The following is a 57,406-nucleotide window of genomic DNA, read 5'->3' on the forward strand; positions in this document are numbered from 1 at the left end:
GTCACCGCGGCGATCGCCGGCGCGAACACCGAGCCGCTCGCGGCGGCGAGCGCCTGGGTCGCGGCGACCAGCGCGAAGTGGTCGAGCAGCGGCAGCAGCAGGCACGCGGCGGTCACGGCAATGGCCGCTGATATCATCAGGGCGCGCTTGGCGCGGCTGCGGTCGATTAGGGCCCCGGCCGGCGTCTGGGCGACTATGCCGGCGATCGCCGCGATCGACATTACCGATCCGATCGAGGCCTCGTCCCACTTCCGTTCAGTCAGCAGGTAGATAGCAAGATAGGGGCCGAGCCCGTCCCGCACGTCGGCGAGGAAGAAGTTCAACGCGTCAAGCGCGCGCTCGACGGTCGTCGTCCCGGACGGCTGCAAGTGATACCTCGCGGCGAGATTGCGCATCTCAACCCGCTCGCACGCGCCGAGTTCCCGCGCAGGTAAACTGGTGCTGCCATCAGGGATTTTGGCCGCGCATGCGTCATTTGGATGGGTTGACCCGGCGGGGACGTGCGGCCAATTTCCGGCCCGGCTCAGGGGAGAATAATGCTCATGAATTCCAGGTTGATGGCTGCCGCGATCGCGGCAGCCAGTGTTTTGGCCGCGCCCGTCGCGCAGGCCCAGCAGTTCATTAACGTGCTCACCGGCGGCACCTCGGGCGTCTACTATCCGCTCGGCGTCGCGATCGGGAAGATCTACGGCGACAAGATCCCTGACGTGAAGACCCAGGTGCAGGCGACCAAGGCCTCGGTCGAGAATCTGGTGCTGCTGCAGCAGGGCCGCGGCGAGATCGCCTTCACGCTCGGCGATTCGCTGAAGGCCGCCTGGGAAGGCGACGCCGAGGCCGGTTTCAAGAACAAGCTCGACAAGCTGCGCACCATCGGCGCGATCTATCCGAACTACATCCAGATCGTCGCCACCGCCGAAAGCGGCATCAAGACGCTGGCCGATCTCAAGGGCAAGAGCCTGTCGGTCGGCGCGCCGAAGTCCGGCACCGAGCTCAACTCGCGCGCGATCCTCGCCGCCGCCGGCATGAGCTACAAGGATCTCGGCAAGGTCGAGTATCTGCCGTTCGCCGAATCGGTCGACCTGATGAAGAACCGCCAGCTGAGCGCCACGCTGCAATCCGCCGGCCTCGGCGTCGCCTCGCTGAAGGACCTCTCGACCTCGAGCGAGATCACCGTGGTCGCCGTGCCGAAGGAGACGGTCGACAAGATCGGTCCGCCCTTCGTCTCCGTGATCATCCCGGCCAACACCTATACCGGCCAGGACAAGGATGTACCGACCGCTGCGGTCGTGAACTACCTCGTCACCTCGAGCGCGGTGTCGGACGATCTCGCCTACCAGATGACCAAGCTGGTCTACGAATCGCTGCCGGAGCTCGCCAATGCCCATGCCGCGGGCAAGGAGATCAAGCTCGCGGCCGCCGCGACCGGCAGCCCGGTGCCGCTGCATCCCGGCGCGATCCGCTATTACAAGGAAAAGGGCCTGATCAAGTAGGAGCCGCGAAGACATATTCGCCGTCATGCCCGGGCAACAGCGCGAAGCGCGTCTTCGCGCAGATGTCCCGGGCATCCACGTTTTTCGGCAACGGTCGCGCAAAAGACGTGGACGGCCGGGACAAGCCCGGCCATGACGAATTTGGCGGCAGCCCAAATGCTATAAGCGCCGCGGGCACGGCGGGGGACTTCATTCAATGCAGCAGCAGGTTGCGGGCGAACAGCCCATCAAGGTTGAATTCGACAATTTCGAGCATGGCTTTCCGGAAGGTTTCGGCCCCGGCGCCTGGGGGCATCTGGCCTATGCCATCGGTCTCGCCTTCGCAGTGTTCCAGCTCTATGTCGCAGCCTTCAACTATTTGCCAAGCCAGGTGGTGCGCGGCGTCCATGTCGGCTTCCTGATCCTTCTGACCTTCGGCCTGATCGGCAATTTCACCGCGAAAACCGATTTCGGCCGCGCGGTGAGCTGGATCGTCGGCGCGAGCGGCTTCCTCTGCGGGCTCTACCAGTGGATCTTCTATGCCGATTTGATCGCACGCGACGGCGATCCGACCAACACGGACCTCGCGGTCGGCACGCTGCTCGCGGTCCTGATCTTCGAGGGCACGCGACGGCTGATGGGGGCGGCGCTGCCGCTGATGTGCGGCGCCTGTCTGCTGTACTGGTTCTTCGGACAATATCTGCCGTCGCCGTTCAATCATCGCGGCTACGACTTCGACCAGATCGTCACCCATCTCTCGTTCGGCACCGAAGGCTTCTACGGCGTGCCGATCTACGTCTCGGCGACCTACATCTTCCTGTTCATCCTGTTCGGCTCGTTCCTCGAGCGCGCCGGCATGATCCAGCTTTTCACCGATGTCTCGCTCGGCCTGTTCGGGCGCACCCGCGGCGGCCCGGCCAAGGTCGCGGTGTTCGCCTCCGGCATGATGGGCACGATCTCGGGCTCCGGCGTCGCCAACGTCGTCACCGTCGGCCAGTTCACGATTCCCCTGATGATCAAGTTCGGCTACCGCCGCGCGTTCGCAGCCGGCGTCGAGGCCACCGCCTCGATGGGCGGCCAGATCATGCCGCCGGTGATGGGCGCGGTCGCCTTCATCATGGCCGAGACGCTCGGCGTGCCCTATTCGGAGATCGTCAAGGCCGCGGTGATTCCGGCGATCCTGTATTTCGCCTCGGCGTTCTGGATGGTGCATCTGGAAGCCGGCAAGCATGGCCTCGTCGGCATGAAGCGCTCGGAGATTCCGAGCGCCTGGAAGGCGCTGGTGGCGCGCTGGTATCTGGTGTTGCCGCTCGCGGCGCTGGTCTACATGCTGTTCGAAGGCTTTACGCCGCTCTATGCCGGCAGCATGGGGCTCGCGCTGACGGTTGCGCTGATCCTCGGCGCCAGCATCACGCTCGGCTTTTCCAACACGGTGGTGCGCACCATCTTCTGGATCGGGCTTGCGCTGGTGGTTGCCGCGGTGTCGCGCCACGGGCTCGAGATCGTTCCGGTCGCCGGCGTCGTAGCAGGATTGATCGTGATCGCGGCGATCACGCGCGGTGGCCGCGCCACGCTCAGGGCCTGCCGTGACTCGCTCGCCGACAGCGCCAAATCGGCGCTGACCGTCGGCATGGCCTGTGCCATCGTCGGCACCATCATCGGCATGATGACGCAGACCGGCGTCGGCACCATCTTCGGCAGCTGGATCATCGGGCTCGGCGCCAAGAGCCTGTTCCTGGCGCTGATCATGACCATGCTGCTGTCGATCCTGCTCGGCACCGGCATCCCGACCATTCCGACCTACATCATCACGGCGGCGCTCGCGGCACCGGCGCTCGCCAAGCTCGGCGTGCCGCTGATCGCAAGCCATATGTTTGCGTTCTATTACGGCATCATGGCCGATCTCTCGCCGCCGGTGGCGCTCGCCGCACTCGCGGCGGCGCCGATCGCCAAGGAGAATCCGGACAAGATCGGCTGGGAGGCGATGCGGATCGCGCTTGCCGGCTACGTCATTCCGTTCATCTTCGTCTATTCGCCGGCGCTGATGCTGCAGGCCGGCGATCCGATGCAGGCTCAGCTCGGCTTCTACGGCGCGGTGGCGCTGGCGACCTTCAAGGCGCTGGTGGCGATCGCCCTGTTCGGCATCGTCGCGATCGGCTTCCTGTTTACGCGGCTGACCTTCATCGAGATCGTGGTTGCCTTCGGCGCCGCGCTCTGCCTGCTCGGCGATTTCCGCTTCTCGGATACGGCCGGCTTCACGCTCGCCGCAGGCGTCGTGCTCTGGCAATGGCGGCAGCGCCCGCGCGATGCGGTGACGGCGGCTTGAGCCTCTGCCTTGCATCCGCCGGAGTCGTGAAGACGCTGTCGATTGCCGCCTTCACGCTCGCCTGGACGCATTCGATCGAGAAGAGCGCCTGGCAGGAAGACTGGCTGGTCACGCCGGCCGGGCTGACGTTGCAACAGGCGCGCATCAAAGGCACCGGCGCCGGCATGGAGCCGCCGCCGGAGGCGCGGCTCGTCGATGGCTGGTTTCAATGGTCGCTGCCGCCGGCGCCGAGGCCGGAAGTGGTGCTCGGCAATTCCGCTGCTGCCGGCGAATGGCACCTGTGCCATGCGGGACGCTGCCAGACGCTATCGGAGATTTTCGGACATCCGATCGGTGCTAATGTCACCACGATGCGTGTTTGCGGGCCATAACGAATAACAACGGAGAACAGGCGATGGATCGGCTCAAGGGCAAGGTTGCGATGGTGGTCGGGGCGGGCTCGATCGGGCCGGGCTGGGGCAATGGTAAGGCGACCGCCGTCACCTTCGCGCGCGAGGGCGCCAGCGTGTTCTGCGTCGATCGCAATGGTGCCGCGGCGGAAGAGACCGTCGGCATCATCACCGGCGAGGGCGGCAAGGCGGCGGCGTTCACCGCCGATGTCTCGCGCGCCGGCGAGGTCGAGGCGATGGTCGCGGCCTGCCTGAAGGCCTATGGCCGCATCGACGTGCTCGACAACAATGTCGGTATCGCCGAGGTCGGCAGCGTGGTGGAAGTGGCGGAAGCCGAGTGGGACCGCGTCTTCGCGGTCAATCTCAAGAGCGCCTATCTGTCGATGAAGCACGTCATTCCCGTCATGATCAAGCAGGGCGGCGGCTCGATCATCAACATCTCCTCGATCGCCTCGATCCGCCATGTCGGCATTTCCTATGTCAGCTACAATGCGAGCAAGGCGGCGATGAACCAGATGACGCGCTCGACCGCAGTCGAGTTCGCCTCCAAGCATGTCCGCGTCAACGCGATCCTGCCCGGGTTGATGAAGACGCCGATGGTGGCGCATTCGGCGGGGCTGGCGCAGAGCTACGCCAAGGGCGACGTCGAGGCGATGTGGCGTGCGCGCGACGCGCAGGTCCCGATGGGGCACATGGGCGACGCCTGGGACGTCGCCAACGCCGCGCTGTTCCTCGCCTCGGACGAATCGAAATATATCACCGGCATCGAGCTCGTGGTCGACGGCGGCATCACCTCCAAATCCGGTGCATGAGAGGGACGTGAACCTATCCATCCCGTCATTGCGAGGAGCGTGAGCGACGAAGCAATCCATGTCACGGCAAGCGGCGCTATGGATTGCTTCGCATCGCTCGCAATGACGGAGATAGAGTTCGCGCGTACCGCGCCCTTATCCTGATCCAGGTTGACTAAGCCTCGACGCTGAGCTCGGCGCGGTCGAGCTCTTCCTCGACCAGATGGAACGCGTCGTCGCCGATGGTCTCGGTGTGGCGCAGCTTGAGCAGAGCTTGACGCGCTGCCGCGATGGCGCGGCGGCGTAGCGGATCTGCCGGCAGCTCGCGTGAGGTCAGGCCGCCGTCCGGGTCGTTCTCGGCGCGGTCAAGTACGGCGCGATATTCGAGCCGGAGGATCTCGGCCTCCTCGGACGGGTCCGCGTCGATCTCGTCGAGGGCTGCGCGAAATACGACGCTGCGGGCATGAGCCGCCTCGCGTCCGACCGGATCGTCGTCGTCGAAATTCAACGCCATGATCAGCGGCCGCAAGGTCAGGCCCTGGATCACCAGCGAGCCGAGCACCACGGCAAACGCGGTCAGCAGGATCAGGTCGCGGTATGGAAACCATTCAGGCAGCGCAAACGCCGCCGCCAGTGTGACGATGCCGCGCATGCCGCACCACGACACGATGAAGCCGCGCTTCGGGGTCGGCACGGCGTCCACCACGTGCGCCGGCAGCCAATGGCGCGACTTCAGCGTGCGCAGCAGTGCGCCGTAGGGCATCACCCAGAGGATGCGGGCGAGGATCACGACGACAAGGATCGCGGCGGCGAAGCTGCAATATTTCCATCGTACGTCGGTATCGAGCTCGGACCAGATCGGGCGCAGTTGCAGGCCGATCAGCATGAAGGCCAGCACGTTGAGCACGAAGACGACGGTTTCCCACACCGCATAGGACGACACGCGCAGCCGCGCCGAGGTGCGGGCCGGCGCGGTGCGGGCGATAGTGATCGCATAGGCGATGATGGTGAGGATGCCGGACAGCCCGAGATGCTCGGCTGTGATCCACACCATGAAGGTGCCGCCGAATTGCGTGATGATCGCGCTCGGCGCCTCGGTGATGCGGCGGGTGATCATCATCCAGACCTGCGCGAACAGATAGCCGGCGGCGAGGCTGCCCACCAGCGCCACCGCGATGGAGGGTACGAACTCGCGGATCTTCATGTGCTCGGCGGCGACCAGGCCGACCGCGACCCGATAGATCAGGAGCGAGGTGGCGTCGTTGAGCAGGCTCTCGCCCTCGAGGATCTTCTGGATTCGGTAGGGCAGGCTGACCTGGCGCAGGATCGCGGTGGCAGCGGCTGCGTCCGGCGGCGCCACGATGGCGCCGAGCGCAATCGCAACCGGCCAGGGCATGTCCGGGCGCAGCCACCGCGCGACCACGGCGACTGCCACCGTGGTGACGCCGACCGCGACCACAACCAGCGTCGAGACCGGCAGCCAGTTGTTGCGGAGATCGCGCAGCGAGGTGTCGAAGGCGGCATCGAGCAGCACGGGTGCCACGAACAGCGCCAGCGCCAGTTTCGGTTCCAGTGCCCAGGTCGGGGCCCATGGCAAAAGGGTCAGCAGCACGCCACCGAGCGCAAGGAAGGTCGGATAGGGCACCTTGATCCGCCGCGCCAGCGCCGACAGCGCCACCGCTGCGAGCAACAGGCCGATGATCCATTCGAACGTGAGCAAGGCGAACCCCCAAAAGTGCGGCTCCAAGTGCAGCCGATCGTCGCAATTGACGTATAATCCAGCGTGTGGTTTTGCGCCAAATCGCACTGCCGGAAATCGGAGCCGGCGCTTCAGGCGCAAGTGAGGGATGTCTTGTCGGTGAGTGGAATGCGACGCAACTCTGCCAATCTGACCTTCAATCCGGCCTTCAATCTGATCCCGGCATTGCTGTGCGTTTGCCTGTCGGTCACGCTGCCATCAGGCTTTGCGCGTGCGGCGAGCAGCGAGCCCGGCAAGGACGTGCAGGCCGATGCAGGGCCCTGCATGGCCGCGGCGGCGGCAGCCGACGACGACAAGACCATCGAGACCTGCGGTGCGCTGGTCGACAATGAGAAGGCGGCAAGGCCGGATCGCATCAAGGCCCTGACGGCGCGGGCGGGCGCATATGATCGCAAGCAGATGATCGACCGCGCGATCGCCGACTTCGACACCGTGCTCAAGCTCGATCCGTCGCTTGCCGATGTACACAATGCGCGCGGCGAGATGTGGCGCCGCAAGGGCGACCGGCCCAAGGCGATCATGGATTTCGGCGCCGCCGTCAAGCTCAACCCCGATCACGCCGCCGCCAAGGCCAACTACAAATCGCTGTCGCTGGAACTGGAGCGGATCGGCGCCTTGATGGCGGTCGCCGGCAAGCCGAGCTTCGATTGCCGCAAGGCGCGCCGGCCGGTGGAGAAGGCGATCTGCGCCGATCCCGCACTTGCCGATCTCGATCGCGAGATCGGCGCATCGACCTTCCGCGCGGTGCGCGAGGCAAAGGATCCACGTCAGGCGCGCGAGTTGCAGCGCGCGCAGGATGACTTCATCGCCCGCCGCAACGCTGAGTTTGGCAGGCCGGGCTACGACCTGCAAACGGCGATGCGCGAGCGGTTGCGGCAAATCAACGGGGTCGACGGCTACTAGTGCTAACGTTGGTCATTTACGGCTTGAATTATCGGTCAGGCCCATGACAATGACGCCAAAGAGAGCCAACCATCCATATTCGTCATGCCCGGCCACGACGATGGAGAGAGGCGAGGGAGAAGCGCGATGAACGTCCAGCAGCAGAGCCGGTATCATGAGGTGCATGCCCGCTCGCTTCGGGACCCCGAGGGTTTTTGGGCCGAAGCGGCGCGCGAGATCGACTGGATCGAGCCGGCCAAGAAGATTTACGATCCGGCGACGGGCACCTATGGACGCTGGTTCACTGGCGCCGTGGTCAACACCTGCTACAACGCGCTCGATCGCCATGTCGCCCGCGGCCGCGCCGACCAGGTCGCGCTGATCCACGATTCCCCGCTCAGCAACACGATCACCAAATTCACCTATTCCGAGCTGCTGAAGGAAGTGCAGGCGCTTGCCGCGATCATGCAGGATTTCGGTGTCACCAAGGGCGATCGCGTCATCCTTTATATGCCGATGGTGCCGGAGGCCGTGGTCGCGATGCTCGCCTGCGCGCGGATCGGCGCGGTGCACAGCGTGGTGTTCGGCGGCTTCGCGGCCAAGGAGCTCGCGACCCGCATCGACGACGCCAAGCCGAAGCTGATCTTCTCGGCGAGCTGTGGCATCGAGCCCGGGCGCATCGTGCAGTACAAGCCGCTGCTCGATGAAGCGATCCGCCTCGCCGGCACCAAGCCCGAGACCTGCATCATCCTGCAGCGGCCGCAGCATGGTTGCGAGCTCATCGCCGGCCGCGATCATGACTGGGCGACGCTGCGCCGTGCCGCGCTCGACGCCGGCAAGGCCGCGCCCTGCGTGCCGGTCGCCGCCACCGATCCGCTCTACATCCTCTATACGTCGGGCACGACCGGAATTCCGAAGGGCGTCGTGCGCGACAATGGCGGGCATCTCGTCGCGCTGAAATGGTCGATGGAGAATCTCTACGGCGTGAAGCCCGGCGAGATCTGGTGGTGCGGCTCCGACATCGGCTGGGTGGTCGGCCACTCCTACATCGTCTATGGTCCGCTGATCCACGGCGCGACCACGATCATGTATGAGGGCAAACCGGTCGGCACGCCGGATGCCGGCGCGTTCTGGCGCGTGATCTCGGAGCACAAGGCGGTGGCCTTCTTCACCGCACCGACCGCGTTTCGTGCGATCAAGAAGGAAGACCCGGAAGGCAAGCTGCTCAGGAGCTACGACCTCTCGCGCTTCCGCACCCTGTTTCTCGCCGGCGAACGCGCCGATCCGCCGACCGTGGAATGGGCCGAGCAGCAGCTCAAGGTGCCGGTGATCGATCACTGGTGGCAGACCGAGACCGGCTGGTGCATCGCCGGCAATCCGGTGGGCTTGGGCATGCTGCCCGTCAAGCATGGTTCGCCGACGGTGCCGATGCCGGGCTATCAGGTCGACATCGTCGACGAGGCGGCGAAGCCTGTCCCCGCAGGCACGATGGGCTCGATCGTGATCAAGCTGCCGATGCCGCCGGGCTGCCTGCCGACGCTGTGGCAGCAGGACGATCGCTTCCGGGATGCGTACCTTTCGGAATTCCCCGGCTACTACAAGACCTCGGATGCCGGCTACAAGGACGAGGACGGCTACGTCTGGGTGATGGGCCGCACCGACGACATCATCAATGTCGCCGGCCACCGGCTCTCCACCGGAGGCATGGAAGAGATCCTCGCCTCGCATCCCGATGTCGCCGAATGCGCCGTGCTGGGGGTCAAGGATGCGATCAAGGGCGAGGTGCCCTGCGGCTTCCTGGTGCTGAAGGCCGGCGTCACCAAGGCGCCGGATCAGGTCGAGAAGGAGGTCGTGGCGCTGGTGCGCGAGAAGCTAGGGCCGGTTGCGGCGTTCAAGCTCGCGATCACGGTGGCGCGGCTGCCGAAGACCCGCTCGGGCAAGATCCTGCGCGGTACCATCAAGAAGATCGCCGACGGCGAGCCCTGGACCATGCCGGCGACGATCGAGGACCCGAAAGTGCTCGACGAAATCGGCGAGGCGCTGCAGGGGAAAGCGTAGCTTGTTGTTGTCTGCTGTTGAGACAGCGCGTGGTGTGGCACCCCTCTCCCCGCCCTCCCCCGCAAGGGGGGAGGGAGCCTGATAGGCGTGCTCACCTGACGTGAGGGAGCCACTAGCGGAAGGGCTCCCTCCCCCCTTGCGGGGGAGGGTCGGGGAGAGGGGTGGCCCCGGGCGCGATGATCGATCGGGGCGCGAACCGCGCAATCGCGGACAGCACGTCTTCGAAACGCATTTCGAAGCAAAACGGCCTTGATTTTGATGGATTACCGGGGCATCCCGGCCTTCCAACAGGCTATGAGATACGGACCCACGGATGCGATCCATTTCCGCACGCGCGCCCCTTGCATTGCTGCTTGCACTGCCGCTCCTGGCCGGCTGCCTCGAACGCGGGCGGTCACCGATCGCCGAGAGCATGGGCGATGACAATCAGTATTGTCAGGCCAGGGCTGCGGTCGGCTCGCCGGAATATGTCGCCTGCCGCAAGGATCGCGACGTGCAGCGCCAGAATGCCGAAGTCCGCTCCGACCGCCGGCAGCGCGATCTCGGCGAATACATGATGAACCATCCGGACGTGCACTAGTGTGCTGAATGCGAAGTTCGTGCGATTTCGCGGCAGCCGCTTTCACCAACTTCGCATTCATAAAGCACACTGGAATCATAAGTTTGCTAGTGTCCTTATCGAATCCGAAGTTCGTTCCGAAAGTGCGGCAAATGATGCGAACTTCGGATTCGGGACACTAGGCGCCGTGGTTGTTGCCCGGCCGATAGGGTATGCGTGACCGCCGCCGAGCCCAATTCCTGCAAGGTATCGGCTCGCCGCATACGAAAATGAGTCCCTGTTTTGGATGAGACCTGATCCTGTGCTTTTGGAAGGCGAGCTCGCGTTGAAGCGTGACAGGATCGGAGAGCTCGACGGGCTGCGCGCGATCGCGCTGTTGATCGTCGTCATCTGGCACTATTTCGGCACGCCGGACGGGCCGGAAGGCTGGCCGTGGAAGCTGCTGCATGTCGGCCGCTTCGGCGTCGATCTCTTCTTCATTCTGTCCGGCTATCTCATCACGGATATTCTGCTGCGACACCGCGCGGCCGAGCGGTATTACTCGGCCTTCTACGGCAGGCGTGCGTTTCGCATCTGGCCGCTTTACTATTTGATGTGCGGTGTCGCTCTGATCGGCTGGTATTTTTCGCTAAGCCCGCACTTATTCGATACCAGGGGCGTTCCCGGCTGGCTGTATCTCTTCGGCTTGCAGAATTTCGGAATGGCCAAGGCCCAGACCGATGGCGCTTACTGGCTGGCCGTCACCTGGTCGCTCGCGATCGAAGAGCAATTCTATCTGCTGTTTCCGCTGCTGGTCCGGAACATTCCGCCCGAGCGGCTGTTCGCGATCCTGCTCGTGCCAATCCTGATCTGCCCGATCGGGCGCCTGATCGATAGCCCGCTGCCGGACCTTTACGGCTGGTATGTGCTCCCGCAATTCAGGTTCGATTCGCTGGCGATCGGGGCGCTGATCGCCTGGTGGCGTCTCTATCGCAAGCCGGATGCCGAGGTCTCCAAACGCGTCGCAGACATCCTGAAATGGTCTAGTCTTTCGCTTCCCCTGCTGTGGCTGTTCGGGTGGAAGCGCTGGTCGGTGGCGTTGTCGCACACCCAGGTCGAGATCTTCTTCGGCTCGCTGCTGTTCGTCGTTCTGGACAATCGCGGCTCGCCAAAACTCGCGCTGCTGCGCAGCTCGGTCGCGAACTTCTTCGCCAAAACGTCCTACGCGGCGTATCTCACCCACCATGTCATCGCGTACCTGCTGTTCGCCGTGCTCCATCAACCGAGAACGGTCGAGAGCCTCGCCGGCATCTCGCTGACCTTCGGCGCGCTCGCGTTGACGTTCGGCCTGTGCGCCCTGAGCTATCGATATTTCGAACGTCCGCTGCTCGACTTCGCCCACCGGCGCTTCACGTTCGGGTAAGCGAAGCCGGCGCAACACTCGCGGAATCAAGACTACCCGTGCTCCCAAACAAAAACGCGGCGGGTTGTCCCGCCGCGTTCTGTATTCCGGTCTTCGGGTTGCTTAGGCCACGCTTACTCTTCCTCGTCGTCGTGCTTCTTGCCGCCGATCGTCTTCAGCTTGGCGAACACGGCATCGACGTTGAGATCGTCGTGCTTCTCGATCGGCTGATCGTCCTCGTCCTTGCGCGTGGTCTCGGAGGCCGGCAGCAGCGTGGCGCCGCCGTAGACCGTCGTGGTCGGCTTCTCCTTGGCGGCGCGCTGTACCTCGAAATCGAGCTCGATCTGCGAGCACAGGCCGAGCGTCACCGGATCCATCGGGGTCAGGGTCGAGGCGTTCCAGTGGGTGCGGTCGCGCACGCTCGCGATCGTGGTCTTGGTGGTGCCGACCAGCCGCATGATCTGGGCGTCCTTCAGCTCCGGATGGTTGCGTACCAGCCAGAGGATCGCGCTCGGCCGCTCATGGCGGCGCGACACCGGGGTGTAGCGCGGGCCCTTCTTCTTGGCGGCGGTGGGCAGCACCACCTTGCTCTCCTGGAGCCTGAGGCGGTAGTTCTGGTCGCGCTCGCCGCGCTCGATCTCCTCGCGGGTCAGCTGGCCGTTCGAAATCGGGTCCATGCCCTTGATGCCCTGGGCGGCGTCGCCGTCGGCGATGGCGCGGACCTCGAGGGGGTGCATCTTGGTAAAATCGGCCACCTGATCGAAGGTCAGGGCGGTATTATCGACCAACCACACGGCAGTCGCCTTCGGCATCAGCGGTGCGTTGCTCATGGCAAATCTCCTTTGTGCTTCGCCCACCTCTGTCGAGGCGAAGCTGGTAGTCATCGGCGATGACGGGAATTATGGCGCCTATATAAGCCCTCAGGGGGGAATGGCGCAATGGGCCAGCAAAATCGCCTTGACAGCGCCCGAAAGCAGTCCCAAGTCCTTACCTTAACTGGCCGTTCCCCGCCCGCCGGCGAGGGGTGATTCGGTCCCGAGATTGCCCCGAGACAGCCTGATGTCAGCGAAAAAACCCGATCTTAGAATCGTGCTTTGTTCCCCCCGCGGCTTTTGCGCCGGGGTGGTCCGCGCCATCGACACGGTCGAACGCGCGCTCACCATTTATGGTGCCCCGGTCTATGTCCGGCACGAAATCGTCCATAACAAGTACGTGGTGGACAGCCTGAAGACCAAAGGCGCCATTTTCGTCGAGGAATTGGCCGAAATCCCCGACGATACCAACGCGCCGGTGGTGTTTTCGGCCCACGGTGTTCCGAAATCGGTTCCCGCCGAGGCGAAATCCCGCAATTTCTTCTCGCTGGACGCGACCTGCCCGCTGGTGACCAAGGTCCACCGCGAGGCGGCGATCCATTTCAAGCGCGGCCGCGAGATCCTCCTGATCGGGCACTCCCATCACCCCGAGGTGGTCGGCACCCTGGGCCAGCTGCCGGAAGGCGCCGTGACCCTGATCGAGACGGCCGAGGATGCCAAAACCTTCGTCCCGAAGGATCCCGACAATCTCGCCTTTGTGACCCAAACCACGCTGTCAATCGACGACACCGCGGAGATCGTGGCGCTGCTCAAGCAGCGCTTCCCGAACGTCAACGGCCCGCACAAGGAAGACATCTGCTACGCCACCACCAACCGCCAGCTTGCGGTGAAGAAGGTGGCGCCGGTGGTCGATGCCCTGATCGTGGTCGGCGCGCCGAACTCGTCGAACTCGCAGCGCCTGCGCGAGGTCGCCGAGCGTGAGGGGTGCCCCATCGCGATTCTTGCCCAACGGGCCAGCGACATCGACTGGGATCGCTTCGAAGGCATCACGAGCCTCGGCATCACGGCGGGCGCTTCTGCCCCGGAAGTGATCGTCGAGGAGATCATGGGCGCCTTCGCCGAGCGTTACGAACTGCACGTGGAGACGGTCTCGGCCGCGGAAGAGAACGAGTTCTTCCCGCTGCCGCGTTCGCTGCGGCCTGACGCTGCCGCGGCGGAATAGACCATATGGCGGTTTACACCGACGTTGCCGCCGAAGACCTCGCGGAATTCCTCAAAAGCTACGACATCGGCGAATTGCTCTCCTACAAGGGCATCGCCGAGGGCGTCGAGAATTCGAACTTCCTGCTGCACACCAGCCAGGGCGCCTACATTCTCACGCTCTACGAAAAGCGCGTGGCGGAAGACGATCTGCCGTACTTCCTGTCGCTGATGGCGCATCTCGCCGAGCGTGGCGTGTCGTGCCCGCAGCCGGCGCGGAACCGCAAGGGCGAGGTCACCAGCCGGCTCGCCGGCCGACCCGCGGCGATCATCAACTTCCTCGAGGGCGTCTGGCCGCGGCGGCCGAACGTGGCGCACTGCTCGGGTGTCGGCGAGGCGCTGGCAAAAATGCATCTCGCGGGTGCCGACTTTCCGCTGGTCCGCAAGAACCCGCTGTCGGTCTCCGGCTGGCGGCCGCTGTTTGCTCTCGCCGCCGCGCGAGCCGACAGCGTGCAGGCCGGATTGCACGACTTCATCGCGCGCGAGCTCGATCATCTCGAGGCCTCGTGGCCATCGGATCTGCCGGTCGGCGTGATCCATGCCGACCTGTTTCCCGACAACGTCTTCTTTCTCGGCGACAGACTGTCGGGCCTGATCGACTTCCCGTTCGCCTGCAACGACATCCTGGCCTATGACGTCGCGATCTGCCTCAACGCCTGGTGCTTCGAGCCGGATCATTCCTTCAACGTCACCAAGGCGCGCGCGCTGCTCAAGGCCTATGGGCGCGAGCGGCCGTTGTCGGCGGCGGAAGAGGCCGCGCTGCCGCTGCTTGCGCGCGGCGCATCGATGCGCTTCCTGCTGACGCGCCTGGTTGATTTCCTCAACGTGCCGGAAGGCGCGCTGGTGCAGCCGAAGGACCCGCTGGAATACGTCCGCAAGCTGCGCTTCCAGCAGAATGTCGCTAGCCTCAGCGACTACGGCATCACGCCGGCAGGATGCGCGGCGTGAGCGACAAGCCGCATGTGATCGTCTTCACCGATGGTGCCTGCTCCGGAAATCCGGGACCGGGCGGCTGGGGCGCGATCCTCCGATTCGGTGACGTCGAGAAGGAATTGAAGGGCGGCGAGGCGCACACCACGAACAACCGCATGGAGCTGATGGCGGCGATCTCGGCGCTCGAAGCCCTGAAGAAGCCCTGCGTGGTCGACCTCACCACCGACAGCCAGTACGTCCGCCAGGGCATCACCGGCTGGATCCATGGCTGGAAGCGCAACGGCTGGCGCACCGCCGACAAGAAGCCGGTCAAGAATGTCGAGCTGTGGCAGCGCCTCGACGCCGCGCTGAAGCCGCATGAGGTGCGCTGGCACTGGATCAAGGGCCATGCCGGCCACGCCGAGAACGAACGCGCAGATGAGCTGGCGCGCGAAGGTGTGGCGATGGCGAGGTTGAAGAGCTAGGCGCGCAAGCGCCGCCTGTTGCCATTTCCAAAACTGTCATCGCCCGCGAAGGCGGGCGATCCAGTATTCCAGAGACAGTGGTGATTGAAACGAGAGGCCGCGGCGTACTGGATCGCCCGGTCCATGTGCGCAATTGCGCACAGGCTGGGCGATGACTGTGTGCGTGGGCCGTCAGCTCAGAGCTGACCGAGCAGCGTGTCGCCGCCGGAGACTTCGACCTTGCCCGGAGCCGGCTCCTTGTTGAGCTTCTTCACCACGCCGTCCTCGACCAGCATCGAGTAGCGGTGGGAGCGGATGCCGAGGCCGTTGCCGGAGGCGTCGAGCTCCATGCCGATCGCTTTGGTGAAGTCGGCATTGCCGTCGGCGAGGAAGACGGCCTCGTCGCGCTGGTCGGTGTCGCGCTTCCAGGCGTTCATCACGAAGGCGTCATTGACCGACACGATCGCGATGGTGTCGACGCCCTTGTTCTTCAGGGCATAGGCGTTGAGGAAGATGCTCGGCAGATGCATCTTGTGGCAGGTGCCGGTGTAGGCGCCGGGCACCGCGAACAGGGCGACCTTCTTGCCCTTGAAGATGTCGTCGGTGGTCTTGACCTGCGGACCCTCGGCGGTCATCACGCGAAACTTGGTTTCCGGCAGCTTGTCGCCAACATTGATCGTCATCGTCGTTCTCCCTCGGTGAAGCGGAACTGTCTTAGACCCGGCTACGGCAAGGCACAATACGGGCTCGCCGAAGAACGGCAATGCCCGGCCATCGTCACCGTTCCGTCATCAGCCGGAAAACCCGCCGGCGTCGAGAAAGGCCTGCTCCTCGGCCGTGCTCTGCCGGCCCAGCACGCGATTCCGGTGCGGGAAGCGGCCGAACCGGCGGATGATGTCGGCGTGGTCCTCGGCGTATCTGAGGTTGTCGGGATGGCAGTCATATTGCCGGAACAGCATGACGCAGCGCTGCTGGTCGGCGAGTTCCTCCGAATGCTCGAAAGGCAGATAGAGGAATTCGCGCAGCAGCGGATCGGTCCGCGCATCGACGCCACGGTCGATCGCGCGCCTTGCCACGTCACGCGCCAGCGCATCGCTTGAAAAGGTCCTGGCGTCGCCGCGAAATAGGTTTCGCGGAAACTGGTCGAGCACGATGGTGAGCGCCAGCGCGCCCTCGTCGCTCGCCTCCCATGACGACAATTCGCCGGCGGCTGCTTTCTGCCAGGTGGCGAGGAAGCGGCTGCGGATCTCGGCATCGAAGGCGTCGTCGCGCGCGTACCAGCGGTCGCGGCCGGCCTTCAGCCAGAACGCGAGGATGTCGGCGGGCGTCGCGATGCGAGCGCCGGTCATGTCCGTCCAACGCCCGCCGGTCGGTGTCAGGCCGCAGCCTTCTTCTCATCGCGCAGCTGGCGACGCAGGATCTTGCCGACATTGGTCTTCGGCAAATCGGTCCTGAACTCGATCTGCTTCGGCACCTTGTAGGCGGTGAGCTGGGTGGCGCTGAACTTGATGATGTCCTCGGCGGTGACGTTCGGGTCCTTCTTGACCACGAAGGCCTTCACTGCCTCGCCGGACTTCGCATCGGGCACGCCGATCACGGCGCATTCCAGCACGCCGGGATGGCTCGCGATCACTTCCTCGATCTCGTTCGGATAGACGTTGAAGCCGGAGACCAGGATCATGTCCTTCTTGCGGTCGACGATCTTGGTATAGCCCTTCTCGTCCATCACGCCGATGTCGCCGGTGCGGAAGTAGCCGTCCGCCGTCATCACGCGCGCGGTCTCGTCCGGCCTGTTCCAGTAGCCTGACATCACCTGCGGACCCTTGGCGCAGATCTCGCCGGCTTCGCCGAGCGGCAACTCGTTGCCGTCGTCGTCGCGAATCGAGAGCCAGGTCGACGGGACGGGAAGGCCGATCGTCCCGGAGAACTCCTCGATCGTGGCAGGATTGCACGTCAGGGTCGGCGACGTCTCCGACAGGCCATAGCCTTCCGACAACGAGATGCCCGTGACCTTCAACCATTTCTCGGCGACGGACCTTTGCGTTGCCATGCCGCCGCCGTTGGCAATCTTCAGCTTGGAGAAGTCGAGCTTGTCGAAGCCGGGCGTGTTCAGCAGGCCATTGTAGAGGGTGTTGACCGCCGGAAAGAAGCTGACCTGGTACTTCGACAGTTCCTTGACGAAGCCCGCCATGTCGCGCGGATTCGGAATCAGCAGATTGGTGCCGCCGGCACGCATGCCGAGCAGATAGCACGCGGTGAGCGCGAAGACGTGATAGAGCGGCAGCGCACAGACGATGACCATCTGTTCGACGATCGGCGGCTTTGCCAGCGCCGGCTGAAGCCAGGCGTCGTTCTGCAGCACGTTGGCCAGGATGTTGCGGTGGAGCAGGGTCGCTCCCTTGGAGACGCCCGTGGTGCCGCCGGTATATTGCAGGAAGGCAACGTCATCGAGCGTCAACTTCGGCTTGTTGAGTCTGGCGGAGCGGCCGGCCGACAGCGCCTCGTTGAACGTAACAGCGCCTGATATCGACCAGGCCGGCACCATCTTCTTCACCCGGCGCACCACCAAATTGACGATCACGCCCTTGAGGCCGAGCAGATCGCCCATGCTGCCGACGATCACCTGCTTCACGGCGGTGTTCGGCAGCACCTTCTGCACGGTGGTGGCAAAGTTCTCCAGCACGATGATCGCCTCCGCGCCGGAATCCTTGAGCTGGTGCTCGAGCTCGCGCGGCGTGTAGAGCGGATTGACGTTGACCACGGCATAGCCGGCGCGCAGCACCGCGGCGGTCGCGACCGGATATTGCAGAACGTTCGGCATCATCAGCGCGACCCGCGCGCCCTTTTGCAGGCCCTTGCTCTGCAGATAGGCGCCGAGCGCCGCAGACATCTCGTCGAGCTCGCGATAGGTGATCGCCTTGTCCATGCAGATGAACGCCTTGCGATCGGCGAATTTCTTGAAGCTCTCTTCCAGCAATTCGACCAGCGACGAATACTGCGTGACGTCGATGTCGGCGGGCACGCCGGCCGGATAATGCTTGAGCCAGATGCGCTCCATAATGGTCTTTCCCTCTCTCAAATTTGGCTGATGTCCCGGATTGCTTCCGGGTTTCTCGACCCTGGGTCGTATTATTCTTGGTCGCGGTATTTCGGGCAGTATTGAGCGATGCCGCGGCCAATGGCAAGCCGCTGCGCGCGATCGACGCATTGGGAGATCGGAGGGGGCGGCGCGCCGCTAGCCGGCCGGCTTGGCGTCGGCTTTCGGCTTGTCGGCAGCTTTCGGCTTCGCAGCAGGCTTTGCCGCCGCCGGCTTGCCGGCAGGCTTTGCGGCGGCCGGCTTGTCCGAGGCCGGCTTCGCAGCTGCGGCATCCGGCTTGGCGTTGGCGTGGCGCACGGGCTTGGCCGCCGGCTTGCTGTCTGACTTGCTGTCGGACTTGGCGGCGCTCTTGGTGCCGTCCTTCACGTCGTCTGCCGTATCGGGCTTCTTGCCTGCGACCCGGGCGTGCTTGCCCTTGGCGCGCTTGACCGGCTGCGTCTTCTCGGTGTCGGCCTCGACCGCGGCGATCAGCGCAGCGCCGGTCTTGGTCGGCCCCGTATAAACCACGACCGGTTCGGAGGCCGCCGCCGGCTGCGCCAGCATGTCGGCCGGTTTTGTCGGCGGCATCGCGGCCTGCAGGCCCGAGGCGAAGAAGCTCACGCCGCTGTCGCCATTGGTGCTCGCGCCGGCGCTGGCGATGGTGTCTTCGCCGTCCTCGTCGCTGGCGGGCCGCTTGTGCTTGGCGCCGCACATCTCCTCGCGCAGGTTCGGCGGCGTGGAATCGATCGGCACCAGATTGTCGACGGTGCCGAGCGACGGCCGCAGCCACGCCAGCCCATTATTGGCAAAGCCGCGATCCAGGAGCTGCGCGGCGCGGATCGCGCGCATCCGGCCCGAGGAGGCGCCGAGCACCACCGCGATCAGCCGCTTGCCGTCGCGCGTCGCCGACGCCACGAGATTGTAGCCGGAGGCGCAGATGAAGCCGGTCTTGAAGCCGTCGGCGCCGGGATAGCGGCCGATCAGCTTGTTGAAGTTCTGGGTGATGCGGCGGCCGAAGCGGATCGAGGGGATGTGGACGAAATACTCGTATTCCGGCAGGTCGCGGATGATGGCGCGGGCGAGGATCGCCATGTCGCGCGCCGAGGTGATCTGGCCGTCGGCGGGCAGGCCGTTCGGATTGACATAGCTCGTCTGCGTCATGCCGAGCTTTTGCGCGGTCTGGTTCATCATCCCTGCAAAGCCGTCGATCGAACCGCCGACGCCCTCGGCCAGCACCACGGCCATGTCGTTGGCCGACTTCACCAGCATCATCTTCAGCGCATTGTCGACGGTGACCTGGGTGCCGGGCCGGAAGCCCATCTTCGAGGGCGACTGCGATGATGCGGTCGGCGACACCGTGAGCAGGGTGTCGAGCGACACGCGGCCGTCCTTGACTGCCTTCAGCGTCACATAGGCCGTCATCAGCTTGCTGAGCGAAGCCGGATACCACGGCATCGTCGCATTGTCGGCCTGCAGCACCTTTCCGGAATCGGCCTCGACCACCAGCAGCGCTTCGGCCCGCGCCATCTGAGGCGCTGCGATGACGAGCATCGCGACGGCCAGAATCGATTTCAGTGACGGGCGCAACAGCGAGCGAGGAAAATGCACGAATCCGGTTCCGGTCCTTTGAGACCCGCCTTCAAGAGAAGGAGGTCTTGCGATGTGACGTACGGGTTTCAAGCGTGTCCGGCGCCGCATTGCGGCGATGCAAACCCTATACCGGCTTGCCAGCAGAGAACAGAGGCCGGCCGATTATATCGTGGACGAAATCGGCTGAATTTCGGCAGCCGCCTCAATTGGAAAGGGGAGAATTATGGTGTCTCGATGCCGGCGCGCGCCTGCTCCTGGACCATGAACTGGGCACGCGCGAGATCGGCAAAACGCTCGCCTTTTGCTACCAGTTCATCGAAAGTTCCGCTTTCGATCACCCGTCCCTGGTCGAACAGCAGGATGCGGGTGGCGTGACGGATGGTCGAGAGGCGGTGCGCGATCACGAAGGTGGTGCGGCCCTTCATCACTTCGTCGAGAGCAGCATTCACCTTGGCCTCGGTGACCGCGTCGAGCGCGCTGGTCGCCTCGTCGAGGATCAGGATCGGCGGATCCTTGAGCAGCGCACGCGCGATCGACAGCCGCTGCCGTTCGCCGCCGGAGAGCATGCGGCCGCGCTCGCCGGCATGGGTCTCGAATTTCTTGTCGCTGCGCTCGATGAAATCCAGCGCCTGCGCGCGCGCCGCGGCGGTGCGCAACTCCTCGTCGGTCGCATCGGGCTTGCCGACGCGCAGATTGTCGGCGAGCGAGCGGTTGAACAGCAGCGCCTCCTGGAACACCACGCCGATGTTCCGCCGCAGCGCCGTCAGCTTCATCGCGCGGATGTCCATACCGTCGATCTTGATGATGCCGGATTGCGGGTCGAACGCGCGATGCAGCAGCGCGATCGCGGTGGACTTGCCCGCGCCGGTCGAGCCGACCAGCGCGATGGTCTGGCCGGGCAACGCGGTGAAGGAGAGATCCTCGATCGCCGGCCGCTTGCCGTCATAGGAGAATGAGACGTCGTTGAACTCGACGAGGCCCGACAGCCGGCCGGGATCGATCGCGCCGGGCCGGTCGCGCACCGCCGGCACCGCATCGAGCACGTCGAAGAATTCCTGCAGCCGCGGCGCTTCCATGAAGACGTTGTTGATGAAGCTCACCACCTGTTCGAGCTTCTGGATCAGCATGGTGGCGAACGAGACGAACATCACGATCTCGCCGACCGTGGTGAGGCCCTCATTGTGGAGCGCGATGCCGACGGTGAAGATCGCGAGCACCGTGATCGTGGTCGAGGCGCGTGTGATCACGGTGACCAGCGCCCACCATGACAGCACCGGCATCTGCACCGCGAGCAGCTTGTCGGCGACATAGCGCAGGCCCTGCACCTCGGAATCGATCCGCACGAAGCTCTGCACCAGCGCGACGTTGCCGAGCGCGTCCGAGGCGCGCGCCGAGAGGTCGCTGTAATAGGCCTCGACCTCGCTCTGCATGCCGTAGGTCTTGCGCACCACCAGCGTGGTCAGCACCGTGAACACCACGCAAAGCACGAACAGCAGGATCGCCAGCCGCCAGTTGATGTAGAGCGCGAGCGGCAGCAGCACGATCAGCGACATGATCGCGGCGAAATGCTCGCGGAAGAAGCCGAGCCAGAGCCGCCACAGCGCATCGGTGCCGTTCAGCATCACCTTCATCAGCCGTCCGGAATGGGTGCCGGAGTGGAAAGTCAGCGGCAGCTGCAGGATGTGCTCGAAATAACCTGTCAGCACCGCCTGGCGCTGGCGGTGTGCCAGCCGATCGGCCTGGAGCGCGACGATCGCGCTGCATCCGATCGTGAACAGGCCGAACGCCGCCCAGGCCGCCAGCAGCGGCCATGCCGAGGAGGTCGCGAACAGCCCGGTGACCGGGCGGCCCGACAGCACGTCGACGATCTTGCCGAACAGCACCGGCTCGGCGAATTGCGCGGCGGCGAGCAGCATGTTGGCGACGGCGAGGATCCAGCCGAGCCGCGCCTCCTTGCCGAGCAGTTCGAGGACGCGGGTATAGAGGCGAAGCATGGACATGCCGGCGGGACTCGTAAGCGGTGGACGCCCGATCAGGCGCGATACGATCTAATCAGGGTTCGCCAGCGAGGGCCAGCGGGGCGGCGATGCATCACGCTTCGTCATGGCCGGGCTTGTCCCGGCCATCCACGTCTTTCTTGCGAGCGGCGATGAAAACGTGGATGCCCGGGACGAGCCCGGGCATGACGACGAAGTGGGCTAGCCTCAATTTCCCAGCCGGCCATCGATCGGCGGCAGGAACTGGTCGTCGAAGATGTCGGCGGCGTGCGGCCGCTTCTGGAATTTGAAGTCCTCCGCGAGCTGGTCGACCGAGCGCTCGAAGCGGGCCGGGTCGATACCGCCGATGCCGTTGCGCTTCACCTCGGCGGTCAGGATGTTGTCGCGGATGATGGCGGTGAGCCGCTCGAGCTCCAGATCGCGCGAACCGCCGTCCATCCGGCTCGCCACCTCGCTCGCTGCACGAGGAGGGTCCTTGACGGCGAGGTTGGTGCCGCCGATCACCGCGCGCACGAACCCTTTGACCGCGTCCGGCTTTGCTGCCGCAAGGCGCGGGTTGACGATCACCGCAAAGCCATAGGCTTCGCAGCCATAGTCGGCGAAACGCAGCACCGCGAGATCATCGGCAGGCACGCCGCGATCGCGCAGATTGATCGCCGAGAGATAGGAGAAGCCGGTGACGGCATCGACCTGGCCGGCGGAGAGCATCGGCTCGCGCACCGCGGCGCTGATCGTGTTCTGCTTCACGCTCGACAGCTTGATGCCGTTCTGCTTCGCGACCGCGGGCCACAGCCGGATCGAGAGGTCGCCCTCGGCGACGCCGAGGTTCTTGCCCTGGATATCGGTCAGCGCGTTGATGCCGCGGCTCTTGCGGGCAATGATCGCATAGGGTGCCTGGTTGAACAGCACGAACGCGGCCTTGACGGGGGCGGCACCAGGCTCGTCGCGGAAGCGGATCAGCGAGTTGATGTCGACGAGCGCGAAATCGCTCGAGCCGTCGGCGACGCGCGCGATGGCGTCCGCCGAGCTGGTGGCGACGTTGGTGCCGACGCTGAGGCCCTCGGCGCTGAACAGGCCGCCCGACGACGCCATCACGAAGGGTGCCGCGGCCGCATCGAGCGGACGATCGAGCGTGAACTGGATGGTGAGCGGCTGCGGCGCATCGCCGGCGCGCAGCGGCGCAACGACCGGCCACACGCCGCCCGAGAGGCCGATCATGCCGGCCAATATCCAGCGGAGAACGGTGGTCCGACTTACCTGCATCATGACATCCGGGAGGCGAGACAAAGTGCCGCGCCGGCTGCGCCTGTTTCACATCATCGAATGCGCCAAGGAAAGCTGCAGTTCAAGCGTGAATTTCAAGCGTTAGTTGCTGCATTTTGCCTCGACCAAGGTGAACGGCCGATGACTGCCGAAGGTTTGACCTGCTTCACCTAAGGGTTGTTCAGCTTGCGTTCGGTTTGGGGAACCTAATCTAGAGGAGGTGGTTAGCGAACCAGGGCCCAACGGGCCGGCTTCCACAAAGGATGACTGCAATGTTTGCGCGAAAAGGTGTTTTTTCGTCTATTGGCCGCGCAGCCACATTGGCAACGGTTGCCGCGGTGGCGTTGACGGCCGTCGAGCCGACGATGGCGTTCGCAGGCTCTGCTGCGACAGGCAGGGCGTCCGCCGTGACAACATCGCACGGCACGAGCAGCGCGACCGACATCAGCGCGCGCCGTCGTTACTATGGCGGCGGTGGCGCGGCGGCTGCGTTTGCCGGGATCGTCGGCACGGGTCTTGCGATCGCCGCAGCCCAGAGCCGCCGCGACTACTACGACTCCTATGGCTACTACGACGGTGGTCCGGGCTACTACGGTGGTCCCGCCTATTACGGTGGTGGCCCGGTCTATTATGGCGGTGGGCCGTACTATGGTTATCACGGCTATTACGGGCGTCGCTCGCAGCTGCCCTACACGCCGTACTGACACGCGCCGTACTGACATGCGTCGGCAGTTCTCAGAACTGTCACAAAACATCGAATTCACCGGCTGCAAGGCCGGTGGATTTTTCAATTGTGCCGTTAACACGCTGGCGAGGCGTTTCGATTAGGCTCGAGGGATGAGTGATTCGATCGAGCGGCTTTACGAGGCGGTGATCGCGGCCAGGGATCTTGATCCGGCAACGTCGCGCACGGCACGGCTGTTCCAGCGCGGGCCGGCCAAGATGGCCAAGAAGCTCGCCGAGGAAGCGGTCGAGGTCGTGATCGATGCCATCAGCGGCAAGCCGGACGCCGTGGTCCGCGAGAGCGCCGACCTGCTCTACAATCTGACGGTGCTCTGGGCCTCGGCCGGCGTGAAGCCGGACGATGTCTGGCGCGAGATGGAGCGGCGCGAGCGGCTGCTCGGGATTGCCGAGAAGCTGCCGAAGTCGCCGGTCAAGGTCTCCAAGAGCCTTTCCAAGACCGCGGCGGTCCCGGTGGTTCGGCGTCGAATTGTCGCGCTGGAGAACCGGCTGCGCAAACGGCAGCCGTAAAATCAACCGAATTCGGCTCATTCCCGGCATGGACAAATCCGCTCCATGATGGTTCATCGCGCCCATGTTGAAACGGATTTACGACTGGTGCGTCGACGCGGCCGACAAGCCCTACGCACTGTGGATTCTCGCGGCCGTTGCGTTCGCCGAGAGCTCCTTCTTCCCGATCCCCCCCGACATCATGCTGCTGCCGATGTCGCTGGCGCGGCCGAAGCGGGCATGGTGGTTCGCGACCGTGTGCACCGTCGCCTCGGTCGCCGGGGGCCTGCTCGGTTATGCGATCGGCGCGCTGCTCTACGACTCGCTCGGGCAGTGGCTGATCCATCTCTATGGTCTCGAAGACAAGGTTGACGCATTCCGCGCTTCCTACGCCGAGTATGGCGCGCTGATTATCCTGGCGAAGGGGATCACGCCGATCCCCTTCAAGCTCGTGACCATCACGTCGGGTTTTGCCGGCTACAACATCTGGCTGTTCATCCTGTGTTCGATCATTACGCGCGGCGGCCGCTTCTTCGTCGTTGCGGTGCTGCTCAACCGCTATGGCGATGTCATCCGCGCCGAGCTCGAGAAGCGGCTCGGCCTGTGGGTCGCGATTTTCGCGATCGTGCTGGTGCTGGGCTTTGTTGTCGCATTCAAGCTGATCTAATCCTTCGCGGCTTTGCCTGCGCCCGGCTTCGGGTTACGCTTGCTGCGATGGCTCACGGAATCGAGGATTTGCTCAATCCTGCCGGGCTTAGCCTCGCCAGGCTCACGCTCGCCGGACTCACGCTCGCGAAGGCGCGCGTCGCGCTGGCAGGCCTTGCGCTGTCGATGGCGATGGCGCCCCACGATCGCGGCTGGGGCCAGACCGCGCCGCCCGCGCTCGGCGTGCAGTCGCCGGCGCAGCAGCCTGTCGAGCCTCAGCAGCAGATCGAGTTGCCGCCTGCGCCGGTCGAGCGCGAGAATCCCGGGCTGATCAACGAAATCGGAAAGCTGTTCGAAAAGTCGAAGTCGGTGCTGCCGCCGCTGAAGAGCCCCGGCGAGACCCTCGACGACCTGTCGAACATGGCGCGCCCTTCGACGGTGGTGACCGGGCGCGCGGCTTGCGTGGTGGCCTCGAACGGTGCGCCGGATTGCAAGACCGGCGCCGACCGGCTGTGCCAGAGTAAGGGCTTCAAGGAAGGCAAGGGCATCGACACCGACGCGTCAGAGAAATGCTCGCCGCTGGTCTTTTTGCCCGGCCATAAGCGCGGCCCGAACGACTGCAAGACGGAAAATTTCGTGACACGGGCGGTCTGCCAATAGCAGCGGCGAAACTTGCGTCTGGGATGCCAGATGCTCGCGGAAAACACGATATCCGGATGAGGTTTTGTCATCCTTTTTGCAGCGCCATAACGCAATACTTGACAGTGGAAAGATTGCCTTGTTGGTATGACGGTCAGCATTCGAGATCAACCAATCGACCAACCCTTAAGGATCCGCCGCCAATGTCCATGCCTGCTCTGTTCAAGGGCCGCCTGTCTCTTCCCGTGATCGGGGCGCCGCTGTTCATCATCTCCGTGCCCGACCTCGTCATCGCCCAGTGCAAGGCCGGCGTGGTTGGCTCGTTTCCGGCGCTGAATGCACGCCCGCCGGAGCTGCTCGACGAATGGCTGTACCGGATCAAGGAAGAACTCGCCGCCTACGACAAGGCGCATCCGGAGCGGCCGTCGGCACCGTTCGCGGTCAACCAGATCGTGCACAAGTCGAACAACCGGCTCGATCACGACATGGCGCTTTGCGAGAAGCACAAGGTGCCGATGATCATCTCTTCGCTCGGTGCGCGCGAGGAGCTCAACCAGGCCGTCCACGGCTGGGGCGGCATCGTGTTCCACGACGTGATCAATCAGAAGTTCGCACACAAGGCGATCGAGAAGGGCGCCGACGGCCTGATCCTGGTCGCGGCAGGCGCCGGCGGTCATGCCGGTACGCTGTCGCCGTTCCCGTTCGTGTCGGAGACGCGGCAGTGGTTCGACGGGCCGATCGCGCTGTCGGGCACCATCGCCAACGGCCGTGCCATTCGCGCCGCGCGCATCATCGGCGCCGACTTCGCCTATATCGGCTCCGCCTTCATCGCGACCAAGGAAGCGAACGCGGTCGAGGGCTACAAGAGCATGATCACCAATTCCTCGGCCGAGGACATCGTCTACTCCAATCTGTTCACCGGCGTGCACGGCAACTACCTGAAGCCGTCGATCGTCGCGGCCGGCATGGATCCGGAAAACCTGCCGACATCAGATCCATCGAAGATGAGCTTCGGCACCGACTCGTCAGGCGAGCGCGCCAAGCCGAAGGCCTGGAAGGAAATCTGGGGCTCCGGCCAGGGCGTCGGCAGCATCTCCAAGGTGGTGCCCGCGGCCGAGTTGATCGGCCGGTTCAAGAAGGAATACGACGAAGCGGTCGATCCGGCGCTCTGATGGAGCCGATCTTTCGCGTTGACGGCGACCGCGTTGTCACCAGTCCCGATGCCGCGGGTCCATGGGATCCGCGGATGCAGCACGGTTCCGCGCCGGCCGCGCTGGTGGTGTGGGCGGCCGAATCCATCCCCACGCCGGTGCCGACGCGGATCGCGCGGGTCACGATCGACCTGATGCGTCCGGTGCCGGTGGCACCGCTGACGGTCTCGAGCGAGATCCTGCGCGACGGCCGCAAGATCCAGCTCTGCGGCGTCAGGCTGCTCGCCGACGGCGTTCTCGTCGTCTCGGCCAGCGTGCTGAAGATCAAGCAGCAGGCGGCCGAGTTGCCGCCTGATATCGCCGCACTTCCGGTCGATCTGCCGGGCCCTGACGAAAGCCCGGCCGAGCCGGGTAATCTTGCGAATAGTCCGTTCGTGAAATGCATCTCGATGCGGGCCGCGCGCGGCCGCTTCGGCGTGATGGGCCCCGGCGCGATCTGGTTCCGCGTCAACCAGCCGCTGATCGCGGGCGCCGCCGTCTCGCAGGCGATGCGCGCGGTGGTCGCATCGGACTTCTCCAACGGCACTTCGCCGGCGCTCGATTTCAACCGATGGACCTTCATCAACGCCGATCTCACCGTGAGCCTTTCGCGCGAGCCGATCGGCGACTGGATCCTGCTCGACGGTGAATCCTGGATCGGGCCCGACGGCGCCGGGCTTGCGATGTCGCGGCTCGCCGACACCAGCGGCTATTTCGGCCGCGCGGTCCAGAGCCTGGTCATCGAGCGGCGCTAGCCTGCGCTGCTCCAACCTCCCCTTGAAAAGGGGAGGTTGCTTCGCTCGTCAGAAGCGGGGGGAACCAGCTCTCTCCCCGCATACAGCCACCGGCTGGGGCTGCCCCCATCTCGACCTTCCCCCGTTCAGGGGGAGGGAGAACACCGGCCACGTCTACGGTGCATGGGGTTGTTTCACCGATTTTGCGATCCGGGAGCCACGCCAACCGGCTGCGGCTACGGCGAAAAATAACCCCGCCTGGCGGGAACGGTTGGCGGCACCAGCGAGTTTCGCTCCGATTAGGGGGCCCCATGACGCCTATCGATCCCGCCGCCGGCATCGTGGCATTGGCCGCCCGGCGGCTTCGTGCTGTGCCGGGCTGTCCGTGCGTCCGGCCGCCGCAGGGACAGACGCGATGAAGCCCGGCCCGTCCTCGGAACGCGCGGTCATCCTCGCCGCGAGCGAGCGGGACGCCGTCAAGACTGCCCACCTGATCAAGGAAGCCGGTTACTACGCCAATATCTGCGGCGACCTCGCCGAGCTCGGGCGCCAGATCGCAAGCGGGGCGGGCCTGGCCATCATTGCCGACGAGGCGATCAGGACCGCCGACCTTGCCGGCCTGACGCGCTGGCTGAACGAGCAGCCGTCATGGTCGGATTTTCCCATCGTGCTGATCAGCGAGAAGGGCGGCCCCGAGCGCAATCCCGAAGCGGCGCGGCTTGGCCGGGCGCTGGGCAATGTCACCTTCATCGAGCGACCGTTTCATCCGACCACGCTGGTGAGCCTGGTCGCCGCGACGGTGCGCGGCCGCCGCCGCCAATACCAGACCCGCCAGATCCTCGAGGACCTGACCGAGAGCGAAGGCCTGTTGCAGACCGCGCTCGATGCCGGGCATCTCGGCGCGCTCGAGCTTCATCTGCCGGATTTCGTGCTCGAGGCGTCGCCGACCTGCAAGACGTTCTTCGGGCGCAATCCCCGCGATCCCTTCACCTATCAGGAACTGCTGGATGCGGTGCATCCCGACGACCGGGCCCGCCGGAGCGAGATCGTCGAGCAAACGTTGCGCACCGGCGCGGATTACCGGATCGAATATCGCAACATCTGGCCCGACGGCACCGAGCACTGGGTTGACGTGCGTGCCCGCGCGGTGCGCCGGCCCGACGGCAGCATCCGCTCGCTGGTCGGGGTCTGCTCCGACATCACCGCGCGCAAGACCGCGGAGATCGAGCGCGAGGCGCTGCTGGCGCAGCTCGCAGCCGAGCGCACCGCGCTTGCCGAACTCACCGCGACGCTGGAGCAGCGGGTCGAGCAGCGCACTGCCGACCTGATGAAGGAGGTTGCCGCGCGCGAGCGGGCGCAGGAGCAGCTCCGCCATGCCCAGAAGATGGAGGCGATCGGTCAGCTCACCGGCGGCGTCGCGCACGACTTCAACAATCTGCTGATGGCGGTGATGGGCAATCTCGATCTGTTGCGCAAGCGGATGCCGGAAGACCCGCGCCTGCACCGGCTGATCGACGGTGCGTTGCAGGGCGCCGAGCGCGGCGCCTCGCTGACGCAGCGGCTGTTGGCATTCGCGCGGCAGCAGGATCTGCGCGCGGTGCCGGTCGATCTCGGTGTGCTGGTGCGCGACATGAGCGATCTGCTCGAACGCTCGCTCGGACCGCGCATCGTGCTGAGGCTCGACATACCCGAGGGGTTGCCGCCGGCCTGCGTCGATACCAATCAGCTCGAGCTTGCCATACTCAACCTTGCGATCAATGCGCGCGATGCAATGCCCGATGGCGGCGTGATCGAGATCCGCCTCGCGGCCTCGCAGACCAGGAACGATCTGGCCAAAAGCGATCAGGCGCTCGAGCCGGGCAACTATCTGAAGCTGTCGGTGGTCGACAGCGGCACCGGCATGTCGCCGGACGTGCTGAAACGGGCGATCGAGCCGTTCTTCTCGTCGAAGCCGGTGGGCAAGGGCACCGGGCTCGGCCTGTCGATGGTACATGGGCTCGCGGTCCAACTCGGCGGCGAGTTGCAACTGTCGAGCGCGGTCGGCAACGGCACCACGGCCACGCTGGTGCTGCCGGTCGCGACTGCCGTGCCGGCGGTCGAGAGCCCGGCGCCTGCGCCGCAGATGGTCAAGCGCTTGGCGATCATTCTGCTGGTCGATGACGATCCGCTGATCGCGATGTCGACCATGGAGATGCTGGAGGACCTTGGTCATCGCGTGATCGGCGCCAGTTCCGGACCGCACGCGCTCGATATCCTCAGGAGCGACCAGGAGATCGACCTGATGATGACCGATCACGTGATGCCCGGCATGACCGGGATCGAGCTCGCGGCGGCCGCGCGCAAGGTGCGGCCGCAACTTCTCGTGCTGCTCGCCACCGGCTATGCCGAATTGCCCGACGGCATCCAGGTCGATCTGCCGCGGCTCGCAAAACCCTACCACCAGGATCAACTGCGCGAGCGGCTCGATCAGCTGCTGGGGCAGGACGCAAAGCAGCAAGCGGCGGCAGCGGGTGCCGGCAACAGCGCCGACACTCTCTCCGCGCCGTCCACTCTCTCACCGTCACCCTGAGGTGCGAGCGGAGCGAGCCTCGAAGGGCGACGGCCCCGGGTATCGCCGCGAACGCTGTCCTCAAATATTTGGGCCGTGCATCCTTCGAGGCTCGCAAGAGCTCGCACCTCAGGATGACGGTGAGGGAGCACGTGCTATATGACGGTGCTTTTGCTCTCACCCCACCATGCGGTCGCGGCCGGTCCAGAAGCGCGCCTTCAGCACCTTCTTGTCGACCTTGCCGACGCCGGTCATCGGCAACTCCTTGACGAACTGGATCTGCTTGGGCGCGTGCGCCGAGCCCTTCTTCGCCTTCACGAGGCCGATCAGCTCGTCGGCGTCGGGCGTCGTGCCTTCGCGTGCCACCACGACGGCGGTGACGGCCTCGCCCCATTTGTCGTCGGGCACGCCGACAACCGCGACCATCGCCACGTCGGCATGCTGGGACAGCACATCCTCGACCTCGCGCGGGAAGATGTTGAAGCCGCCGGAGACGATCATGTCCTTCTTGCGGTCGAGGATGAACATGTAGCCGCGCTCGTCCTTGCGGGCGATGTCGCCGGTGTGCAGCCAGCCGCTCTTCAGCGTCTCCGCCGTGATGTCGGGCCGCTTCCAGTATTCGGCCATTACATGCGTGGCACGCACGCAGATCTCGCCGGCCTCGCCGGTCGCGACTTCCTGGTCGTCCTGATCGAGGATCTTCACCTGGCAGGCGGTGATCGGGAAGCCGCAGGACAGGAACAGCTGCGGCGTCTTCGGATCATGGTCGGCCTTGCGCAGCACCGAGACCGGATAGCATTCGGTCTGGCCGTAAAGCTGCGAGAACACCGGGCCGATCCGTTCGATGCCCTCGACCAGCCGGCTCGGCGACATCGCCGAGGCGCCGTAGAGCAGCAGCTCGAGCGAGGAGAGGTCGGTTCTGGGCAACGCGGGATGATCCAGCATCACGTAGATCATGGTCGGCACGAACAGCGTGAAGTTGATCTTCTCGCGCTCGATGGTCTTGAACACGGCCTCCGGATCGAACCCCTTCAGCATGTGCACGGTGCCGCCGCGCATCAGCGTCGGCAGCACCTTGGTGCCGGCGACATGGCTGATGGGCGCCACCGTGAGGTAGCGCGGCGTCTCGGGAATCTCGAAGTCGGCGAGGATGGCGGCGGCGAAGCCACCATATTCGCGGTGATAGCGCAGCGCGCCCTTGGATTTGCCTGTGGTGCCGCCGGTGTAGTTCAAGGTCGAGATGTCGTCCTCGCGGGCGAAGTTCCTCGCGGTCGCGCTGCCGGCATCTTCTGCCACCTGCAACAGGTCGGCGCCGTAATCCGCCGGGCCGAGCGTGAACACGGTCTTCAGCCCCGGCGCTTTCGCCGCGAGCTCGCCGCCGCGGTCGCGAAACGTGATGCCGTCGACGATCAGCATCTCGGCTTCGGAGTCCTCGATCTGGAACAGCTGGTCGTCGAGCGAGCCGAGCGGGTGCAGCCAGGTGATCGCGAGCCGCGACAATTGCGCTGCGACGCCGGCGCACCAGCTGTCGGCGCGGTTGGCGGTGAGCAGTGCGACGCGGGTGCCCGGCGCAAAGCCGAGCCGCATGAACACGCTCTGCATCCGTCCGATCAGGTCGGTCGCGCCCTGATAGCTGAGCGAGCCGCCCGGCCAAGCGAACGCCGTGCGCGACGGATAGCGCGCCAGCGCCCGCAGGGTCTGTTCGCACACTGCCGGAAATGCATAGAGCGGATTGCTCATGTCGTGGTCTCCTCCCGCTTTGTCTTTGGCCTCTTGCGTGCCAATGTTGGCGGCAACGCTAACACAATGATGCAGGGATGAAACAACTTGTCCGCTGATCCTCTCGCGCGTTTTCGCGATCGCCTTCGGCTGCCGCTGATTGCAGCGCCGATGTTTCTGGTATCGGGCGTCGAGCTGGTGGTAGCCGCCTGCCGCAACGGCGTGATCGGCTCGTTTCCGACGGTGAATTGCCGTGAGACGGAACAGCTCGACGCCTGGCTAGGCGATATCGCGCGCCGTTTGCAGGCGCATGAAGATGCGAGCGGAAGGGCGGTAGCGCCGATCTGTCCGAACCTGATCGTGCATCGCTCCAACACGCGACTGGCGCAGGATCTCGCCGTGCTGTTGCGGCATAGACCGGAGCTTGTGATCACCTCGGTCGGCTCGCCTGCGCCGGTGCTTGGCCCCCTGCACGATGGCGGCGCGCTTGTCTTCGCCGATGTCGCCTCGATCCGCCATGCCGAGCGCGCGGCAGCAGCCGGCGCCGACGGGCTCGTGCTGCTCACCGCGGGCGCCGGCGGGCAGACCGGCTGGCTCAATCCGTTCGTGTTCGTTCGCGCGGTGCGCGGATTCTTCGACGGCCCGATCGTGCTCGCCGGCGGTATCAGCGATGGCCATGCGCTGCGCGCCGCGGAGGCGCTCGGCTGTGATCTCGCCTATATGGGCACCAAGTTCATCGCGACGCGCGAGAGCATGGCCGACGCGCGGTACAAGCAAATGCTGGTCGAGGCGACAGCCGACGACATCCTGCTGACGACGGCGTTCACCGGCCTGCAGACCAACATGCTGCGGCCCTCGATCGAGGCCGCCGGTCTCGATCCCGATGACTTGCCGGCGCGCGGCGCGATCGACATCGGCAAGGACATCGACATCGGCGCCCGCGAAAGCCGGCCGAAGCGCTGGCGCGACATCTGGAGCGGCGGTCATTCCGCTTCGGGGGTGACCGGGGTACTCGGCGCCGACGAACTCGTGGCGCAGACGATCGCGGAGTACGAAGCGGCGAGTGCACGGGTGCGGCTGGTCTGACCGCCTAAAAACCCGCATGTCCGCTTAACGCGGCATTAACCATGCCAGTCCCAACTATGCGTCACGGGATGGTCCGCCGCCACGGCTGGCCGCCCGGCAAGTTGTGGGAATGCGACATGGCTTTTGAGGCGCTGCTTGCCAGGGATTCGGCCAAGACCCCGGCCTCACTCAACGAACTCCGGACCCGGGTGTTTTACGCCCTGCAGCGGCATCCGCTGTGCCGTCAGGTCGAATTCGACATCGTCAGCACCCCGCGCACCCGCCGCACCAACTGGACCGTCAGCATGCATTCGGTCCAGCCCGGCGCGCTGTGGACCGCGCATGAGATCGTGGCCGACATCCAGGAAGCCTATGAGCTTGACGCCGTGGCCTGATTTTCGGTCCGTTTCGGGACGATTTCACCTATTTGGCGCTGTCACGGCACGCTAACGCCGCATTTCGCGCGCAGTTTGCGGTGACACCGGCCGGCAATGGAGTTGTTTTTGACCAGAGCCATCACCCTCGCCGCGCTGACATGCTTCCTCCTCGCAGGCGCTGCGATCACAGCCATTTTGGGCCGTGACAGCCTGCCGGCGGCGCAGGCCGATGTCGGCCCGGTTGCCAATCGCGCCAGCAAGCAGGATAAGCTTGCGGTGACGACGCTCGCCACTGCCGCCTTTGAAGTGCCCCAGCCGGCCGCACCTCCGGCCAGTCCGTCGCCGCTGCTGCTGCGTGCGCAAGCCGCGATCCCGGGCGCGACCGATACGGTGCGCCAGGCTTACGCCTCCGCCGAACCCGCCGATATCGGCCTGCCGCAGATCACCGATCCTGTCGAAGCGGCCCAGCCGAAGATCGCCGAGCCCGCACCTGTGCCGGCCGCTCCCGCGGCTGCGCCGAAGCCCAAGGCCGCCGCCAAGCCGGCGCCGCAAAAGAACTACGCACTGCTCAGCGATGCGCAGATCGCCGGCATCAAGGATCGGCTCAAGCTGTCGTCGTCGCAGGAATATTACTGGCCCGCCGTCGAGACCGCGCTGCGCGCCGTCGCCCGCAAGATCCACGCCAAGCGTCAGGGCGATCCCGCCGCGGGCACGATGCCGATCGATCCCGACTCCGAGGAAGTTCAGCAGCTGAAGTCGGCGGCGATGCCGCTGCTGTTCCAGCTCCGTGAAGATCAGAAGAACGAGGTCCGTTCGCTGGCGCGCCTGATCGGCCTCGAACGCGTCGCTGCGATGATCTGAGCGCAGGGTTCGGTCGAAACCGAACCTGATCGCCGACATTCACCTCAGCCAAGCCGCATCGACAGCTCGACGTCTCCGCCGAACGGTGTCGAGATGTAGCCGCTCTCTGGTGCGCGCACGCGCGCCAGATAGTCGGGGCTATAGTCGGCATTGTCAGCGACCACGAAGGCGCCAGGCTTCAGGCGGCTCTCCACGAGATCGAGGATGTCGGGATAGAGCGCCTTGGCGCCGTCGAGCAGCACGAGCTCGATCGTATCGGGCAGATCGACACGCAACGTCTTGAGCGCATCGCCCTCGCGGATCTCGACCAGGTCGTCAAGCCCGCCGGCGACGAGATTGTCCCGCGCACGCGTCACCTTGGACGATTCGAACTCGCTGGTGATCAGGCGCCCGCCGCCATTGTCGCGCAGTGCGGCGGCAAGGTGCAGCGTCGAGATGCCGAACGATGTGCCGAACTCGACGATGTTCCGCGCGCGTGCACCGCGCGCCAGCATGTAGAGCAGCGCGCCGGTCTCGCGCGAGACTGCGAGCGGCACATCGTTGAAGCGGCCATAGAGCGCGCGGTAGTCGGTCCTGCTTCGCATCAGGCGTGCCTGTTCCTCGTCGGAAAGGTCGGCCACCGCGAGCCGGGTTTCCTGCACCGCGGCGGAAGCTTGCGCGAACAGGCGATCGAGCAGGCCTGCGAGCTTGGGTGAGGTAAGCGTGGTCATGTGGGTCTCCGGTGCAAAAGCGGCGCGTTCTTGCGCCTCGCCAGAAATACGAATAATTATTCGCATTCGCTAATCGCATTCCCTCAAGGCGTCGATGGCCGGCCGGCAAAGCCCTTCAATTTCCTCACGAAAACAGCCGCAACAGGCCCGCTCGAGCGAGCTCGTCGCGGCCATTCTGGATGCTGCTGTTCAGGTTTTGACGAAGCAGGGTGCGCAGGGTTTCACGACGGCGCGGGTGGCAGAGCGGGCCGGCGTCAGCGTCGGCTCGCTGTACCAGTATTTTCCGAACAAGGCGGCGATCCTGTTCCGGCTGCAGAGCAACGAGTGGCGGCAGACCACCGCTCTGCTGCGCGATATTCTCGAAGATGCAGCGCGGCCGCCATTGGACCGGCTGCGCGCGCTGGTGCACGCCTTCATCCGCTCCGAATGCGACGAGGCCGCGGTGCGCGTCGCGCTGAGCGACGCCGCGCCGCTCTATCGCGATGCGCCGGAGGCGCACGAGGCGCGGGCCTCCAGCGAGGGCACCATCGAAGTCTTCATGCGCGAAGCTTTGCCGAACGCTCCCGATGCCGTGCGCAGGATGGCGGGCGACCTGATCACGACGACGCTGAGCGCGGTGGGCAAGGATTTTTCAGAGAGCCCGCGAACGCGCGCGGAGATCACCGCTTATGCCGACGCCATGGCCGACATGTTCTGCGCGTATCTGAAGAGTTTCGGAAGGCAGTGAAATGCGCAGTCAATCGAGCAGCGTTCACAGATAGCGCTTGGCGGCCAGCAGAAAACCGAGCACGCCGCTCGTCACGGCGAAAACCATCACGCCATTGCAGAAGCTGACATAAGCGGCTGACCAACAGGAAGCGGTCGTCGAAGCCGTGGCGATCTTTTTCAGTTTCCGAGGCAAGCGAATGCATTCCTGAAAAAGCGCCGCCACCTGGTCAACACAGGTGACGGCGCCCGTCTGAGGGCTTCAGGGCGAAACCCCGCCTCAGCGTAGGCCGCGACTATGAACGGTTCGTATACCGCTCGGCGTCGCATGCTCGGATGTCAGCGCTGAAGCAAAGTTCCCTAGAACTGAGCATAAGCATTTCGGAATGCGATGGCGCCGGCCAGCGATCGCGGCCGCGTGCGCACGGCGTGTCCATCGTTGCCGCTCGTGACGATCCACTTGCCATTCTCTTGACCCACGATCTTGCCGACGTGGTGACGCCACACGACGATCGTGCCAACCGAGGGGCCGCCTGCATTGCTGCCGTATCGCGCCCAGGATCGCGCCAGATTGTACTGCGGGCCGGGATCGCTGCCGACCTGCGTGCGCATGAACCAACCGCACCACGCCGCCGGGCGACCCGAATGTGCGTGTGCATAGTGGCGATGATGATGGTGGCGGCCGCGGGCTTCAGCAGCGGATGAAGCAAAGGCCAGGAGCACGGCGACAGCCGCGAGAATTTTACGCATTACAAAGTCCTCTTGTTGTTGGCAGACCATCCGTGTTGTGGGAAGGGACGCAGCGATGATCTGCGATTTGGCTGCGAAGCGACCGCATCGGTCAGGCGACGCAAAACAGAGGCGGGGACGTGGCCCGCTGGGGCCTTTAAGAAATGGGCTATGGCCAAAATATGGCGCGAAGTCTGGCTGGCATGGCGCCCTGCGCAGACGCCATGACTGACATGTTCTGGCTCTGTCTCAATGACCCCGCGCAGCGCCCGTGTTCGCCTCCGCAGGCTGCGTCGCGCGCGGAGATGCGTGACTGAATTGCTTCCATTCCCGTGCGATTTCGCGGAGCAGCCGGGCTGGCACTGCGCGCTGACGCGTCTGTGTCTTGACGGGCCGCGAGATCGGGGACGACACTCGCGGCAAGCAACAACAAGCTCGTAGGCATCTGGTCACGTTCCCGGAGAGGACACCATGTCGAAGCGAAGCAGTTCGCGCCGCGATGGCGCGCCCGATTCCAGCCGCCGGAATTTCCTGAAAGGTGCAACGATCGCAGGCGCGGCAGCGCTGGGTACACCGGCCACGGCCAACACCGCGATGTCGGCATTTCCGGAACAGCCTCCCAAGGGAGCGCTTAAGGCCGCACTCCCCGGTCCAAGGCTTGCGGCCGCGGACGCGATGCCGCCGCCGGCCGATCCGGTCAATCAGACCTCGAGCGGCGGCGACTTCATGGTCGACGTGCTCAAGACGCTCGACATCGATTACCTCGCGATGAACTGCGCCTCGAGCTTTCGCGGGCTGCACGAGGCCGTCATCAATCACGGCGGCAACAAGAAGCCCGAGATCATCACCTGTCCGCATGAAGAGATCGCGGTGCATATGGGCCAGGGCTATGCCAAGATCGAAGGCAAGCCGCTCGCCATGATCTGCCACGGCGTGGTCGGTCTGCAGCATGCATCGATGGCGATGTACAACGCCTGGTGCGATCGCGTCCCCGTCATCGTAATGGGCGGCAATATCATGGAGGCCGACAAGCGCGCGCCGGGCGCCGAGTGGCCGCATTCGGCGATCGATCCCGCGGCGCTGACGCGCGACTTCGTCAAGTGGGACGACCAGCCGGCCTCGTTGCAGCATTTCGCGGAATCGGCGCTACGCGCCTACAAGATATCAACCACGCCGCCGATGGCGCCGGTGATGCTGTCGCTCGATCAGGAGCTGCAGGAAAATCCGATCGAGAACCGCGACCGCCTGCGGATCCCGAAATTCACCCCGGCGACCCCGCCGCAAGGCGACGACGCGGCGCTGGCCCAGCTTGCGAAGATGCTGGTCGCGGCGGACAATCCGGTGATCCTGTGCGACCGCATGGCGCGCACGCCGGCCGGCATGCCGCGCCTGGTCGAGCTTGCGGAAACATTGCAATGCGCCGTGATCGACAATTTCGGGCGGATGAATTTCCCCTCGCGCCATCCGTTGAACCAGTCGTTCCGCCGCTCGATCCTGTCGCAGGCCGACCTGATCGTGGCGATGGAGGTCAACGACATCTGGGGCTCGCTCAGCGATTTCCACGATCGCATCGTGCGCACCTCCGAGCCGCGCTACAAGAAGACGGCGAAGATCGTCACGCTCGGCACCCGCGGCCTTTACATGAAGGCCAACTACCAGGATCTTGGCCGCTATCAGGACGTCGACCTCGACATCTCAGGCGACGCCGAGGCGAGCCTGCCGACCCTGATCGAGCAGGTCAGACGCGGGATCGACGAGGGCCGCAAGGCCGCGTTCGATGCGCGCGGCAAGAAGCTCGCGGCAGCCAAGCTCGCCACCGTCGAGCAGGCGAAGCTTGACGCCACCATCGGCTGGGACGCGAGTCCGATCACCACGGCGCGGCTGTGTGCCGAGCTCTACAATCAGATCAAGGATGAGGACTGGTCGCTGGTCGGCACCTCGATCGGCCTGGCATGGCCGCATCGGTTGTGGAATTTCACCAAGCCTTATCAATGGAACGGCCTCGCCGGCGGCGGTGGTGTCGGCTACACGCTGCCGGCTTCGCTCGGCGCTGCGCTCGCCAACAAGCGGCACGGACGGTTGACGGTTGCGATCGGCGGCGACGGCGACTTCATGTTCGTGCCGTCGACGCTGTGGACCGCCGCGCATCATCAGATCCCGATGCTCTACATCGTGCACAACAACCGCGCCTATCATCAGGAATACATGTATCTGCAGGCGATGGCGGCGCGCCTTGGCCGCGGCATCACCAACGCCGATATCGGCACCACGATCAAGGATCCATTCGTCGACTATGCGACCGTCGCCAAGGGGTTCGGCCTCTATGGCGAAGGGCCAGTCAGCGATCCGAATGCGCTGGCGCCGGCGCTGAAGCGCGCGATCGCCATGGTCAAGAGCGGCCAGCCGGCACTGCTCGATGTCGTGATGGATCAGCGGTGAGACGGAGTTGGCGATGATGATCGGATCTGTGAAGCGCCTGGCCACCGCGGCCGCGATCGCGGCGGCTATCGCAATCGGCGGCGCCGTTGCATCGCGCGCCGAGGACGCGCCGGCCGGCGATCCCGTCAACGGCAAGCGGCTCTATCTTGCCGACGGCTGCTTCGAATGCCACGGCCGCGCCGGGCAGGGCGGCCGCTTCAACTACCTGACGCCGGCACTGGCGCAGATCGCGCTGCCGGTGGAGTCCTTCATTGCCTTCCTGCGCGAGGCGCCGAACGACATGCCGTCATTCTCAGCGGGCGTGCTGTCGGACAAGGACGCCGCCGACATCCACGCCTATCTCAGCTCGCTGCCGGGCCCGAAGGCTGCGAAGGATATTCCGGCGATCCTGAACGAGTGAGCGGTGCGGGGATTGTAACAGTCCGTCTTCGCCCTCGCGCCGCTCGGGCCTCGGGTATGTTGTTCATGACGAGCGCGCTAATGCCCCGAACCAGGCACGTCCTCCACCCGTCTCGACCTGTGGGTGATCTGCGCGAGCCGGTTATCAACTCCGGCTTCGGTGCGACGCATCGTGAGCGCAATGAGCCGGTGGCTCATACCGGATTCGTGCAACGCAACGAGCAAGAGTTCTTCGGTCTCGGTCCAGCTCTTGAATCTATTGGCAAGCATTTCGTAACGGCCCGTATCCCAGCGCGATCATTGTTGCTTCTCTGCGCGCATCCTGGTTGGTGGCGGCAGGGTATCGGACGCGTCAGTCCGCGACTCTATCGAAGTCGCACACCATGAGCGCGGTTTCCGCCAGGCTAACAATATCCACGCGCAGATCCGTGGTGGTACCCTGACCGATGATGCCCTGCAGCGTCAGTTCTCCTCGCAAGGCTTCGATCATCCGCTTGATGCGTCGCTGGTATTTGATGCTGGAACATTCGTCGTCGTGACTGAACATGTGGCAGGCTTGCAATTTTGCTTCTTGTCGATGAGTCGTCGGGGTCAAAACGACATGTCCAACATGGGGATCGATTCGCGAAAAGGTGCTGTCGGACCGAATGGACGGTGATTTTAGGACATGAGCCGATAGTGGCGTGGCGCTGTCCGCCGTTCGGGACACTTCGCTGCGACGTCAGTCCTTGAGCAGCCGCCGCAACAGCTTGCCCGCCGGTGAGCGCGGCAATTCGGTGACAAAGCGGACGTCCCGCGGCACCTTGTAGGGGGCCATGTTCTGACGCGCCCACGCCACGAGCTGCGCCGAGTCCAGTTCGGCGTGGGGGGCTAGAACGATGAACGCCTTAACCACCTCGCCCTTCGTCGCATCGGGCATGCCGATCACTGCCGACGCCGCCACTGACGGGTGCTTGTTCAGGATCGACTCGACCTCTTCCGGGAAGACGCTGTAGCCGGAGACCTTGATCATCTCCTTGAAGCGCCCCATGAAGGTCAGATAGCCCTCGGCATCGAGGCGGCCCATGTCGCCGGTGTGGAGCCAGCCGTCGCGCAGCGTTTCTGCCGTTGCATCAGCACGATTGCGGTAGCCCTTGAACACGCCGGGGCCACGGATCACGATTTCGCCGGGCGTGCCGGTCGGTGTGTCTGTGCGGGTGTCAGGATCGATGATCCGGATCTCGTTGCCGGGCACCGGCTTGCCGTGGGTGCCCCAGCGCACCGCCGTTCGCGGCATGAAGGTGTCGACCGTGTGCGTCTCGGTCAGCCCGTACGCCGCTTCGAAGCTTTCGCAGTTCGTCGCAACGGCCCGCCACTTCTCGGCAAGCTCTTCGGTCCAATCGATGCCGAAACTGGTCACGGGATTGACGCGGAGGCTGCTGAGCCTGAAATCGGCAATGTTCGGAAGCTGCGTGATCGCGACGTTCATCGGCGCCACGCTGTACCACCAGCTCACCCGGTAGCGATCGATCGCCTGCGCTGTCACGAGCGGATCGAACCGGTACAACAGGGCGGACGTAGCGCCGGCGTAGACCGGCGCATTCACGCCCATCACCATGCCCGCGATGTGATAGAGCGGCGCGATCGAGAGCAGGACGTCATCAGTGCCGATGCCGTTGCAGTTCACGGTCGCGGCCGTCTTGAAGATGACGTTGCGATAGGACAGCATCGCCCCCTTGGGCCGGCCCGTGCTGCCGGATGTGTAGATCATCAGCGCCGTATCGTTCATGTCGATCGCGACGGCGTCTGGCCCTGCACCGCTTGCCGCGACGGTGAGGAAGTCTTCGGTGTCGCCCGTCGCGCTGGCCGGCTCGAGGGCGGATCCCAACAATTCGTCCGGAATGCCGATCTGTGGCCGCTCGGGCAGCAGGTCCTGGTAGCGCACTACGAACACATGCTCGAGCTTCGTCTTGTCGCGGACTTGCTGCACGATCGGCAACAACGGCTCGGCCGCGACGATCACGCGCGCACCGAGATCGTCGAGCTGATAGGCGAGCTCGTGCTCCTTGTTCAGCGCTCCGCAGGGCGAAGCGACGGCGCCGATCTTCTGGATGCCGTATTGCGCCATCATGTATTGCGGACAATTGTTCATGAACAACGCTACCGGCTCGCCCTTGGCGACGCCGAGCTGTTGCAGGCGCGCTGCAAATGCATCGCTCGCGCGGTCGAGCTCGAGGAACGTGATGGCGCGGCCATACCAGATGCAGGCCGGTTTCTCCGGCCGCTCACGAGCGTGCCTCCGGAGTATTTCATGCAGCGGTCGTTCGTCGGTGCCCATGGGCGTGCTGGTCTTGGTCATTGTCGAAAGGCTCTTGTTCTCATGCCGACTCGGAAAGGTGCAAACTGGCCGCTTCGGGGGTTATATTCGGACATTGGTGCGCGCTCGGCTTGCCTGATCCGGCTCTCGCGTGCAGGACAGGCGGGAGAAACGCGGTGCCCCCGCAAGGGCGGTTGCAGCGAAGTGCGAATATCTGATTGAGCGAGCCGTCTGCATGAGGAACACCAGGATGCGATCCTATCCACGTCGCGTCAACTTCGAGAGCGGAGATATCGAGTTTCGGTTGATGGGGCCCGCTGACGAGGCGGCCACACTCAAATTCGCCAGGGCGCTTGCCGTGCACGACATGCTTTTCCTGCCGCGGAATATCAGCGAGCCGAAGGTGCTCTCGGCCTGGATCAAGGACATCGAGCGCGGCTCCATCGTCAGCCTGCTGGCGGTCAAAGACGGTGCCGTGGTCGGGTGCGGCACGATCGCGCGGGATCCACTGTCGTGGTCGGCCCATGTCGGTGAGATCAGGACCGTGATTTCCTCCCATGTGCGCGGCACCGGCGTCGGACGGGCGCTGTCGAATGAGGCCTTTGACATCGCGTTGTCGATGGGCCTGGAACGCCTGACCGTACAGATGACGTCGGATCAATCCCGGGCTATCGCGATCTTCGAAGGGCTCGGCTTTCGCACCGAGGCATTGCTTCGCAACCATGTGAAGGATCTCCAGGGCAAGACGCACGACATCGTGGTCCTTGGCCTCGACGTGTCGGAGGTGCAGCGCTCCGAACAGGGCGACTCGTCCGACGCGATTGAGTAGCGCGCGGCGCCCCGCGGGAGGGCGCTTAGCATCGTACAACGTCCGCTGCGCGCCGGACGATGAGAGAATAGCCCAAATCATCACTCATGCGGCCGCTTCTCGCGGCGTGGACCCGTGACTCCAAGTGTTGCAAAAAATGCAACAGAAATTGGACGCGCCGACCATTGATGCAAGATGCCTTTGCCCCGATGCTGGGCGGGCAAGTTGGTTCACCGTTCACCGCATTGCCTCGCAATCATTTTCCGGAGGTGTACTGCACTATGACGTCGACCTCTTCTCCTTCCTTAGGCCAGGCCGCTGAGGCGGCCCCTTCCGCAATCGGCGGCAAGCTCTCGTTGTTCGTTGCTGTTTCGATCATCGTGGCTGTTGCCGAGACGGTCGGAGTCGTCCAGTTCCAGATCGGACCGGGCAAGGTGCTGCTCCAACCGATGGTATGGGCGCTCCTGATCGCGGCCGCGTGGGGCCTTTCAGCGCGTTATCTGCCCGCAGTCGCGCAGATCGGTCCAGGCCTGCAGACCTATGCGGGACAACTGCTCAACGCAGGACTGTTGCTCTTCGTGATCAAGATGGCTTTCACGGTCGGTGGCGCGCTTCCGGAGGTCCAGAAGGCCGGCTGGGCGCTGATCTTCCAGGAACTCGGCCACACCTTCGGTACGTTGGTGCTGGGTCTTCCGATCGCGCTCCTGCTCGGCGTCAAGCGCGAAGCGGTCGGCGCAACCTTCTCGATCGGCCGCGAAGGCAACATGGTGATCATCGGCGAGAAGTGCGGCATGAACTCCGCCGAGGGGCGCGGCGTGCTGGCCGAGTACATCACCGGCACCGTGCTCGGCGCGCTGTTCATCGCGCTCCTGGCCGGATTCGTTGCCAGCCTGCACATCTTCGATCCGCGGTCGCTTGCGATGGGCGCCGGCGTCGGCTCGGGCAGCATGATGGCGGCCGCAATCGGGACCATCAACGGCCATAACCCGCCGGAGATGGCGAAGGAGCTGATTGCAATCGCTTCGGCGGCGAATCTGATGACCGCAGTGCTCGGCTTTTATTTCGCCCTGTTCTTCTCGCTGCCGGTGTGCTCCTGGCTGTATGACAGGCTGGAGCCCAGGCTCGGCCGGTTCTCGAACTTCAAGTCGGGAGATCTTGGGCCATCGATCGCCGTCGCCGGCGAGACACCGAAGCACGGCGCATTCGGCTTCTCCGACTCGCTCCTCGCCTGGATCACCATTGCGAGCGGCGTCTTGATCGGCAATTCGCTCACCTACAAGGTTCCGCTGCTGCAAACCTGCATGGGTCTCCTGGTCGTGCTCGCGGTCGTGCTGCTGGTCGATGTCCTTGCCCGGGTATTGTCGAAGGTGCCGCATATCCTGATCCTGGTCGCGGTGACCACCGTGCTTGGCATTCCCGGCCTGCTGCCGTTCTCCGACGCGATGATTGCCGCGGTCGACAAGCTGAACTTCCTGGCCTTCACGACCCCGGTGCTGACGCTCGCAGGCTTCTCGGTCGCCAAGGACCTCCCGATCTTCCGCAAGCTGAGCTGGCGTATCGTCGTGGTCTCGCTGACGGCTGCTGCCGGCACGTTCCTCGGCGCGACCTTGATCGCCGAATACTTCCATCGCTAACCAACCGAGCTGGATCCGGACATGTCAAAGGAATTTGGAATCGCCGACGATATTTGTGCGCGGATGCTGGATTGGCGTCATGACATTCATGCCAATCCGGAAACCGCGTTCGAAGAGCATCGCACCGCGCAGCTCGTGGCCGATGCACTGACGGAAATGCAAATCCCGGTCCATCGCGGCCTCGGCGGAACCGGCGTGGTCGGCACGCTGAAGAACGGCGAGGGCCCGACGATCGCGCTGCGCGCCGACATGGACGCGCTTGACCTCCAGGAACTGGGAGATCGCGCGTACAAATCAACCCGCACCGGCAAGATGCACGGCTGTGGCCATGATGGCCACACCACCATGCTGCTCGGGGCTGCCGTGCAGCTTGCCCGTCATCGGCCGTTCCGCGGCACCGTTCATTTCGTTTTCCAGCCCGCCGAGGAGAATGAAGGTGGCGGCAAGAAGATGGTCGAGGAGGGGCTGTTCAAGCTGTTTCCGGCCGATGCGGTCTATGGAATGCACAACATCCCCAACATCCCGCGCGGAAAATTCGCGATCCGGACCGGCATTGCGACGGCCTTCCTCGATACCTTCGAGATCCTGGTGACCGGCAGCGGCTGTCATGCCGCGACCCCGGAGAAAGGCATCGATTCGATCCTGGTGTCGGCCGATCTCGTCTCCGCGCTTCAGGGCATCGTGAGCCGCCGGATCGGCGCGATGGACGCTGCGGTGGTGAGCGTCACCCAGATCCATGGCGGCGACACCTGGAACGTCGTGCCCGAGACGGTCACGTTGCGCGGCACGGTGCGGACGCTCGACGCCGAGATCCAGAATCAGGTCGAGGCCGCCATGAAGCAGGTCTGCGCCGGCGTGGCGCAAACCCACGGCGCGAAAGTCGATCTGACCTACATGCGCGGCTATCCGGGTGTGATCAACACGCCCGCCGAGACCGATGCTGCGGCGTCGGCAGCCGCAAACCTCGTCGGCATCGGGCAGGTGCAGACCGACATCAAGCCTGCAATGGGATCGGAGGATTTTGCCTTCATGCTGCAGGAGCGTCCGGGTGCCTATATCTGCATCGGCGCGGGCGAAACCGCCAATGATGCGCCGTTGCACAATCCATACTATGATTTCAATGACGCCATCCTGCCGCTCGGCGCCGCCTACTGGGTCGAGCTGGTGAAGCAACAACTGCCTGCTGACTGATGCTTTCCGTCTTCGACATCTTCAAGATCGGCATCGGCCCCTCGAGCTCGCATACGGTTGGACCGATGCGCGCGGCCGGACAATTCGTCCGAGCGCTCGAGCGCGATGGGCTTCTGTCGAGGACAGTCCAGGTTCGCGCCGATCTCTATGGATCGCTGGGCGCGACCGGACGGGGGCATGCGACTGATCTTGGCGTGATCCTCGGCCTGCTCGGCGAGAAGCCCGATACGGTCGATCCGGCCCAAGTGGCACCACAGCTTGCCGACATCCGGCGCTCCGGCGAGTTACGGCTGCTCAATGTTCACCCGGTACCGTTCCGGCGCGGGCGCGATATCGTGTTCAAGCCCGACAGCACGCTGCCCGAACATCCCAATGGGATCCGCCTCGTGGCGTTCGCAACCGACGGCAGCCTGCTGGCGGAACGCTACTACCTCTCGATCGGCGGCGGGTTCGTGATCGAACGCGGCTCCGGCGATGTGGCCGGCAATGCCGGCGGCGTGCCTCCGGTCTGGCCGTATCCGTTCGGCACCGGCGCCGAGCTGGTCGCGCGCGCGCAGACCAGCGGCCGCTCGATCGCCGATATGGTGCTCGCCAACGAATGCATCCATCGGACCGAAGCGGAGGTCCGTGCAGGTCTCCTGAACATCTGGGATGCGATGAAACGATGCGTCGATCGCGGTTTCGGGATCGACAATGCGGGTGCAGCCGAACCGCTGCCTGGTCCGCTCAATATTCGCCGTCGCGCGCCGGCTCTCTATCGCGAACTGTCGGTCCGCAACAGCGACACCGAGAACATCGATCCGCTCGCTGCGATGGATTGGGTCAACGCCTTTGCGATGGCGGTGAACGAGGAGAACGCAGCGCGGGGAAGGGTCGTGACCGCGCCGACCAACGGCGCGGCCGGCGTGATCCCGGCCGTGCTGCATTACTACGTCAAGTTCAGTCCGGGCGCGAACGACGATGGCATCGTTGCTTTTCTGCTCACCGCGGCCGCGATCGGCATGCTCTACAAGGCGAATGCCTCGATCTCCGGCGCGGAGGTCGGCTGTCAAGGCGAGGTCGGCGTCGCTTGCTCGATGGCCGCGGGCGGCCTGACGGCCGTGCTCGGCGGTGCGCCGGCGCAGGTCGAGAATGCGGCCGAGATCGGCATGGAGCATAATCTCGGTCTCACTTGCGATCCCGTTGGCGGACTGGTGCAAATCCCCTGCATCGAGCGCAACGCGATGGGCGCCGTCAAGGCGATCAACGCCGCCCGAATGGCGTTGCGGGGCGACGGCAAGCACTATGTCTCGCTCGATGCCGTCATCAAGACGATGCTGCAGACCGGCGAGGATATGAAGTCCAAATACAAGGAGACGTCGTTGGGCGGGCTCGCGGTGAATGTTGTGGAATGCTGACCCGCAGCTCGGCGGCGCCGACGAAACACCGTGAGGAAGAATCGTGGCGCCGCAGGGGCAATCCGGGATGCGCGCTGCCCCCAGGCTGGGGACAGGGCCAGCCCGTTAGCTGCCGCCAGCATTGCGAATGATTTTGATTTGAGCAAGACTTTAGGCCCAGGAGGAGGACGACCATGAGCGCTGGAAGGCGCCCGCAAGACACGGTGCCCGCATGTCAATTGCCGCCCGATTTCGACCAGCACGCGTATTCGGCGCAGTTGATTGCTGCCATCATCGCCGAGCTCGACAGGCAGGACGTCCGGTCGTCCCTGGCGTTGGCGGGCACGGGTTTGGCCGAGGATCAGCTCGAAGATCATACGACGCGCATCTCGTATCGGCAGATCGATACTGTGGTTCGCAACGCATTGCGCTTGTCGAGCGAGCCGACGATCGCACTTCGCGCCGGACAGCGAATGCGCGTAACGGCACACGGCATGTACGGATATGCGTTGCTGAGCAGCGCGACCTACGACGACGTGCGCGCCTTCGCCAATCGATACCTTCGCGTCGTAGGCCCACTTTGCGATGCAAGATACTCGTATGACGGTGCGGCGGTCGTCTGTGCGTTCGAGCCGCTGCATTGGCCAAATCCGACGCAGGACGTGCATCGCTTCGCCGCCGAGTTCGCGCTGTCGTCGCATTTGACGACGATGAAGGATCTGGCAGGCGAGTCGTTCCGCTTCTCGCAAATTTCCGTTGCCTACGGCGAGCCGACGCATGCCTGCGCTTACCAGGCAATCTTTGACTGCCCGGTTCTCTTTCGTCAGCGAGGCAACGAGTACAGGTACCAACTGTCGCAGGCCGACGGGCCGGTGGCGTTGGCGGATTCACGTACCCATGGAATGGCGCGCGAGATGTGCGAGCAGGTGTTGTCCGAGGTCAATCATGCGGGCGGGATCGCGGCCGATGTCAGGCGTGTGCTGATCGAGCAGCCCGGAAGGTATCCGAGCATCGAGGCGATTGCCGAACGTCTTTCGATGCATCCGCGCGCGCTGCGGCGCAGGCTCGAGGCGGAAGACACGTCGTACCGCGAACTCCTGGCCGAGGTGCGGACCCGGCTTGCGATCGAATATCTGCGCAAGACTGCGATGACCAACGAGGAAATCGCGAACCGGCTGGGCTATAGCGATGCCGCCAACTTTCGGCATGCCTTCATCCGCTGGACCGGCAAGAGCCCATCCGATTTCCGGGTCTCTCCGCATATGTGAAGGCTGCGTGATTCAGGACAGCGGCATGTTTGACCGTTCATCACCTCGCGCTGTCCAAAAGTCACCTCCGAACCGGCCTCGTCGAACCTCCTCGCGATCGAACTCCATGCCTAGATTGGTCGTCGACAGCAAAGGCGACGAGCGGTGCGAGAGATACGGGGCAATGCGCGGCAGAACAATCAATCAACCGGCATTCATGCACTTCAAGTGCTGAGCGCTTCTGCTCAGGGGTGCCTCCCGAACCACAGCTGCGCCGCACCGCGGCTGTGGAGCCCCCCGGTTCGGGCGCCTCGAGACTGGCCGCGCTTCTCATCCGGGAGCGCGGCCTTTTCTTGTGGGTGCCGTTAATCCGGCGAGAATGACCTGACGTTCAAACCGTCAAGCCACGACCTTGCTGTCGCGCATCCCTGCGATGGCCGCGTCATCGTAGCCGGCCTCCCGCAAGATCTGCGCGCTGTGTTCGCCGACCGCAGGCGCCTTGCGCGGCTTGACCTTAGTCGCGCCGTCGATAAAGAACGGGCTGTCGATGGTCAGCATCTGGTCGTTCTCGAATGGCACGAGAACGCCGGCGGCCAGCATCTGCCGGTCGGCCGACAGGTCGCCCATTTCGGCGACGCATTCGAAGACGATGCCGGCCGCATCGAGCCGTGCGCGCCACTCGTCACGGTCGCGCGTTGCGAAGGCCGCGTCGAACAGGGCGATTAGTTCCGACGAGCGGGCAAAGCGATCTGCTTGCTTGGCAAAGCGTGGGTCAGTGAGGAGGTCGTCGAGGCCGAGGCATTTCGCGACGGTCGGCCAGTCGCGCTGCTCGTTGACGATCGCGAGGAGCAGCCAGCGGCCGTCACGGCAGCGGTAGTAGCAGCCGAGCGCGTTGAACAGGTTCTCGCGCGGCGGTCGCGGCGTGAACGTCGCCCCGCACAGCGCCGCCTGCGCCATGATGCCATTCGACCAGACGCCGTTGGCGAGTAGCGAGGAGCCGACCTGGGTGCCGCGGCCGGTGCGCTCGCGTTGATACAGCGCGACCGCGATGGCCGCGAACAGCGAGACGCCCGATGGATGGTCGCCCATGCCGGCGAGCGCCCGCGCGGGCGGCGTGCTGGCGTCGCTCCGTACCATGTCCATCAGGCCCGAGCGCGCCCAGTAGGCGGTGACATCGAAGCCGGGCTTTCCCGCCTCGTCGCCGGTTTCGCCGTATCCGGTGAAAGATGCGTAGATCAGCCGATCGTTTGTCGTGGCAAGCCGCTCGTAGCCGATCGCGAGCTTCCTGCGGACCGCGAGCGGATAGTTGGTGATGAAAACATCGGCGGTCGAGGAAAGGCGATGCAGCACCGCCTGACCCTCGGGCTTCGAAAGATCGAGCGCGAGGCCACGCTTGTTGCGGTTATCGAGCAGCCAGCCATAGGGGTGGTCGGATCTCGGCATGCCCGGCAGCTTCGGCACCTGACGGAAGGCGTCGCCGGCGCCGGGCGGTTCGATCTTGATCACGTCGGCGCCGAAGTCTCCCAACAGCGTCGCAGCGGTCGGCGCGGCGATGAAGCTGCCGCAGTCGATGACCTTCAAACCCTCGAAGATGCTCATGTGAGTCCGCCTCCGCTTGATGCTTTGGGATCATCCCAGGCTGGACCGGTCTTCGCCGACCGGATGACCTTGTTCCGCAATCTGGCGACCGTCCGGGCCTGCGAGCGCATGCAGCCCCGGGGCGCGCCGATCATGTGCGGTCTCTTCCGTTGCGTGCGGCCAGAACGTGCAGCAGCGCCACCTGAGTGTCGTCGCGTGCGCGCTCCATCTGCGGAATCGGCGTCTTGCCGAACGACGCGGCGGCCTGGTCGATGATCCGGCGCTGCAGCGCCTCGTCGAGATCGACTTGCGGAATGACCTTGAACGACGCGGCCATGTTCTTGCCGAGGTGCTGGAAGAACGATTCGAGCCCCTTCGGTCCGCCGCCCATGTGAAACGAGCTGAACGGCCCGTTCACTGCCCAGCGCAGCCCGATCGAGCTGGTGACGACGTCGTCCAGCTCGTCGACGGTGACGACGCCTTCCTGCACGAGGTAGCAGGCCTCGCGCATGATCGCGCGCTGCAACCGGTTCGCGACAAAGCCCTGAATCTCCTTCTTGAGCACGCGCGGTACCTTGCCGAGCGCTTCGTAAAAAGCCACGGCGTCGGCGGTGGCCTTCGGATCGGTGCGTTCGCCGGGAACCACCTCGACCAATGGAATGAGGTGCGGTGGATTGAAGGGATGGCCGACGAGCAGTCGGCTCGCATCCTTCATCTCGTGAGCCTGCTCTGTGGCGGGCCGCGCCGAGCTGGACGACAGCAGCAGCGCGTGTTTCGGCACCGCGGCCTCGATACGCGCCCAGAGTTGCTGCTTCCATTCGGGCTTCTCCGGACCGTTCTCCTGTACGAGGTCGGCACCGGCGACGGCGCGGGCGAGATCCGGCTCGAAGCGCAGATTACGCTCCAGCCCCTCGTGCGGCAGACCAAGCTTCAGCAGTGTCGGCGCGATCTTGATCAGCGCGGCATTGACGACGGTCTCGATGTCGGGCTGCGGGTCGTTGATCACGACGTTGAGCCCGTGCGCGAGAAACAGCGCGGCCCATGAGGACCCGATGACGCCGGCTCCGATGACGCACACATTGCGGTAGCGGTTGAGCACGGCGGCACGGTCTGCGGTTGCTGGCATGATTTCCTCCGAGGCGCCCGCTTACCGCGGCTGATCCAGATAGTTGTGGCAGCGCTTGGCGCGGGACAGTGTCAGGTCGGTCATGATGTGGCTGCACGCGACGATCTCGCGCACCGGAAAATCGGCCATCGGTGCCAATGCGTGCGCGAACAGCTCGAGCCGTGCCGGGCCGGTCCATGCGCCCTTGACGGTGATGTCGGTGATCTCGGAGCGCAGCAGCTCGCAGATGCGTGGCTCGCCCGCCGGCTTAGGACTGTCATATGTCCAAAGAATTTTCAGCATGAAGGTCGGCACGCAGATCTCGGCCTTTGCCTTCTCGAGGTCTATCGCACGGTGCTTGTAGCCCATCGTCGCGGTGGCGACCCGAAGCGTGCCGTAGTCCATCGTGCCCACCAGCGTGTCGGAATCGACGTAAAGCCTTGGCTTGCCGATCACCTTTGGGTAGCCGCTGATCTCGCGGCCGGATGCCAGTGCCGGCAAATTGTCGAGATACATAGCGTGAAGGTATTCACCCTTCTCCTCGCCAAAGCGCACCTGGACCGCCTGGCCGCATTCGGTGTAGTCGCCGAGACCGGAGGTGTCGGGCATCCGCATGATTTCCCAGCGGACCAGCGGGTCGTCGATCTCCAGCGGCTCGGGAACGACGGCGCGCAATGCCTCGATGTCGGTGCGATAGAGGATGTTGAAGTATTCGCGGTTGTTGAAACGAAAAGGTCCGCGGGGAAATGCCGGTGCGCCGATTGGTGTCGTCAGCTGCTTGAGAACGTCTTCCCGTCGCATCCGCTCCTCCCCTGATGGCTTGCAGTGGTCCGTACGGGCCTCCGGCTGTGTGCCGGCTATCGAGCAAGCGTCGCGAGCCTAGCGATCTCGCAAAACGTAGAAAGGTGCGATTGGACCGCCGATCGGGTGACTTCCGGACGCGGATTGCGTCGCGTACGGCCTGCAGGCATGCGGTCATTGCGTCGCATACGCGATCGGGCTTACGCTCGGAATGGTAGATCAATCGCAGGGAGGAACGCGCGGAATGCAAGGGGACAAGCGGTCGTCATGACCAGGCACGATCCGCAGGCAAGCGAACCGCCAGGTCGAACGTCAGCCGGTTTCTCGCAGCGTATCTTCCCGCCGCATTCGATCGCGGCCATTGCGGCCGAGCTTCGCCAGCAGGGCATTGATCCATCGACGGTTCTCGATGGCACCAGGCTTGGCATCGCCCAGCTCGAGTCCCATACGACGCGAATATCGTATCGGCAGCTCGACACGGTGATCCGCAATGCGCTGCGGCTGGCAAAGGACCCCGCCATTGCGCTGCGCTCGGGCGCGCGAATGCACGTCACCGCCTACGGCATGTACGGATACGCGCTGCTCAGCAGCGCAACGCACGCCGAGGCCCGCGACTTTGCGGCGCGGTATATCCGCGTGGTGGGGCCGTTCTGCGATTTCGGCCTCTCCTACAATGGTGAGACGGTGGCGGCGACATTCCAGCCCATGCACTGGCCGAATCCGACCGAGAGCGTGCATCGCTTCGCAGTGGAGTTCGCGCTGGCCGCGCACCTGACGACCATTCGCGACCGCTCCGGTCAGGGCTTCGGATTTTCGCGCGTGCTGCTCGACTATGCGCCGCCACCGTCCACCGTGGCCTATCAGAGTCTTTTCCAATGCCCGGTGCTCTTCAACCAGCTTCATTGCGGATACGAATACGCGCGCAACGACGGTCCGCGGGCGCTGGCCGATCCGCGAACCCACGCCATGGCGCGGGAGATGTGCGAGGAGATACTCGGCGAGGTGAACAGCGCCGGCGGTGTTGCCGCCGATATCCGCCGGATATTGATCGAGCAGCCGGGCAGCTATCCAAGTATCGAGGCGATCGCGGCGCAGCTCGACATCTATCCCCGCGCGCTGCGGCGCAGGCTCGAAGCGGAGGGGACCTCATATCGCGATCTGCTTGCAGAGGTGCGCATGCGCCTTGCGATCGAGTATCTGCGCAAGACGCGCATGACCAATGAGGAGATTGCCAGTCGCCTCGGCTACAGCGACGCGGCCAATTTCCGCCACGCCTTTTTGCGCTGGACCGGCAGGAATCCCTCCGAGTTCCGAAGCGACGAAGGGCTTTGACCCCGAGATATCCACGAGGGGGCTTCGCGAGCTCTGTCCGTAGTTCACCGGCAAACTGGTTCAATCGAACCTTTTGCGTGGGCCAAGCACGTCTATGCTCGGTGCCGTGGTTGCGCTCGCGATCGCGTTCTCCCAACCTCGACCGCCCTCCCTCGGCGGTCTTTTTTTGGCCGGTCTTGTCCGGAACTCACCCTCAAACGCGACCAATCGAACCTTCCGCTGCCTGGTCCGGCTTACTAGCCTGCCGGCAGATAGCGACGAACCGGATTGCGAGGCCGGCGAACCGGCGCTGAAGGCGGACGAGGAGGCTCGTGTATCACCCGTCACCAAATCTCGTGCAGTGTCTCTATTCGCCGCAACGGATCGCTGCCGTGGTGGATGTCCTCGCCGAGGACGGGATCTCCGCGTCGCGCGCGCTCGCCGGCGCCAATTTGAGAAGTGCGGACCTCAGGGATTCGTCGGTACGCGTCTCCTACCGGCAGGTCGAAACGGTCTTTCGCAACGCGATGCGGCTGTCGCAGGATCCGGCGATCGCGTTTCGTGCCGGAGAACGAATGCATGTCCTGGCTTACGGCATGTATGGCTATGCGATGCTGAGCAGCCGGACCCGTCCCGAAGTCATCGATTTCGCGGCCAAGTATGGCCGCGTCCTGGGTACGGTCGCCGACATCGACTTTACCCGCAAGGACGATACGGCGAGCTGCCTGCTCGATCCTCTGCTGTCTCGCGATCCGGCTGATGACGTCTATCGGTTCGCGCTGGAGTTCGCGTTTGCGACCTGTCAGACGCTGAGCCGCGATGTCTATGGTGGCGCGTTCCGCTTCTCGAAGCTGAGCGCCGCCTACGCGACGCCGCCCCACGCCAGGAGCTACGATCGGATCTTTCAGTGTCCGATCGAGTTCGGCCAATCCAGGAACATGCTGGAGTTCGATACGGCCTGGATCGACCATCGGGCGATCAGCCCCGGCGAGATGACCAGGGCGATGGCAGTCCGAATCTGCCGTCAGCATCTCGATCCTGTCGCGCGGGACGATGGCCTCGCCGCCGACATAAGGCGTCGGCTCGTCGAGCATCCCGGCCGCTTCCCGAGCATCGAGGCAATGGCGGCGGAGCTCATGATTCACCCGCGCACATTTCGCCGCAGGCTGCAACTGCAGCAGAAAACCTACCGGCAGATCGTCTCCGAGTTCCGCATGCAACTCGCGGTCGGCTATCTGCGTAACACCCAAATGACCAATGACGAGATCGCCGCGCGGCTTGCCTACAGCGACGCGGCGAACTTCCGCCACGCCTTCGTCCGCTGGACCGGCAAAAGCCCGTCGGATTTCCGCAATGGCCGGGCACCAGGCGTCGCAGCATGCGCGCAAGATTTGTTGGCGGATGTCCCAAACTAACCGCTCAAGTGGGCCAATTGCACCTTTTACCGGTCTGACCCGCCCGATAGCGTTTTGAGACCAAGGGAATGCACGGCTGCGCGATCGGGATTGGTATGGAGCCGCTCGCGGGGCTTGGCAGCAATCATAAAAATGACGGGTCGTGCGGGTCGTACCGTGTGATCCGGGAGGGGACATTCAGACATGAAAACGGCCGTTGACCGTTCCGCACCGCCGTCGCAGCTGCTGCTCGCGCTCGAGGCGCGCGGGATTTGGGAGCTGCAGGCGTTCTTCGCAAGCTATCCGCTGCTTCGGCGCGCGCCGCGCGGCGACGGACATCCCGTGCTGGTATTGCCGGGGCTTTCCGCCAGCGATATGTCGACGCGGCCGTTGCGCGCGTATTTGAAGGCACAAGGCTATGCGGCGCACGGCTGGAAGCTTGGGCCCAACCACGGACCGCGTCCCGGCGTCGAGGCCGCGATGGATGCGCGGCTGGCCGAGCTTGCCGAGCGCTACCAGCGCAAGGTGAGCCTGATCGGATGGAGCCTTGGTGGCGTCTTTGCACGCGAGATTGCACGGCGCACGCCCGAGCTGGTGCGTCAGGTGATCACACTCGGGAGCCCGTTCGCGAACGAGCCGAAGGCGAGCAATGCGTGGCGTCTCTATGAGGTCCTGAGCGAGCGTCGGGTCGACGATTGGCCCGACCGGGACGTGATGAAGCTGCCGCCGCCGGTGCCGAGCACGGCAATCTACTCGCGCACGGACGGCATCGTCTCGTGGCGGGGTTGCCGGGAGCAGCCCGGCGCGCGGACGCAGAACATCGAGGTCGAGGGCAGTCATTGCGGCCTCGGACACAATCCGGCGGTGCTCTACGCGATCGCCGATCGGCTCGCGCTGCCGGAGGATGATTGGTCGCCATTCGACCGCAGCGGTCTTCGCGGCCTGGTCTACCCCGATCCTGATCGTACCGAGAACAGCCTTTCTCTGCTTTGGCCGCGCGCGTCCGCAGCCTGACGCGCAGTCCAATGGACGGCATTTCGCCGCCATCAGCCAAATACCAGAAGGAGGAGATCGATGGGGACCGATGACAGCCAATCCGACGCAATGGGCATGGGCGCGATGCCGTGGCTCGGGGACCTGAAGAAAATGGCTGAGAGGTTCACGCTGCCCGGGATCGATATCGCCGCGCTGATCGAATGGCAGCGCAAGGACATGGAGGCGTTGGCGGAGGCAAACCGGCAAGCCTACGAAGGCATCCAGGCGATGGTCAGCCGGCGCAACGAGATCCTGCAGGAAACGCTCGCGCAGTGGCAGGCGGCGATGAAGGGTTTCGGCAGCGGCGATACCCTGACCAATCAGGCGGAGACCGCCAAGCAGCAGGTCGAGAAGGCCGTCGCGAACTTCCGAGAACTATCGCAGATGGAGGCGCAGGCTCGCAACAACGCCTGGAAGGTCATGCAGGACCGCATGCAGGAGAACCTCGCGAACCTGCAGAAGCTGCTGCAGCCAAAATAGCACCGCCCTTGTGAGGTGCCAACGATCGGGGGAAGCCATGAGTCTGGCCAAGTTGCAGGACCTGACGGGTCGCGTCGCGCTCGTCACGGGCGGATCGAGAGGTCTCGGCCTCCAGATTGCCGAGGTGCTCGGCGAGCTTGGCGCGAAGGCGCGATCACCGCGCGCAAGCGCGATGAACTCGACGCGGCGGCTGCTCACCTCAAGGGGTTGGGGGTCGATGCGCTGCCCGTGGTTTGCGACATGGGAAAGCCGGAGACGATCCCGCCGATGGTCGAACAGGTCGTGGCGGCACTCGGCCCGATCGACATCCTGGTCAACAACGCCGGCACGTCATGGGGCGCGCCGACGATCGAGCATTCGCTCGACGGCTGGAACAAGGTGATCAACCTGAACGTGACCGCGATCTTCGTCGCCACGCAGGAAGTCGGACGTCGCTGCATGGTGCCGCGGCGCAGCGGCAAGGTGATCAACATCGCATCGATCCAGGGGCTGACCGGCTGCTATCCGGAAGGCACGCCGACGCTGGCCTACAACGCGAGCAAGGGTGCGGTTGTCAATCTGACCCGCACGCTCGCCAACGAATGGGCGCCGCTCGGGATCAACGTCAACGCGATCGCGCCGGGCTATTTCCCGACCAAGATGACCGCTCAGCTCGACCAGGGCACGACCTCGCATATGGCTCCCATGAATCGCGGAGGCGGTCCCGAAGACCTCAAGGGTGTCGCAGCGCTGCTCGCCTCCGACGCCTGTGCATTCATTACCGGCCAGACCATTGCGGTCGATGGCGGCGTCACCGCTGTCTGATCTCGGCGACAATACAACGGAGAGAGCTGATGAACGACGTGCCCTGGATACGATCCTATCCCGACGGCGTGCGCTGGGATATCGACATCGCTACCGGACCGGTGCAGCGGATTCTCGACGAGGCCGTTGCCAAATGGCCGATGCGCCCTGCCATCGACTTCATGGGCAAGCAGATCACCTATGGTGAGCTCGGGCGGCTGACGGATCGCGTGGCGAAGGGCCTGCAACTGCTCGGTGTGAAGCCGGGTGTCCATGTCGGGCTCTATCTGCCGAACACGCCGCATTACATCATCGCATTCTTCGGCATCCTCAAGGCAGGCGGTACGGCGGTCAACTACTCGCCGCTCGACGCCGCCAAGGTGCTCGAGCACAAGATCGAGGACAGCCGCACCGATATTCTCATCACCCTCGATATGGTCTCGCTCTATCCGCAGATGGCGGCGATGCTGGGCAAGACCAGGCTGAAGAAGCTGGTGGTTGGTACGGTCGGCGAGTTCACGGCGGATCCCGACAAGGTGATCGGCGAGATGAAGGCGGCCAAGCAGCTGAGTGCGGTGACGTGGGACGACAATCACGTCAGCTTTGGCCAGCTGATCCACAATGACGGCGCCTACGAAGCCCATGCGATCGACGATCCCAGCGGGACGATCGCCGTGCTGCAGTACACCGGCGGCACCACCGGGTTGCCGAAGGGCGCAATGCTCACCCATGCCAATCTGACCAGCGCGTGCCAGCAATACCGGGCCACCACGGCGGGCTCACCGCCGGTGCTGGTCGACGGGCAGGAGCGCTTCCTTGCCGTGCTGCCGCCATTCCACATCTACGCGTTGTCCGTGAACGTGCTGTTCGGCGTCCTGATGGGGGCGGAGATCATCCAGCATGTCCGCTTTGATCCGAAGGCCTCGCTCGAGGAAATCTCGACAAAATCGGTCAGCGTGTTCTGCGGGGTGCCGACGATGTTCACGGCGCTGATCAACCACCCGGAGACGCCTAAGCACAGCTTGCGCACGCTGAAATATTGCGGATCCGGCGGAGCGCCGCTGCCGCTCGAGGTGGCGCAGCAGTTCGCGTCGATCACCGGCTGCAATCTGAGCGAAGGCTGGGGCATGACCGAGACCTCGCCGAGCGGCACCTTCACGCCGGCGCAGGCTGGATCGATGCGCAAGGCCGGCTCCTGCGGCATGCCGATGCCCGGCATCGTCATCAAGTTCCTCGATGTCGACAACGGCAGCACGTACGTCCCGCTCGGCGAGCGCGGCGAAATCTGCATCAGGGGCCCGAACGTGATGAAGGGCTACTGGAACAATCCGGACGCCACCGCCGAGGTCACGACAGCGAACGGATTCCTGCGTACCGGCGATGTCGGCT

At 64.6% G+C, this 57,406-nt stretch carries 53 protein-coding genes (1 of these 53 cut by a window edge); 35 read left to right on the forward strand and 18 right to left on the reverse strand.

Annotated elements, in window-relative coordinates; genetic code table 11:
• Positions 1–395 (reverse strand): MFS transporter (locus H8A92_RS12155; protein ID WP_229196020.1); only part of this gene is annotated, 395 nt, incomplete at its 3' end.
• A gap of 147 nt (positions 396–542) precedes the next feature.
• Here H8A92_RS12155 and H8A92_RS12160 point away from each other — a divergent pair.
• From H8A92_RS12160 to H8A92_RS12175, 4 genes are all read left to right on the forward strand, one after another.
• Positions 543–1,490 (forward strand): TAXI family TRAP transporter solute-binding subunit, encoded by a 948-nt coding sequence (locus H8A92_RS12160; RefSeq protein ID WP_229196021.1) that lies wholly within the window; start codon positions 543–545, stop codon positions 1,488–1,490.
• Positions 1,491–1,686: 196 nt separating this feature from the next.
• Positions 1,687–3,795, forward strand: coding sequence for a TRAP transporter permease (locus H8A92_RS12165; RefSeq protein ID WP_229196022.1), 2,109 nt, complete (start codon positions 1,687–1,689; stop codon positions 3,793–3,795).
• Complete coding sequence (locus tag H8A92_RS12170; RefSeq protein WP_229196023.1) at positions 3,756–4,166, forward strand: DUF1850 domain-containing protein; 411 nt, start codon at positions 3,756–3,758, stop codon at positions 4,164–4,166. Before H8A92_RS12165 ends, H8A92_RS12170 begins: the two co-directional genes overlap by 40 nt.
• A gap of 23 nt (positions 4,167–4,189) precedes the next feature.
• On the forward strand, positions 4,190–4,996 hold the full coding sequence (locus tag H8A92_RS12175) for an SDR family NAD(P)-dependent oxidoreductase (RefSeq protein WP_229196024.1): 807 nt from the start codon (positions 4,190–4,192) through the stop codon (positions 4,994–4,996).
• A 154-nt stretch (positions 4,997–5,150) separates the two neighbouring features.
• Here the strand turns inward: H8A92_RS12175 and H8A92_RS12180 are convergent, their stop codons facing one another.
• Positions 5,151–6,695 carry a cation:proton antiporter gene (locus H8A92_RS12180; protein ID WP_229196025.1) on the reverse strand — a complete coding sequence of 515 codons (1,545 nt, stop codon included), beginning with the start codon at positions 6,693–6,695 and terminating at the stop codon, positions 5,151–5,153.
• Positions 6,696–6,842: 147 nt separating this feature from the next.
• On the opposite strand from H8A92_RS12180, the gene H8A92_RS12185 reads away from it, so the two are divergent.
• The 4 genes from H8A92_RS12185 to H8A92_RS12200 all read left to right on the forward strand — a co-directional run bounded on the left by H8A92_RS12185 (position 6,843) and on the right by H8A92_RS12200 (position 11,635).
• Positions 6,843–7,637 (forward strand): hypothetical protein, encoded by a 795-nt coding sequence (locus tag H8A92_RS12185; protein ID WP_229196026.1) that lies wholly within the window; start codon positions 6,843–6,845, stop codon positions 7,635–7,637.
• A gap of 126 nt (positions 7,638–7,763) precedes the next feature.
• The gene (locus tag H8A92_RS12190) at positions 7,764–9,674 is read left to right on the forward strand and encodes a propionyl-CoA synthetase (protein ID WP_229196027.1); all 1,911 of its coding nucleotides are present in this window, start codon (positions 7,764–7,766) and stop codon (positions 9,672–9,674) included.
• Positions 9,675–9,987: 313 nt separating this feature from the next.
• Positions 9,988–10,254: a hypothetical protein gene (locus tag H8A92_RS12195; RefSeq protein ID WP_163159707.1), complete on the forward strand. Its 267-nt coding sequence runs from the start codon at positions 9,988–9,990 to the stop codon at positions 10,252–10,254.
• A 304-nt stretch (positions 10,255–10,558) separates the two neighbouring features.
• A complete protein-coding gene (locus tag H8A92_RS12200) occupies positions 10,559–11,635 on the forward strand; it encodes an acyltransferase family protein (RefSeq protein WP_229196028.1) in 1,077 nt (358 codons plus the stop codon).
• Between the two features lie 113 nt (positions 11,636–11,748).
• Here H8A92_RS12200 and H8A92_RS12205 read toward each other — a convergent pair whose 3' ends face one another.
• Positions 11,749–12,444 carry a DUF1013 domain-containing protein gene (locus H8A92_RS12205; protein WP_163159705.1) on the reverse strand — a complete coding sequence of 232 codons (696 nt, stop codon included), beginning with the start codon at positions 12,442–12,444 and terminating at the stop codon, positions 11,749–11,751.
• 229 nt (positions 12,445–12,673) lie between these two features.
• On the opposite strand from H8A92_RS12205, the gene ispH reads away from it, so the two are divergent.
• Genes ispH through rnhA form a run of 3 tightly spaced genes read left to right on the forward strand, consistent with a single transcriptional unit; the run spans position 12,674 to position 15,083 of the window.
• Positions 12,674–13,648: a 4-hydroxy-3-methylbut-2-enyl diphosphate reductase gene (ispH, locus tag H8A92_RS12210; RefSeq protein WP_163159704.1), complete on the forward strand. Its 975-nt coding sequence runs from the start codon at positions 12,674–12,676 to the stop codon at positions 13,646–13,648.
• A 5-nt stretch (positions 13,649–13,653) separates the two neighbouring features.
• Positions 13,654–14,634, forward strand: a complete 981-nt coding sequence (locus H8A92_RS12215; protein ID WP_229196029.1) for a homoserine kinase — start codon at positions 13,654–13,656, stop codon at positions 14,632–14,634.
• Positions 14,622–15,083, forward strand: a complete 462-nt coding sequence (rnhA, locus tag H8A92_RS12220) for a ribonuclease HI (RefSeq protein ID WP_229196030.1) — start codon at positions 14,622–14,624, stop codon at positions 15,081–15,083. The genes H8A92_RS12215 and rnhA overlap by 13 nt, the downstream gene beginning before the upstream one ends.
• Positions 15,084–15,259: 176 nt before the next feature.
• On the opposite strand, the gene H8A92_RS12225 is transcribed toward rnhA, so the two are convergent.
• The 6 genes from H8A92_RS12225 to H8A92_RS12250 all read right to left on the reverse strand — a co-directional run bounded on the left by H8A92_RS12225 (position 15,260) and on the right by H8A92_RS12250 (position 22,988).
• Positions 15,260–15,745 carry a peroxiredoxin gene (locus tag H8A92_RS12225; RefSeq protein WP_229196031.1) on the reverse strand — a complete coding sequence of 162 codons (486 nt, stop codon included), beginning with the start codon at positions 15,743–15,745 and terminating at the stop codon, positions 15,260–15,262.
• Positions 15,746–15,853: 108 nt separating this feature from the next.
• Complete coding sequence (locus tag H8A92_RS12230) at positions 15,854–16,411, reverse strand: DUF924 family protein (protein WP_229196032.1); 558 nt, start codon at positions 16,409–16,411, stop codon at positions 15,854–15,856.
• A 26-nt stretch (positions 16,412–16,437) separates the two neighbouring features.
• Positions 16,438–18,120: a long-chain fatty acid--CoA ligase gene (locus H8A92_RS12235; RefSeq protein ID WP_229196033.1), complete on the reverse strand. Its 1,683-nt coding sequence runs from the start codon at positions 18,118–18,120 to the stop codon at positions 16,438–16,440.
• Between the two features lie 177 nt (positions 18,121–18,297).
• Entirely contained in the window at positions 18,298–19,746 is a 1,449-nt protein-coding gene (locus H8A92_RS12240) for a D-alanyl-D-alanine carboxypeptidase family protein (protein ID WP_229196034.1), read from the reverse strand.
• Positions 19,747–19,949: 203 nt separating this feature from the next.
• Positions 19,950–21,728, reverse strand: a complete 1,779-nt coding sequence (locus H8A92_RS12245; RefSeq protein ID WP_229196035.1) for a glucan ABC transporter ATP-binding protein/ permease — start codon at positions 21,726–21,728, stop codon at positions 19,950–19,952.
• Positions 21,729–21,932: 204 nt separating this feature from the next.
• Positions 21,933–22,988 (reverse strand): ABC transporter substrate-binding protein, encoded by a 1,056-nt coding sequence (locus tag H8A92_RS12250; RefSeq protein WP_229196036.1) that lies wholly within the window; start codon positions 22,986–22,988, stop codon positions 21,933–21,935.
• 272 nt (positions 22,989–23,260) lie between these two features.
• Here H8A92_RS12250 and H8A92_RS12255 point away from each other — a divergent pair, with 272 nt between their 5' ends.
• The 7 genes from H8A92_RS12255 to H8A92_RS12285 all read left to right on the forward strand — a co-directional run bounded on the left by H8A92_RS12255 (position 23,261) and on the right by H8A92_RS12285 (position 29,995).
• A complete protein-coding gene (locus H8A92_RS12255) occupies positions 23,261–23,692 on the forward strand; it encodes a hypothetical protein (protein ID WP_229196037.1) in 432 nt (143 codons plus the stop codon).
• 133 nt (positions 23,693–23,825) lie between these two features.
• Positions 23,826–24,239, forward strand: a complete 414-nt coding sequence (gene hisE / locus H8A92_RS12260; RefSeq protein ID WP_229196038.1) for a phosphoribosyl-ATP diphosphatase — start codon at positions 23,826–23,828, stop codon at positions 24,237–24,239.
• Between the two features lie 64 nt (positions 24,240–24,303).
• A complete protein-coding gene (locus H8A92_RS12265) occupies positions 24,304–24,885 on the forward strand; it encodes a YqaA family protein (protein ID WP_229196039.1) in 582 nt (193 codons plus the stop codon).
• A 47-nt stretch (positions 24,886–24,932) separates the two neighbouring features.
• A complete protein-coding gene (locus tag H8A92_RS12270; protein WP_229196040.1) occupies positions 24,933–25,523 on the forward strand; it encodes a hypothetical protein in 591 nt (196 codons plus the stop codon).
• Between the two features lie 182 nt (positions 25,524–25,705).
• Positions 25,706–26,674: an NAD(P)H-dependent flavin oxidoreductase gene (locus H8A92_RS12275; RefSeq protein ID WP_024579091.1), complete on the forward strand. Its 969-nt coding sequence runs from the start codon at positions 25,706–25,708 to the stop codon at positions 26,672–26,674.
• A complete protein-coding gene (locus H8A92_RS12280; protein ID WP_229196041.1) occupies positions 26,674–27,447 on the forward strand; it encodes a thioesterase family protein in 774 nt (257 codons plus the stop codon). Before H8A92_RS12275 ends, H8A92_RS12280 begins: the two co-directional genes overlap by 1 nt.
• A gap of 394 nt (positions 27,448–27,841) precedes the next feature.
• Positions 27,842–29,995: a hybrid sensor histidine kinase/response regulator gene (locus H8A92_RS12285; RefSeq protein WP_229196042.1), complete on the forward strand. Its 2,154-nt coding sequence runs from the start codon at positions 27,842–27,844 to the stop codon at positions 29,993–29,995.
• 156 nt (positions 29,996–30,151) lie between these two features.
• On the opposite strand, the gene H8A92_RS12290 is transcribed toward H8A92_RS12285, so the two are convergent.
• Positions 30,152–31,714: an AMP-binding protein gene (locus H8A92_RS12290; RefSeq protein WP_229196043.1), complete on the reverse strand. Its 1,563-nt coding sequence runs from the start codon at positions 31,712–31,714 to the stop codon at positions 30,152–30,154.
• A gap of 87 nt (positions 31,715–31,801) precedes the next feature.
• On the opposite strand from H8A92_RS12290, the gene H8A92_RS12295 reads away from it, so the two are divergent.
• The 3 genes from H8A92_RS12295 (at position 31,802) to H8A92_RS12305 (ending at position 33,996) form a co-directional block, all read left to right on the forward strand.
• Positions 31,802–32,779, forward strand: coding sequence for an NAD(P)H-dependent flavin oxidoreductase (locus H8A92_RS12295; protein ID WP_229196044.1), 978 nt, complete (start codon positions 31,802–31,804; stop codon positions 32,777–32,779).
• Positions 32,780–32,895: 116 nt separating this feature from the next.
• Positions 32,896–33,153, forward strand: coding sequence for a hypothetical protein (locus H8A92_RS12300; protein WP_163157230.1), 258 nt, complete (start codon positions 32,896–32,898; stop codon positions 33,151–33,153).
• Positions 33,154–33,261: 108 nt separating this feature from the next.
• Positions 33,262–33,996, forward strand: a complete 735-nt coding sequence (locus tag H8A92_RS12305; RefSeq protein WP_229196045.1) for a hypothetical protein — start codon at positions 33,262–33,264, stop codon at positions 33,994–33,996.
• Between the two features lie 44 nt (positions 33,997–34,040).
• Here the strand turns inward: H8A92_RS12305 and H8A92_RS12310 are convergent, their stop codons facing one another.
• Positions 34,041–34,706 carry an O-methyltransferase gene (locus H8A92_RS12310; RefSeq protein ID WP_229196046.1) on the reverse strand — a complete coding sequence of 222 codons (666 nt, stop codon included), beginning with the start codon at positions 34,704–34,706 and terminating at the stop codon, positions 34,041–34,043.
• A gap of 94 nt (positions 34,707–34,800) precedes the next feature.
• Here H8A92_RS12310 and H8A92_RS12315 point away from each other — a divergent pair, with 94 nt between their 5' ends.
• Positions 34,801–35,433 (forward strand): TetR/AcrR family transcriptional regulator, encoded by a 633-nt coding sequence (locus H8A92_RS12315; protein ID WP_229196047.1) that lies wholly within the window; start codon positions 34,801–34,803, stop codon positions 35,431–35,433.
• Positions 35,434–35,457: 24 nt separating this feature from the next.
• On the opposite strand, the gene H8A92_RS12320 is transcribed toward H8A92_RS12315, so the two are convergent.
• Together H8A92_RS12320 and H8A92_RS12325 are read right to left on the reverse strand one after the other, a co-directional pair.
• Positions 35,458–35,637 carry a hypothetical protein gene (locus tag H8A92_RS12320; protein ID WP_229196048.1) on the reverse strand — a complete coding sequence of 60 codons (180 nt, stop codon included), beginning with the start codon at positions 35,635–35,637 and terminating at the stop codon, positions 35,458–35,460.
• Positions 35,638–35,771: 134 nt separating this feature from the next.
• Positions 35,772–36,161, reverse strand: coding sequence for a C40 family peptidase (locus H8A92_RS12325; RefSeq protein WP_229196049.1), 390 nt, complete (start codon positions 36,159–36,161; stop codon positions 35,772–35,774).
• A 450-nt stretch (positions 36,162–36,611) separates the two neighbouring features.
• On the opposite strand from H8A92_RS12325, the gene H8A92_RS12330 reads away from it, so the two are divergent.
• The gene (locus tag H8A92_RS12330) at positions 36,612–38,579 is read left to right on the forward strand and encodes a thiamine pyrophosphate-dependent enzyme (protein ID WP_229196050.1); all 1,968 of its coding nucleotides are present in this window, start codon (positions 36,612–36,614) and stop codon (positions 38,577–38,579) included.
• Between the two features lie 13 nt (positions 38,580–38,592).
• Positions 38,593–38,979, forward strand: a complete 387-nt coding sequence (locus H8A92_RS12335; protein ID WP_229196051.1) for a c-type cytochrome — start codon at positions 38,593–38,595, stop codon at positions 38,977–38,979.
• 351 nt (positions 38,980–39,330) lie between these two features.
• On the opposite strand, the gene H8A92_RS12340 is transcribed toward H8A92_RS12335, so the two are convergent.
• Positions 39,331–39,525 carry a hypothetical protein gene (locus H8A92_RS12340; protein ID WP_163157210.1) on the reverse strand — a complete coding sequence of 65 codons (195 nt, stop codon included), beginning with the start codon at positions 39,523–39,525 and terminating at the stop codon, positions 39,331–39,333.
• Positions 39,526–39,699: 174 nt separating this feature from the next.
• Positions 39,700–41,316, reverse strand: coding sequence for an AMP-binding protein (locus H8A92_RS12345; protein ID WP_229196052.1), 1,617 nt, complete (start codon positions 41,314–41,316; stop codon positions 39,700–39,702).
• 193 nt (positions 41,317–41,509) lie between these two features.
• On the opposite strand from H8A92_RS12345, the gene H8A92_RS12350 reads away from it, so the two are divergent.
• The 5 genes from H8A92_RS12350 to H8A92_RS12370 all read left to right on the forward strand — a co-directional run bounded on the left by H8A92_RS12350 (position 41,510) and on the right by H8A92_RS12370 (position 47,551).
• Complete coding sequence (locus tag H8A92_RS12350; RefSeq protein ID WP_420831316.1) at positions 41,510–42,103, forward strand: GNAT family N-acetyltransferase; 594 nt, start codon at positions 41,510–41,512, stop codon at positions 42,101–42,103.
• 335 nt (positions 42,104–42,438) lie between these two features.
• Complete coding sequence (locus tag H8A92_RS12355; RefSeq protein WP_229196054.1) at positions 42,439–43,716, forward strand: DUF3100 domain-containing protein; 1,278 nt, start codon at positions 42,439–42,441, stop codon at positions 43,714–43,716.
• Between the two features lie 21 nt (positions 43,717–43,737).
• Complete coding sequence (locus H8A92_RS12360; protein ID WP_229196055.1) at positions 43,738–44,907, forward strand: M20 aminoacylase family protein; 1,170 nt, start codon at positions 43,738–43,740, stop codon at positions 44,905–44,907.
• A complete protein-coding gene (locus H8A92_RS12365; protein WP_274613345.1) occupies positions 44,904–46,304 on the forward strand; it encodes an L-serine ammonia-lyase in 1,401 nt (466 codons plus the stop codon). Before H8A92_RS12360 ends, H8A92_RS12365 begins: the two co-directional genes overlap by 4 nt.
• Positions 46,305–46,522: 218 nt before the next feature.
• The gene (locus H8A92_RS12370; protein WP_229196057.1) at positions 46,523–47,551 is read left to right on the forward strand and encodes an AraC family transcriptional regulator; all 1,029 of its coding nucleotides are present in this window, start codon (positions 46,523–46,525) and stop codon (positions 47,549–47,551) included.
• A gap of 378 nt (positions 47,552–47,929) precedes the next feature.
• On the opposite strand, the gene H8A92_RS12375 is transcribed toward H8A92_RS12370, so the two are convergent.
• From H8A92_RS12375 to H8A92_RS12385, 3 genes are all read right to left on the reverse strand, one after another.
• Entirely contained in the window at positions 47,930–49,129 is a 1,200-nt protein-coding gene (locus H8A92_RS12375; RefSeq protein ID WP_229196058.1) for a CaiB/BaiF CoA transferase family protein, read from the reverse strand.
• 130 nt (positions 49,130–49,259) lie between these two features.
• The gene (locus H8A92_RS12380) at positions 49,260–50,234 is read right to left on the reverse strand and encodes a 3-hydroxyacyl-CoA dehydrogenase NAD-binding domain-containing protein (RefSeq protein WP_229196059.1); all 975 of its coding nucleotides are present in this window, start codon (positions 50,232–50,234) and stop codon (positions 49,260–49,262) included.
• Positions 50,235–50,255: 21 nt separating this feature from the next.
• Complete coding sequence (locus H8A92_RS12385; RefSeq protein ID WP_229196060.1) at positions 50,256–51,014, reverse strand: acetoacetate decarboxylase; 759 nt, start codon at positions 51,012–51,014, stop codon at positions 50,256–50,258.
• Between the two features lie 267 nt (positions 51,015–51,281).
• Between H8A92_RS12385 and H8A92_RS12390 the strand changes: the two genes are divergently transcribed.
• The 6 genes from H8A92_RS12390 to H8A92_RS12415 all read left to right on the forward strand — a co-directional run.
• The gene (locus tag H8A92_RS12390) at positions 51,282–52,346 is read left to right on the forward strand and encodes an AraC family transcriptional regulator (RefSeq protein WP_229196061.1); all 1,065 of its coding nucleotides are present in this window, start codon (positions 51,282–51,284) and stop codon (positions 52,344–52,346) included.
• 311 nt (positions 52,347–52,657) lie between these two features.
• Positions 52,658–53,740: an AraC family transcriptional regulator gene (locus H8A92_RS40985; protein ID WP_229196062.1), complete on the forward strand. Its 1,083-nt coding sequence runs from the start codon at positions 52,658–52,660 to the stop codon at positions 53,738–53,740.
• Positions 53,741–53,923: 183 nt separating this feature from the next.
• Positions 53,924–54,733, forward strand: a complete 810-nt coding sequence (locus tag H8A92_RS12400; protein WP_229196063.1) for an alpha/beta fold hydrolase — start codon at positions 53,924–53,926, stop codon at positions 54,731–54,733.
• A 90-nt stretch (positions 54,734–54,823) separates the two neighbouring features.
• Positions 54,824–55,234 carry a phasin family protein gene (gene phaP, locus H8A92_RS12405; RefSeq protein ID WP_229196064.1) on the forward strand — a complete coding sequence of 137 codons (411 nt, stop codon included), beginning with the start codon at positions 54,824–54,826 and terminating at the stop codon, positions 55,232–55,234.
• Between the two features lie 15 nt (positions 55,235–55,249).
• Positions 55,250–56,038, forward strand: a complete 789-nt coding sequence (locus H8A92_RS12410) for an SDR family oxidoreductase (protein WP_229196065.1) — start codon at positions 55,250–55,252, stop codon at positions 56,036–56,038.
• 29 nt (positions 56,039–56,067) lie between these two features.
• On the forward strand, positions 56,068–57,406 hold the 5' portion of the coding sequence (locus tag H8A92_RS12415) for a long-chain-fatty-acid--CoA ligase (RefSeq protein ID WP_229196066.1). Its footprint extends 371 nt past the window's final position; 1,339 of the gene's 1,710 nt are visible here — the first part of the coding sequence; it begins with the start codon at positions 56,068–56,070; its stop codon lies beyond the right edge, outside the window.

The sequence above is a fragment of the Bradyrhizobium acaciae genome (genome assembly GCF_020889785.1).
Classification (GTDB): domain Bacteria; phylum Pseudomonadota; class Alphaproteobacteria; order Rhizobiales; family Xanthobacteraceae; genus Bradyrhizobium; species Bradyrhizobium acaciae.

Coding starts and splice junctions, on each gene's coding strand:
- H8A92_RS12285 (WP_229196042.1), top strand. CDS start 27,842: ATGAAGCCCGGCCCGTCCTCGGAACGCGCGGTCATCCTCGCCGCGAGC.
- H8A92_RS12330 (WP_229196050.1), top strand. CDS start 36,612: ATGTCGAAGCGAAGCAGTTCGCGCCGCGATGGCGCGCCCGATTCCAGC.
- phaP (WP_229196064.1), top strand. CDS start 54,824: ATGGGCATGGGCGCGATGCCGTGGCTCGGGGACCTGAAGAAAATGGCT.
- H8A92_RS12170 (WP_229196023.1), top strand. CDS start 3,756: ATGGCGGCAGCGCCCGCGCGATGCGGTGACGGCGGCTTGAGCCTCTGC.
- H8A92_RS12385 (WP_229196060.1), bottom strand. CDS start 51,014: ATGCGACGGGAAGACGTTCTCAAGCAGCTGACGACACCAATCGGCGCA.
- H8A92_RS12335 (WP_229196051.1), top strand. CDS start 38,593: ATGATGATCGGATCTGTGAAGCGCCTGGCCACCGCGGCCGCGATCGCG.
- H8A92_RS12380 (WP_229196059.1), bottom strand. CDS start 50,234: ATGCCAGCAACCGCAGACCGTGCCGCCGTGCTCAACCGCTACCGCAAT.
- H8A92_RS12400 (WP_229196063.1), top strand. CDS start 53,924: ATGAAAACGGCCGTTGACCGTTCCGCACCGCCGTCGCAGCTGCTGCTC.
- H8A92_RS12230 (WP_229196032.1), bottom strand. CDS start 16,411: ATGACCGGCGCTCGCATCGCGACGCCCGCCGACATCCTCGCGTTCTGG.
- H8A92_RS12270 (WP_229196040.1), top strand. CDS start 24,933: ATGGCTCACGGAATCGAGGATTTGCTCAATCCTGCCGGGCTTAGCCTC.
- H8A92_RS12195 (WP_163159707.1), top strand. CDS start 9,988: ATGCGATCCATTTCCGCACGCGCGCCCCTTGCATTGCTGCTTGCACTG.
- H8A92_RS12290 (WP_229196043.1), bottom strand. CDS start 31,714: ATGAGCAATCCGCTCTATGCATTTCCGGCAGTGTGCGAACAGACCCTG.
- H8A92_RS12160 (WP_229196021.1), top strand. CDS start 543: ATGAATTCCAGGTTGATGGCTGCCGCGATCGCGGCAGCCAGTGTTTTG.
- H8A92_RS12235 (WP_229196033.1), bottom strand. CDS start 18,120: ATGGAGCGCATCTGGCTCAAGCATTATCCGGCCGGCGTGCCCGCCGAC.
- H8A92_RS12300 (WP_163157230.1), top strand. CDS start 32,896: ATGGCTTTTGAGGCGCTGCTTGCCAGGGATTCGGCCAAGACCCCGGCC.
- hisE (WP_229196038.1), top strand. CDS start 23,826: ATGAGTGATTCGATCGAGCGGCTTTACGAGGCGGTGATCGCGGCCAGG.
- rnhA (WP_229196030.1), top strand. CDS start 14,622: ATGCGCGGCGTGAGCGACAAGCCGCATGTGATCGTCTTCACCGATGGT.
- H8A92_RS12340 (WP_163157210.1), bottom strand. CDS start 39,525: ATGTTCAGTCACGACGACGAATGTTCCAGCATCAAATACCAGCGACGC.
- H8A92_RS12225 (WP_229196031.1), bottom strand. CDS start 15,745: ATGACGATCAATGTTGGCGACAAGCTGCCGGAAACCAAGTTTCGCGTG.
- ispH (WP_163159704.1), top strand. CDS start 12,674: ATGTCAGCGAAAAAACCCGATCTTAGAATCGTGCTTTGTTCCCCCCGC.
- H8A92_RS12205 (WP_163159705.1), bottom strand. CDS start 12,444: ATGAGCAACGCACCGCTGATGCCGAAGGCGACTGCCGTGTGGTTGGTC.
- H8A92_RS12165 (WP_229196022.1), top strand. CDS start 1,687: ATGCAGCAGCAGGTTGCGGGCGAACAGCCCATCAAGGTTGAATTCGAC.
- H8A92_RS12350 (WP_420831316.1), top strand. CDS start 41,510: ATGAGGAACACCAGGATGCGATCCTATCCACGTCGCGTCAACTTCGAG.
- H8A92_RS12185 (WP_229196026.1), top strand. CDS start 6,843: ATGCGACGCAACTCTGCCAATCTGACCTTCAATCCGGCCTTCAATCTG.
- H8A92_RS12375 (WP_229196058.1), bottom strand. CDS start 49,129: ATGAGCATCTTCGAGGGTTTGAAGGTCATCGACTGCGGCAGCTTCATC.
- H8A92_RS12175 (WP_229196024.1), top strand. CDS start 4,190: ATGGATCGGCTCAAGGGCAAGGTTGCGATGGTGGTCGGGGCGGGCTCG.
- H8A92_RS12275 (WP_024579091.1), top strand. CDS start 25,706: ATGTCCATGCCTGCTCTGTTCAAGGGCCGCCTGTCTCTTCCCGTGATC.
- H8A92_RS12265 (WP_229196039.1), top strand. CDS start 24,304: ATGTTGAAACGGATTTACGACTGGTGCGTCGACGCGGCCGACAAGCCC.
- H8A92_RS12325 (WP_229196049.1), bottom strand. CDS start 36,161: ATGCGTAAAATTCTCGCGGCTGTCGCCGTGCTCCTGGCCTTTGCTTCA.
- H8A92_RS12345 (WP_229196052.1), bottom strand. CDS start 41,316: ATGACCAAGACCAGCACGCCCATGGGCACCGACGAACGACCGCTGCAT.
- H8A92_RS12315 (WP_229196047.1), top strand. CDS start 34,801: ATGGCCGGCCGGCAAAGCCCTTCAATTTCCTCACGAAAACAGCCGCAA.
- H8A92_RS12280 (WP_229196041.1), top strand. CDS start 26,674: ATGGAGCCGATCTTTCGCGTTGACGGCGACCGCGTTGTCACCAGTCCC.
- H8A92_RS12215 (WP_229196029.1), top strand. CDS start 13,654: ATGGCGGTTTACACCGACGTTGCCGCCGAAGACCTCGCGGAATTCCTC.
- H8A92_RS12250 (WP_229196036.1), bottom strand. CDS start 22,988: ATGCAGGTAAGTCGGACCACCGTTCTCCGCTGGATATTGGCCGGCATG.
- H8A92_RS12310 (WP_229196046.1), bottom strand. CDS start 34,706: ATGACCACGCTTACCTCACCCAAGCTCGCAGGCCTGCTCGATCGCCTG.
- H8A92_RS12245 (WP_229196035.1), bottom strand. CDS start 21,728: ATGTCCATGCTTCGCCTCTATACCCGCGTCCTCGAACTGCTCGGCAAG.
- H8A92_RS12255 (WP_229196037.1), top strand. CDS start 23,261: ATGTTTGCGCGAAAAGGTGTTTTTTCGTCTATTGGCCGCGCAGCCACA.
- H8A92_RS12190 (WP_229196027.1), top strand. CDS start 7,764: ATGAACGTCCAGCAGCAGAGCCGGTATCATGAGGTGCATGCCCGCTCG.
- H8A92_RS12360 (WP_229196055.1), top strand. CDS start 43,738: ATGTCAAAGGAATTTGGAATCGCCGACGATATTTGTGCGCGGATGCTG.
- H8A92_RS12390 (WP_229196061.1), top strand. CDS start 51,282: ATGACCAGGCACGATCCGCAGGCAAGCGAACCGCCAGGTCGAACGTCA.